General features: G+C 61.8%; 50 protein-coding genes and 1 pseudogene (2 of these 51 cut by a window edge). 27 read left to right on the top strand and 24 right to left on the bottom strand.

Going from position 1 to position 57,671, the window contains the following annotated elements:
• Positions 1-85 carry the end of a LysE family translocator gene (locus AC1DD7_RS14345; RefSeq protein ID WP_431116997.1) on the top strand. The gene continues 557 nt to the left of window position 1, outside the view, so only the last 85 of its 642 coding nucleotides appear in the window; its start codon lies beyond the left edge, outside the window; it ends in the stop codon at positions 83-85.
• On the opposite strand, the gene AC1DD7_RS14340 is transcribed toward AC1DD7_RS14345, so the two are convergent.
• The 3 genes from AC1DD7_RS14340 to AC1DD7_RS14330 all read right to left on the bottom strand — a co-directional run bounded on the left by AC1DD7_RS14340 (position 82) and on the right by AC1DD7_RS14330 (position 1,980).
• The gene (locus tag AC1DD7_RS14340; protein WP_477515507.1) at positions 82-549 is read right to left on the bottom strand and encodes an SRPBCC family protein; all 468 of its coding nucleotides are present in this window, start codon (positions 547-549) and stop codon (positions 82-84) included. The two genes, AC1DD7_RS14345 and AC1DD7_RS14340, sit on opposite strands and share 4 nt — an antisense overlap.
• Before the next feature lies 1 nt (position 550).
• Entirely contained in the window at positions 551-916 is a 366-nt protein-coding gene (locus tag AC1DD7_RS14335) for an ArsR/SmtB family transcription factor (protein ID WP_477515506.1), read from the bottom strand.
• A 92-nt stretch (positions 917-1,008) separates the two neighbouring features.
• Complete coding sequence (locus tag AC1DD7_RS14330) at positions 1,009-1,980, bottom strand: hypothetical protein (protein ID WP_477515505.1); 972 nt, start codon at positions 1,978-1,980, stop codon at positions 1,009-1,011.
• Between the two features lie 155 nt (positions 1,981-2,135).
• Here AC1DD7_RS14330 and AC1DD7_RS14325 point away from each other — a divergent pair, with 155 nt between their 5' ends.
• Entirely contained in the window at positions 2,136-2,615 is a 480-nt protein-coding gene (locus AC1DD7_RS14325; protein WP_431117001.1) for a DUF4383 domain-containing protein, read from the top strand.
• A gap of 92 nt (positions 2,616-2,707) precedes the next feature.
• Here the strand turns inward: AC1DD7_RS14325 and AC1DD7_RS14320 are convergent, their stop codons facing one another.
• The 7 genes and pseudogenes from AC1DD7_RS14320 to AC1DD7_RS14290 form a co-directional block, all read right to left on the bottom strand.
• The gene (locus tag AC1DD7_RS14320) at positions 2,708-3,388 is read right to left on the bottom strand and encodes a response regulator (RefSeq protein WP_477515504.1); all 681 of its coding nucleotides are present in this window, start codon (positions 3,386-3,388) and stop codon (positions 2,708-2,710) included.
• The gene (locus AC1DD7_RS14315; protein ID WP_477515564.1) at positions 3,381-3,833 is read right to left on the bottom strand and encodes a sensor histidine kinase; all 453 of its coding nucleotides are present in this window, start codon (positions 3,831-3,833) and stop codon (positions 3,381-3,383) included. Before AC1DD7_RS14315 ends, AC1DD7_RS14320 begins: the two co-directional genes overlap by 8 nt.
• Positions 3,834-3,944: 111 nt before the next feature.
• Positions 3,945-4,052 (bottom strand): annotated as a pseudogene (locus AC1DD7_RS14310) (hypothetical protein); the annotation flags it as partial.
• Positions 4,053-4,881: 829 nt separating this feature from the next.
• The gene (locus AC1DD7_RS14305) at positions 4,882-5,685 is read right to left on the bottom strand and encodes an IclR family transcriptional regulator (RefSeq protein WP_477515503.1); all 804 of its coding nucleotides are present in this window, start codon (positions 5,683-5,685) and stop codon (positions 4,882-4,884) included.
• Between the two features lie 86 nt (positions 5,686-5,771).
• The gene (locus AC1DD7_RS14300) at positions 5,772-7,028 is read right to left on the bottom strand and encodes an aminopeptidase P family protein (RefSeq protein WP_477515502.1); all 1,257 of its coding nucleotides are present in this window, start codon (positions 7,026-7,028) and stop codon (positions 5,772-5,774) included.
• 28 nt (positions 7,029-7,056) lie between these two features.
• Positions 7,057-8,424: an MFS transporter gene (locus AC1DD7_RS14295; protein ID WP_477515501.1), complete on the bottom strand. Its 1,368-nt coding sequence runs from the start codon at positions 8,422-8,424 to the stop codon at positions 7,057-7,059.
• Positions 8,425-9,005: 581 nt separating this feature from the next.
• Positions 9,006-9,677, bottom strand: a complete 672-nt coding sequence (locus tag AC1DD7_RS14290) for a GntR family transcriptional regulator (RefSeq protein ID WP_477515500.1) — start codon at positions 9,675-9,677, stop codon at positions 9,006-9,008.
• Positions 9,678-9,827: 150 nt separating this feature from the next.
• Here AC1DD7_RS14290 and glyA point away from each other — a divergent pair, with 150 nt between their 5' ends.
• From glyA to purU, 7 genes are read left to right on the top strand one after another with little or no spacing between them, the layout of a single operon-like run.
• Positions 9,828-11,210 (top strand): serine hydroxymethyltransferase, encoded by a 1,383-nt coding sequence (glyA, locus tag AC1DD7_RS14285; protein WP_477515499.1) that lies wholly within the window; start codon positions 9,828-9,830, stop codon positions 11,208-11,210.
• Entirely contained in the window at positions 11,207-12,427 is a 1,221-nt protein-coding gene (locus tag AC1DD7_RS14280; RefSeq protein ID WP_431117011.1) for a sarcosine oxidase subunit beta family protein, read from the top strand. Before glyA ends, AC1DD7_RS14280 begins: the two co-directional genes overlap by 4 nt.
• A gap of 17 nt (positions 12,428-12,444) precedes the next feature.
• Positions 12,445-12,792: a sarcosine oxidase subunit delta gene (locus tag AC1DD7_RS14275; RefSeq protein WP_477515498.1), complete on the top strand. Its 348-nt coding sequence runs from the start codon at positions 12,445-12,447 to the stop codon at positions 12,790-12,792.
• Between the two features lie 2 nt (positions 12,793-12,794).
• A complete protein-coding gene (locus tag AC1DD7_RS14270) occupies positions 12,795-15,740 on the top strand; it encodes a sarcosine oxidase subunit alpha family protein (protein ID WP_477515497.1) in 2,946 nt (981 codons plus the stop codon).
• The gene (locus AC1DD7_RS14265) at positions 15,733-16,377 is read left to right on the top strand and encodes a sarcosine oxidase subunit gamma (protein ID WP_477515496.1); all 645 of its coding nucleotides are present in this window, start codon (positions 15,733-15,735) and stop codon (positions 16,375-16,377) included. The genes AC1DD7_RS14270 and AC1DD7_RS14265 overlap by 8 nt, the downstream gene beginning before the upstream one ends.
• The gene (locus AC1DD7_RS14260) at positions 16,377-17,768 is read left to right on the top strand and encodes an L-serine ammonia-lyase (RefSeq protein ID WP_477515495.1); all 1,392 of its coding nucleotides are present in this window, start codon (positions 16,377-16,379) and stop codon (positions 17,766-17,768) included. Before AC1DD7_RS14265 ends, AC1DD7_RS14260 begins: the two co-directional genes overlap by 1 nt.
• Positions 17,769-17,770: 2 nt before the next feature.
• On the top strand, positions 17,771-18,670 hold the full coding sequence (purU, locus tag AC1DD7_RS14255) for a formyltetrahydrofolate deformylase (protein WP_431117016.1): 900 nt from the start codon (positions 17,771-17,773) through the stop codon (positions 18,668-18,670).
• Positions 18,671-18,772: 102 nt separating this feature from the next.
• On the opposite strand, the gene AC1DD7_RS14250 is transcribed toward purU, so the two are convergent.
• The gene (locus tag AC1DD7_RS14250) at positions 18,773-20,254 is read right to left on the bottom strand and encodes a PucR family transcriptional regulator (protein ID WP_477515494.1); all 1,482 of its coding nucleotides are present in this window, start codon (positions 20,252-20,254) and stop codon (positions 18,773-18,775) included.
• 109 nt (positions 20,255-20,363) lie between these two features.
• On the opposite strand from AC1DD7_RS14250, the gene AC1DD7_RS14245 reads away from it, so the two are divergent.
• Together AC1DD7_RS14245 and AC1DD7_RS14240 are read left to right on the top strand one after the other, a co-directional pair.
• Positions 20,364-21,944, top strand: coding sequence for a purine-cytosine permease family protein (locus AC1DD7_RS14245; protein WP_477515493.1), 1,581 nt, complete (start codon positions 20,364-20,366; stop codon positions 21,942-21,944).
• Positions 21,941-22,888: a polysaccharide deacetylase family protein gene (locus tag AC1DD7_RS14240; protein WP_477515492.1), complete on the top strand. Its 948-nt coding sequence runs from the start codon at positions 21,941-21,943 to the stop codon at positions 22,886-22,888. The genes AC1DD7_RS14245 and AC1DD7_RS14240 overlap by 4 nt, the downstream gene beginning before the upstream one ends.
• A 75-nt stretch (positions 22,889-22,963) precedes the next feature.
• Here the strand turns inward: AC1DD7_RS14240 and AC1DD7_RS14235 are convergent, their stop codons facing one another.
• From AC1DD7_RS14235 to AC1DD7_RS14225, 3 genes are all read right to left on the bottom strand, one after another.
• Positions 22,964-23,467: a DUF456 domain-containing protein gene (locus AC1DD7_RS14235; protein WP_477515491.1), complete on the bottom strand. Its 504-nt coding sequence runs from the start codon at positions 23,465-23,467 to the stop codon at positions 22,964-22,966.
• A gap of 182 nt (positions 23,468-23,649) precedes the next feature.
• Complete coding sequence (locus AC1DD7_RS14230; protein WP_431117021.1) at positions 23,650-24,840, bottom strand: NAD(P)-dependent malic enzyme; 1,191 nt, start codon at positions 24,838-24,840, stop codon at positions 23,650-23,652.
• 281 nt (positions 24,841-25,121) lie between these two features.
• The gene (locus AC1DD7_RS14225) at positions 25,122-25,730 is read right to left on the bottom strand and encodes a TetR/AcrR family transcriptional regulator (protein ID WP_477515490.1); all 609 of its coding nucleotides are present in this window, start codon (positions 25,728-25,730) and stop codon (positions 25,122-25,124) included.
• Positions 25,731-25,940: 210 nt separating this feature from the next.
• On the opposite strand from AC1DD7_RS14225, the gene AC1DD7_RS14220 reads away from it, so the two are divergent.
• The 5 genes from AC1DD7_RS14220 (at position 25,941) to AC1DD7_RS14200 (ending at position 32,917) form a co-directional block, all read left to right on the top strand.
• Entirely contained in the window at positions 25,941-27,068 is a 1,128-nt protein-coding gene (locus tag AC1DD7_RS14220) for an FG-GAP repeat domain-containing protein (RefSeq protein ID WP_477515489.1), read from the top strand.
• Positions 27,069-27,118: 50 nt separating this feature from the next.
• The gene (locus tag AC1DD7_RS14215) at positions 27,119-28,264 is read left to right on the top strand and encodes an FG-GAP repeat domain-containing protein (RefSeq protein ID WP_477515488.1); all 1,146 of its coding nucleotides are present in this window, start codon (positions 27,119-27,121) and stop codon (positions 28,262-28,264) included.
• 171 nt (positions 28,265-28,435) lie between these two features.
• Complete coding sequence (locus AC1DD7_RS14210; protein WP_477515487.1) at positions 28,436-30,157, top strand: FG-GAP-like repeat-containing protein; 1,722 nt, start codon at positions 28,436-28,438, stop codon at positions 30,155-30,157.
• 142 nt (positions 30,158-30,299) lie between these two features.
• Complete coding sequence (locus AC1DD7_RS14205) at positions 30,300-31,583, top strand: FG-GAP repeat domain-containing protein (protein ID WP_477515486.1); 1,284 nt, start codon at positions 30,300-30,302, stop codon at positions 31,581-31,583.
• Positions 31,584-31,690: 107 nt separating this feature from the next.
• The gene (locus tag AC1DD7_RS14200; RefSeq protein ID WP_477515485.1) at positions 31,691-32,917 is read left to right on the top strand and encodes an FG-GAP repeat domain-containing protein; all 1,227 of its coding nucleotides are present in this window, start codon (positions 31,691-31,693) and stop codon (positions 32,915-32,917) included.
• A 5-nt stretch (positions 32,918-32,922) separates the two neighbouring features.
• On the opposite strand, the gene AC1DD7_RS14195 is transcribed toward AC1DD7_RS14200, so the two are convergent.
• The gene (locus AC1DD7_RS14195; RefSeq protein ID WP_477515484.1) at positions 32,923-34,227 is read right to left on the bottom strand and encodes an MFS transporter; all 1,305 of its coding nucleotides are present in this window, start codon (positions 34,225-34,227) and stop codon (positions 32,923-32,925) included.
• A gap of 158 nt (positions 34,228-34,385) precedes the next feature.
• Between AC1DD7_RS14195 and rraA the strand changes: the two genes are divergently transcribed.
• Both rraA and AC1DD7_RS14185 read left to right on the top strand, forming a co-directional pair.
• Positions 34,386-34,859 (top strand): ribonuclease E activity regulator RraA, encoded by a 474-nt coding sequence (rraA, locus tag AC1DD7_RS14190; protein WP_477515483.1) that lies wholly within the window; start codon positions 34,386-34,388, stop codon positions 34,857-34,859.
• A 132-nt stretch (positions 34,860-34,991) separates the two neighbouring features.
• A complete protein-coding gene (locus AC1DD7_RS14185) occupies positions 34,992-36,644 on the top strand; it encodes an MDR family MFS transporter (protein WP_431117030.1) in 1,653 nt (550 codons plus the stop codon).
• 101 nt (positions 36,645-36,745) lie between these two features.
• Here AC1DD7_RS14185 and AC1DD7_RS14180 read toward each other — a convergent pair whose 3' ends face one another.
• Together AC1DD7_RS14180 and AC1DD7_RS14175 are read right to left on the bottom strand one after the other, a co-directional pair.
• A complete protein-coding gene (locus tag AC1DD7_RS14180; protein ID WP_477515482.1) occupies positions 36,746-38,530 on the bottom strand; it encodes a urocanate hydratase in 1,785 nt (594 codons plus the stop codon).
• Between the two features lie 217 nt (positions 38,531-38,747).
• A complete protein-coding gene (locus AC1DD7_RS14175) occupies positions 38,748-39,938 on the bottom strand; it encodes an acyl-CoA dehydrogenase family protein (protein ID WP_477515481.1) in 1,191 nt (396 codons plus the stop codon).
• Between the two features lie 266 nt (positions 39,939-40,204).
• Here AC1DD7_RS14175 and AC1DD7_RS14170 point away from each other — a divergent pair, with 266 nt between their 5' ends.
• A complete protein-coding gene (locus AC1DD7_RS14170) occupies positions 40,205-41,665 on the top strand; it encodes a purine-cytosine permease family protein (RefSeq protein ID WP_431117035.1) in 1,461 nt (486 codons plus the stop codon).
• A gap of 85 nt (positions 41,666-41,750) precedes the next feature.
• On the opposite strand, the gene AC1DD7_RS14165 is transcribed toward AC1DD7_RS14170, so the two are convergent.
• Positions 41,751-42,590, bottom strand: coding sequence for an IclR family transcriptional regulator (locus tag AC1DD7_RS14165; RefSeq protein WP_431117037.1), 840 nt, complete (start codon positions 42,588-42,590; stop codon positions 41,751-41,753).
• A 121-nt stretch (positions 42,591-42,711) separates the two neighbouring features.
• Between AC1DD7_RS14165 and AC1DD7_RS14160 the strand changes: the two genes are divergently transcribed.
• Both AC1DD7_RS14160 and AC1DD7_RS14155 read left to right on the top strand, forming a co-directional pair.
• Positions 42,712-43,926 (top strand): CaiB/BaiF CoA transferase family protein, encoded by a 1,215-nt coding sequence (locus tag AC1DD7_RS14160; RefSeq protein ID WP_477515480.1) that lies wholly within the window; start codon positions 42,712-42,714, stop codon positions 43,924-43,926.
• A gap of 340 nt (positions 43,927-44,266) precedes the next feature.
• Positions 44,267-45,736: a sugar porter family MFS transporter gene (locus AC1DD7_RS14155; RefSeq protein WP_477515479.1), complete on the top strand. Its 1,470-nt coding sequence runs from the start codon at positions 44,267-44,269 to the stop codon at positions 45,734-45,736.
• Between the two features lie 52 nt (positions 45,737-45,788).
• Here AC1DD7_RS14155 and AC1DD7_RS14150 read toward each other — a convergent pair whose 3' ends face one another.
• The 3 genes from AC1DD7_RS14150 to AC1DD7_RS14140 are packed head-to-tail and all read right to left on the bottom strand — an operon-like array spanning position 45,789 to position 48,084.
• The gene (locus AC1DD7_RS14150) at positions 45,789-47,027 is read right to left on the bottom strand and encodes an MFS transporter (protein ID WP_477515478.1); all 1,239 of its coding nucleotides are present in this window, start codon (positions 47,025-47,027) and stop codon (positions 45,789-45,791) included.
• Positions 47,028-47,060: 33 nt separating this feature from the next.
• Complete coding sequence (locus AC1DD7_RS14145; RefSeq protein WP_477515477.1) at positions 47,061-47,510, bottom strand: MarR family winged helix-turn-helix transcriptional regulator; 450 nt, start codon at positions 47,508-47,510, stop codon at positions 47,061-47,063.
• 49 nt (positions 47,511-47,559) lie between these two features.
• A complete protein-coding gene (locus AC1DD7_RS14140; protein WP_477515476.1) occupies positions 47,560-48,084 on the bottom strand; it encodes a GNAT family N-acetyltransferase in 525 nt (174 codons plus the stop codon).
• Positions 48,085-48,169: 85 nt separating this feature from the next.
• Between AC1DD7_RS14140 and AC1DD7_RS14135 the strand changes: the two genes are divergently transcribed.
• From AC1DD7_RS14135 to cycA, 5 genes are all read left to right on the top strand, one after another.
• Entirely contained in the window at positions 48,170-48,499 is a 330-nt protein-coding gene (locus tag AC1DD7_RS14135; protein ID WP_431117042.1) for a PadR family transcriptional regulator, read from the top strand.
• Position 48,500: 1 nt separating this feature from the next.
• Positions 48,501-48,866 carry a DUF1048 domain-containing protein gene (locus AC1DD7_RS14130; protein WP_442004484.1) on the top strand — a complete coding sequence of 122 codons (366 nt, stop codon included), beginning with the start codon at positions 48,501-48,503 and terminating at the stop codon, positions 48,864-48,866.
• Positions 48,863-49,642, top strand: coding sequence for an ABC transporter ATP-binding protein (locus AC1DD7_RS14125; RefSeq protein WP_477515475.1), 780 nt, complete (start codon positions 48,863-48,865; stop codon positions 49,640-49,642). The genes AC1DD7_RS14130 and AC1DD7_RS14125 overlap by 4 nt, the downstream gene beginning before the upstream one ends.
• Positions 49,639-50,400, top strand: a complete 762-nt coding sequence (locus AC1DD7_RS14120; protein WP_477515474.1) for an ABC transporter permease — start codon at positions 49,639-49,641, stop codon at positions 50,398-50,400. Before AC1DD7_RS14125 ends, AC1DD7_RS14120 begins: the two co-directional genes overlap by 4 nt.
• Positions 50,401-50,562: 162 nt before the next feature.
• Positions 50,563-52,023 carry a D-serine/D-alanine/glycine transporter gene (gene cycA, locus AC1DD7_RS14115; protein WP_477515473.1) on the top strand — a complete coding sequence of 487 codons (1,461 nt, stop codon included), beginning with the start codon at positions 50,563-50,565 and terminating at the stop codon, positions 52,021-52,023.
• Positions 52,024-52,251: 228 nt separating this feature from the next.
• Here the strand turns inward: cycA and AC1DD7_RS14110 are convergent, their stop codons facing one another.
• From AC1DD7_RS14110 to AC1DD7_RS14100, 3 genes are all read right to left on the bottom strand, one after another.
• Complete coding sequence (locus AC1DD7_RS14110; protein ID WP_477515472.1) at positions 52,252-53,400, bottom strand: mannitol-1-phosphate 5-dehydrogenase; 1,149 nt, start codon at positions 53,398-53,400, stop codon at positions 52,252-52,254.
• Positions 53,400-55,418, bottom strand: coding sequence for a PTS mannitol transporter subunit IICBA (locus tag AC1DD7_RS14105; protein ID WP_477515471.1), 2,019 nt, complete (start codon positions 55,416-55,418; stop codon positions 53,400-53,402). The genes AC1DD7_RS14110 and AC1DD7_RS14105 overlap by 1 nt, the downstream gene beginning before the upstream one ends.
• 64 nt (positions 55,419-55,482) lie before the next feature.
• On the bottom strand, positions 55,483-56,205 hold the full coding sequence (locus AC1DD7_RS14100; RefSeq protein WP_477515470.1) for a TetR/AcrR family transcriptional regulator: 723 nt from the start codon (positions 56,203-56,205) through the stop codon (positions 55,483-55,485).
• Positions 56,206-56,334: 129 nt separating this feature from the next.
• Between AC1DD7_RS14100 and ptsP the strand changes: the two genes are divergently transcribed.
• On the top strand, positions 56,335-57,671 hold the 5' portion of the coding sequence (ptsP, locus tag AC1DD7_RS14095; RefSeq protein ID WP_477515469.1) for a phosphoenolpyruvate--protein phosphotransferase. Its footprint extends 364 nt past the window's final position; the window shows 1,337 of its 1,701 coding nt (coding positions 1-1,337); it begins with the start codon at positions 56,335-56,337; the stop codon falls past the right edge of the window.

Raw genomic sequence — 57,671 nt, 5'->3', positions numbered from 1 at the left:
GACGCTGACCAGCGGGATCATCATGATTGGGCTGGGAGCCGTGCTGTTGACGGAGCAACTCCTTCCCATCGTGGTGCGGGGCTAGGCGGCAAGTACCTCATCCAGCCGCTCGTACCCTTCGATCACGCCGTAATTCATGCCCGAGGCCAGTGCCATGTCACGCGCTTCCACCGATGGGTAGACCTCGTGGACGACGATCCTGGTGCGACCATCGATTTCCTCGAACCTGGTGGTGCTGATCCCCACCTGGCCCGGGGCGCCGTCGAATTCGAAGGTCATGATGATCAGCTCGTCGGTGTCTACGGTGTGGAAGACCCCGCGGAATCCGTACATCGCGTTGTCGTGGCCACTTTCGTAGTGCCAGCTGCCGCCGGTGGTGGCGTTGTATTCGGTGACGTTCAGTTTCGCGTCCCGCGGACCAAGCCACTTGGCCAGCAGATCCGGGTCCACGTGCGCCTTGAACACTGCGCTGACCGGTGCGTCGAATTCGCGGACGGTGTCTACGAACGGAACGCCGTCATCAGCAGTGATTGCCGTTGGATTGCTCATTTCAATTCCTCTTCTTCTTCTTTTCCTGTGACCCCTGGGGAACCCCGGGGCCGGATTCGGCCAGGAGCTCGTCGAGTACCCGGAAGCGACGCTCGGCGATCAGTCGGTATTGGTCTATCCATGCCGTCAGCTCTTCGAGGGCGGCTGCGTCCAGGTGCACTGGCCTGCGTTGGGCATCGCGGGAGCGAGTCACCAGCCCTGCATGCTCCAGGACCTGGATGTGTTTTGAAACGGCCTGCTTGGTGATCGCAAAGGGCTCCGCCAATTCATTGACAGTTGCGTCTCCCCGCGACAGCCGGGCAACGATTCCCCGCCTGACGGGATCAGCAAGGGCCATGAACGCCTTGTCCAGAGCGTCTGGATCCATAACCCTGCGCGACCTTTCTTTGTCAACCAAATGCTTTATCAATCACTTGGTTGATTACAAGACTACGCTTGCATCAGCGCCTGCACAATGCCCTATTCCCCGCTGAGCTCCCTGAAGTCGTTCTCCCACAAACGACGCATCTCTGCATCCTTGCGGATCACTTCCAGGGTCTCCAGCTCTGCTGGCGGGGCGGGTCGCTTGGAACGGGGAGTCAGCGTCCGCCGCCCCTGGTCCAACGCGAGAAGGGCTCGATCCGTGAGGGCATCATTACGCAGAGCCAGGCTGGTCTTCCTCCGGCGAAGGACCTCTTTCAGCGCCGCCTGGGCCGATTCAAAATCGCCACGAGCCCGCTGCGACCTAGCCCGGATCAGCAGCAAGGCTGCCGAGAGATCATCCGTATTCAACAACCCCTCCGTACACATCACCACGTCCCTGTGCCGGTCCAGCGCAAACGCTGCGGTGCAGCGTGCCAGGGCTGAAGGCAACGACGGCGGCAAACCCACCACTGCTTCCAACGCCGCCTCGATCATTCCCATCTCCCGAAGGCAATGGGCCAGCGCGAGGAATACGGACTCCTCACTGAACAAAACCGGGACCTCAATGCGTTCGGCCACCTCAACCCTGGTGACCACCTGCCCAAGGTAGAGAGCCGAGAACTGGCTCGCGTCGTCGTCGATCCTTGTTGTTAAGCCGCGCCGCAGCAACTCCGATGCCCGAAGATAGCCGCCGTGTTTGTACGCCAACAGTCCCGCCATCACGTAACACAAGCCCGCCCACCCCGGGTAGACGCGGCCCAGGGAGATAAGCCGATCAGGCTCAGTAGAGGTGAAAACGGCCTCATGCATTGCCTTGGCCTGCTTGGTGGACAAGCGCTTCAACCGGGGAACATCGCCCAGCACAGAAAGGCGGGCGGGGTCCCGGCCAGTCAGGACGCCGGACAGCACTTCACCCACGCCATCAGCCAATCCGCGGACGGGTGTGCGCACGTATCCTTCGCGGAAGGGAGTGAGATCCCGGGTGTCATGGAAGATCGATTGGAAATCGCCGTTGGGAGCCTGGCTCATGAACCCATGCTAACTGGCACCTGAGTGGCCCTTCCCCTGCATTTGGTGGCATTTCAGGAGTATTATGGCGGCGTCGGCAAGGTTTTCCGACACCCCTTGCCGCGGGACGGTTCTCCATGAGAAGAGCCGTGTAACAGCGTGAAAGGGAGGACTTCATGACCACCGCTTCGCACCCCACCGAACACCATCATGCGATGGGGTTGTCGCTTCACAACACCGCCATGGGCGTTGGCATTGTTTTTCTGCTGGTAGGTGTTCTGGGCTTTATCCCCGGAATCACCACCAATTACGGCGCCATGACCTTTGCGGGACATGAATCCGGCGCCATGCTGCTTGGAGTATTCCAAGTATCCATTCTCCACAACATCGTCCATCTTCTGTTTGGCGTGGCCGGTTTGGCCATGGCCAGGACAGGACGTATGGCTCGCCTCTTCCTCATTGGCGGCGGCGCCGTATATCTCGTTCTTTGGATCTACGGCCTGATCATCAACCAGGAAACGGGCGCCAACTTTGTTCCGTTCAACACCGCTGACAACTGGCTGCACTTTGTTCTTGGCGTGGCCATGATCGGTCTGGGTGCTTGGCTGGGCAGGGATGCCATGGACGAGACAACGACGGCACGCCGGAGGATGTAACCTCGCGGACGTCGGCTCAACGAACGACGGCGGTCGGCCCCTTAGTGGGGACGGTCGCCGTTATTTTTTGCCTCTATTCTTTGCCTCGGCGTTTAGCCGAGCAACCTGTTTTCGTAGGCGAATGCCACGAGTTGGAGACGTGTCCGGACGCCAAGCTTCGTGAGCACGCTTCGCAGATGGCTCTTCACAGTAGCTTCGGACACAAACAGGCTCTCCGCCATCTCGCCATTGCCCAATCCCTTTGCTGCGAGAAGGAAAACGTCCCTCTCCCGAGCCGATAAAGGTTCCAAAACAGAGAGATTGGGGCCAGCAACCTGCACTGTCCGCGCCGCATGCTGGAAGAGATCGTGCACAGAACCGGGCGCGATCACGGAATAGCCGGAATGGACCGTGCGAATGGCGGCCAACAGAAACTCCGGCTCAGCACTCTTGAGCAGATACCCGCTGGCGCCAGCCTGAACGGCCTCCACCACAGCGTGATCACGGTTAAAGGTGGTCAACGCAATGATCTTGGGTTGGTCGGAGCCGCCCATCTGCGCCAACTCGATGATCAGGCGGGTTGCCGTGACGCCGTCCATCTCTGGCATCCGCAGGTCCATGAGAATGACGTCGGGCGGCTGCTCGGCTGCGAATTCCACGGCCTGTTTGCCATCAGATGCTTCCCAAGCCAACCGCATGTCCGGTTGGCTTTCCACCAACATCCGGATTCCAGCGCGAAACAGGGGTTGGTCGTCAACCAAGGCGACGGTAATAAGTGCGGACGAGTCAGCCACGCTCAGCGGCCTCCGGAACAGCAGCCAGCTCCTCAAGCACCAGAGGGGGCTCCGGTGGGAGAGGCGACATCCCTGCCCGCGCCCCGTAGGGAAGGAAGGCGGTGACGCGGAACTGCTCCCCGTCAGGCCCCGCCGTCAACCAGCCTCCTGCCAGATGGGCGCGCTCACGCATCCCTGGGATGCCCCGCCCCACCCGGTCTTCGGTATGACCGGCGTCCGTTTCCCCCAATGAAACGGACACCGGAAGCTCTGAGGAAGCGTGGAGTGTAAGGCCAGGCCCACTCCAGTCGAAGTGCACGCGCACTGCCGTACCCCGGCCTGCATGCTTCAACGCGTTAGTGAGGCATTCCTGGACGATCCTGAATACTGCCAGCTGTTGCCCTGCGCCGAGTTCAACGGGTACGCCGCTCTCGCTGTGCTGAATATTGAGATTGCCGTGACGCATCCGTTCCATCAGAGGTTGTACATCGCTGATCCGGGGTTGGGGACTGACTAACCCATCGTCCCGAACGCCTTCAATGACTCGTTGCGCATCAACCAAGGCGTGCCGGGCGGATGTAGCTATGTTCTCCAGCGCTTCCAGAACAGGTTTGGGTTGGCCCTGACTCAAGTACCGTGTGCCGTCTGCTTGTGCGGCGATGACAGCCAAAGAATGAGCCAACACATCGTGCAGGTGAAATCGAATTGGTAGTGGAGCAGGAGCGCACTCGTATAGCGCGGGAAGTTTCCCTCAAGCTGGCTTGCGTGAGTGCCTGGGCCTTGGACAACGTCCCTCGATCTTCGTACAGCGCCAGGAGGATCCCGGCGGTTCCACACGCAGCAGCTACAAGCAGCAAAAGAGGGAACAACTGCCACCAATATTGGCTGAGGGCAATGCGGTCTCCCATGAACAGGGGCCTGAACCAGCCAACGCCCTGTCCATACCGCAAGGAGATCATCATGTAAGTCATGACGGCTGCAAACATGAGGTTGGAGCTCGCAGCCACGATTCGTTGAAGTCTGGAACCCCTCCACATAATGAAGCCCAGTGCTATGAACGACCCCAAATAGATTGCCCAGTGATTGGAAAACATGGGCGGAAACACGTAGAGCAGCTGACCAAGCAGAAGTGCCGCAGTGGCGGTCAGCGAAAAGTACGGCCTCCACGCGGAAAGCGCGATAGTTATAGTCATCAGGACCAGCGGGACAGCACCCGGCCAATAGAAGCCCGGCCACGGACCCATGCGTCCAGCCTCGGCTACGCACCACAGCACGAAGAAGATTACGGCCGCCGCAGGGGCGCCCCAACGCCGGAATACCTTCAGTGTTCTTTCCATGCCAGCCAGACTATCCACGCTGGAACACGCCTCTGGGCCAAATGACGTATCCAGCAGCCGATCTCCACCTGCGAGCCAGAAGATTCATCCTCTGGGCCAGCGGCTTCTTGTGACCTCCGCGCCTTTCAGCTCGCGGGTCCTGTGGCTGCGCGTCCTGTGGCTTGCGAGTCCTGCAGTTCAGCGCGGGGCGCGGCCACCAAGGCGGGTGGTGACTTTGGCCGCCGCGTCGGCGCAAGCTTCGCCGAGGCTGGTCAGCGTGTCCTGCGAGACCCGGAACTTTGGTGCGGGGATGAGCACGGACGCCACAATGTTGCCTCTGTGGTCATAGACGGGCGAGGCCACGCCCACTTCCTCGATGGACGTCTCGCCAAAGTTCACAGCCCAGCCGCGCTTCGTGGAGTCCTCCAACCGCTGCAGGTACGCCTCCACTGCTTCCTCATCGAAGCCCGGAAGGCTGACCGCACCGCTCCGGAGTAGATTACGGACGCGATCCTTGTCCTCCGCGGCCAGGAAGACCTGAACAGAGGAGCTGAGTGCCTCGTTGTAACGTACTCCCAACGGGGCCAGGTGCTTAACCTGGTGCCGGCTGGGGATCTGCTCCACACTCATGGATTCAGTGCCGTTCCAGACCATGAGCGCGCTGGTCTCCCCTGTGCGCTCGGTCAATTCGCGTAGTACCGGATACGCCACGCGCCGCTCTTCGAGTTCCGCCAGGAGTGGGCCCGCCATGGCGATCATTCCCAGCCCCAAGCGGAACCTGCGCGAATCGACGTCGCGCTCCACCAAGTGCTCTTGCTCCAGCGTAGCCAGGATGCGGGAAACTGTGCTCTTGTGCAGGCCAATACGCCCAGCGATTTCAGTAACCCCCAACAGCGGCTCTTCGGCACTGAAACTCCGCAGGACCGCGATGGCATTGACAATGACCGAGGTACCTTTGGCTTCGCCGTTGCCTGAAACGTCGTTGGATTCCGTGGGAGTCATGGGTTCACTATATTTGGCCGAAGCTGGCGGACCGTGACCGGGCTGGGCCGGTGGACGCCGTGCACTGCGCCCACCGGCCCGGTCACCTAGGCTCCGATGATGTTGTACTCAGGGCCGAAGGGGAACTTGGTGATGTTTTCCGCACCGTCTTCACCGACAACAAGGATGTCGTGCTCGCGGTAGCCGCCGGCACCCGGTTGGCCGTCCAGGACTGTGATCATCGGTTCCATGGAAACCACCATTCCCGGTTCCAGCACGGTATCGATGTCTTCGCGCAGTTCAAGGCCCGCTTCGCGTCCGTAGTAATGGCTCAAGACGCCGAAGGAGTGGCCATAGCCGAACGTGCGGTTTGCCAGGAGCCCGTGACCGACGTAGATCTCGTTGAGCTCAGCCGCGATGTCCTTGCAGACTGCGCCGGGCTTGATGAGTTCCAGGCCGCGCTTGTGAACCTCCACATTGATGTTCCACAGCTCCAAGGAGCGCGCGTCCGGTTCGCCGTAGAACAGGGTGCGTTCCAGCGCCGTGTAGTAACCGCTGGTCATCGGGAAGCAGTTCAGGGACAGGATGTCGTGTTCCTGGATCTTTCGAGTGGTTGCCCAGTTGTGCGCGCCGTCGGTGTTGATGCCGGACTGGAACCAGACCCACGTGTCACGGATTTCCGAATCCGGGAAGGTGCGGGCGATCTCGTGGACCATGGCCTCGGTGCCGATCAAGGCGACCTCGTACTCAGTGATGCCGGCAGTGATGGCGCTGCGGATTGCCTCGCCGCCGAGATCGCCAATGCGGGCGCCATGCTTGATGACGGCGATTTCCTCGTCCGATTTGATCATGCGCTGGCGCATCGCTGCTTGGGCAACATCCACCAGCGTTGCTCCGGAGAATGCGGCCTGGATCTTGTTGAGGTTGTCCAGCGGCAGGGAGTCGTCCTCGACGCCGATGCGGCGGGGGTTGATGCCGCGGGTGCGCAGGACTTCCTGGATGGCGTGGATGTAGTTGTCCCGGCGCCAGTCCGTGTACACCAGGTTGTCGCCGTAGCTGCGGCGCCAAGGCATACCGGCGTCGATATTTGCCGTAATGGTGACGGTGTCATCCTTGGTGACCACCATGCCGTAGGAGCGGCCGAAATAGGTGAAGAGGAAATCGGAGTAGTACTTGATGGAGTGGTAGCTGGTGAGGATGACGGCGTCGAGGTCCTTCTCGGCCATGATGCTGCGAAGCCCGGCAAGGCGACGCTCAAACTCTGCATCGGAGAAAGTCAGGGAGACCTTCTCGCCGTTGTTGAGGACCTTGAGTCGATCGAGCTTGGCCACATCGTTGACGGCCTCGTTCTCGGTGATGGTCATGGTTGTTCCTTTCAAGGGGTTGTTGGTTTCAGACCTGCTGCAGTGGCTTCTTGGAAGTCTCGGCGGCGAACAGGACTGCGATGAGGGAAACAAGGGCGGCAGCCACGAGGTACCAGCCGGGGGCCAGCTGATTGTGGGTCATGCCGATGAGAAGCGTTGCCATGAACGGCGCGGTGCCGCCGAACAACGCGTTGGAGAGGTTGAAGCTGACCGCGAAGCCCGTGTAGCGGACCTTCGTCGGGAAGAGTTCGGCCAGGAAGCTGGGCAGGGTGCCGTCGTTGAGGGTGAGCATTCCGCCCAGCAGGATCTGGACCAGCACGATCACCAGGAAGTTGCGCGTATCCAGGAGCATGAACGCAGGGACGGTCAGCACCACGAACAGGACGGACGCGGTGATGAGCATGCGTTTGCGACCAAACTTGTCCGACGCAATGCCGGTCAGGAAGATGAATCCGATGTAACTGGCCAGGGCGATCGTGGTAGCCAGGAACGATTCCGCCGCTCCGAAGCCCAGTTCCACAGACAGGTATGTGGGCATGTAGCTGAGGATCACGTAGAAGCCCACTGCGTTCAACAGCACTGCACCCGTGGCGATGATGAGTTGCTTACGGTAGGTCTTGAACATCGCCAGGGCCGGAGTCTTGACTGCGGGCTCCTTCTCGGACAGTTCACGGAACGCAGGCGTGTCCTCGAGCTTGGTGCGGATGTACCTGCCGATCAAGCCCATGGGCGCCGCCAACAGGAACGGCAGGCGCCAACCCCACTCGTTCAGCTGTTCTGGCGTCAGGACTGAACTCAGCAGGGCGGCCAGCAAGGAGCCCAGCAGGAGACCCGCTGCGGTACTGGCAGGCACGACGGCGGCATAGAGTCCGCGACGATTCGACGGCGCATACTCCACCAGGAAGGCGGACGCACCAGCGTACTCCCCTGCAGCGGAGAAGCCCTGGACCACCCTTACGAGCAGCAGCAGGATGGGGGCCATCACGCCGATAGTGGCGTACCCCGGGATCAGGGCGATGCAGAACGTGGCCACCGACATCAGGACGATCGAGAGCGACAACGCCTGCTTCCGGCCCAGCCTGTCTCCGATGTGGCCCCAGATGAATCCGCCGAGCGGCCTTACGAAGAAGCTGACTGCAAAGACGCCGAATGTCGCGAGCAGGGCTGTTTGACGATCGGATTCCGGGAAGAAAACGGTCGAGATAATGCCGGCCAGGTATCCATAGACGGCGTAGTCGAACCACTCCACGAAGTTGCCGATGAAGCTTGCAATGACGACGCGTCGGCGCGTGTCCTTGCTGACTGTGTGATTGGGGCCGGGCTCGGGAGAGGTGCCGTGTCCGTCATTGGACCGATCTCCCGGCGCGGCTGCCACAGAGGAAAGTTCATTACTCATGTGTCCACCAAGAATATTTGGGGTTGCAGTAGAAGCAACGCTGTTGCATCAGACTACGTGTGGGCCGCGTCACGGTCAAGAGTGTTTCCAAAAGTCATTCTAGGCACTTTCCGGCCGTCCTGGTCTGTTCAGCGATAGTGAACCCGATTTGGCCGTTGTTGCATTCAAGGCGACTGAGTTGCAGTAGCCGCCTCAAGCCCCCGGATCCTCTCTCACATCCCAACGCTTTCCCCCGGACGTTCTCTCACATCGCGCGGCCCACTTCGGAACGTTCTCTCACTTTCATCAAGAAAGCCCAACGTCGGGCACCACGGCCAGTGCCGACGTCGGGCTTTAGCGCGCGGCAGCTGTTCAGCCGCCGGCGCAGGACGTGAGAGAACGTCCGCCAGAAGACCGCTGGACGTGAGAGAAGGACGGCCAAAAGGCCGCAGGATGTGAGAGAACATCGGGAGGGGGCGGCGTTATCCGGCAGCGCGCGTCTAAGCGACGAAGGAGCGAGCGCGCAGAGGATGACCCCGCCGCCGGAGACAGACGGCAGCGGACGGAGGCGACTCAGGCAGCGAGGCCGAGCAGATGAGACCCTAGAGGACCTTGCGGATCGTCTCTTCGAAGCTGACTACGTGGTGCAGGGCGAGCTCGGCGGCGCGGTCTTCGTCGCCGTCGGCTATGGCTGTCAGCAGTTCTGCGTGCTCGGAGATGTGGCCTGAGACGGAGGGCATCCGTTCCAGCATGTAGCACCAGATGCGGGTGGCGAGGTTGTCATACCGGATCAGGACGTCTTCCAGGTGTGCGTTCGCCGAGGCCTTGTAGATCAGGCGGTGAACCTGGATGTCGTAGCGCATGAGTTCCTGGGAGGAATTGTCCTGGCCTTCAAGATCACGAATTGCACCTGCGACAGCGCGGAGCTCTGAGCGCATGGCAGGGCTGGCCATGCGGGCAGCCTTCTTTGACGCCAACGGTTCCAGAAGTTCGCGGATCTCGGAGACCTCAGCGAGCTGGGTGATGTCCACGCCGGTGGCGAACGTCCCGCGCCGTGGGTAGGAGACCACCAAGTGGTCGCTTTCGAGACGCTTAATGGCCTCGCGGACGGGTGTACGTCCAATGCCCAGTTCTGCAGCAATCTGACCATCGTTGATGGGGTCACCGGGCTTGATGTCCAGCATGATGAGCCTGTCGCGCAGGAGCAGGTAGGCGTTCTCCGCCAGGGACGAACCCTGCGGAGCTGATTCCAGTGCTTCCAATGCGGCGCTCATTGCTCTCTCCCGTTGTCGTACTTCAGTCTGCTGGATGAGTTACCGCAGACCTGTTGACGACCTTGTGATCTTCAACATACTATGGCAATAGTTCTAATATATCAGTTGCCTAACAGTCGGCCACTAGACAAGCTTTTGAAGGAGAACACCATGGTTGAACCGCTGATCCGCCCGCTCGCACAGGCGGACCCGGAGGTCGATCAGGCGATCGCCCTGGAACTCATCCGCCAGCAGTCCACGCTGGAAATGATCGCCTCTGAGAACTTCGCCCCCACGGCCGTCATGGAAGCACAGGGCTCGGTCCTTACCAACAAGTACGCCGAGGGTTACCCGGGCAAGCGCTACTACGGCGGCTGCGAACACGTTGATGTGATCGAGCAGCTGGCCATCGACCGCCTGAAGTCCCTGTTTGGCGCAGAATTCGCCAACGTCCAGCCCCACTCCGGAGCCCAGGCAAACGCCTCGGCCATGCACGCACTGATCAACCCTGGCGACACCATCATGGGACTGAACCTTGCCCACGGCGGCCACCTGACCCACGGCATGCGCATCAACTTCTCCGGCAAGCTGTACAAGGTTGTTCCGTACGGCGTCCGCGAGGACACCCACACCGTAGACATGGCTGAAGTTGAGCGCCTCGCCCTCGAGAGCAAGCCGCAGCTGATCGTCGCCGGCTGGTCCGCTTACTCCCGCCAGTTGGACTTCGCTGAGTTCCGCCGCATCGCGGACCTGGTGGGCGCCTACCTGATGGTGGACATGGCCCACTTCGCTGGCCTGGTTGCAGCTGGACTGCACCCAAGCCCGGTCCCACACGCCCACATTGTCACGAGCACCACGCACAAGACCCTGGGCGGTCCGCGCGGTGGCGTCATCCTGACGAACGACGCCGACATCGCCAAGAAGGTCAACTCCGCCGTCTTCCCCGGACAGCAGGGTGGCCCGCTGGAGCACGTCATCGCAGCCAAGGCCGTAGCGTTCAAGATGGCCGCTGAGCCCGAATTCCAGGAACGCCAGGTCCGCGTACTTGAAGGTTCCAAGATCCTGGCAGATCGCCTCCTCCAGGACGACGTGGCCGCAGCCGGCATTTCCGTGGTCAGCGGTGGGACCGACGTCCACCTGGTGCTCGCCGATCTCCGCCACTCCGTCCTTAACGGACAGCAGGCAGAGGACACGCTGCACCGCATCGGCATCACGGTCAACCGCAACGCTGTCCCCTTCGACCCCCGCCCGCCGATGGTTTCCTCGGGCCTGCGCATCGGCACGCCCGCCCTTGCCGCCCGCGGCTTCGGCGCTGAGGACTTCACCGAAGTCTCGGACATCATTGCGACGGCGTTGATCGCCGCAGCGAACAGCGGAGCCGAAGCAAACACTGAAAGCAGCACCGAAGGTGACGTCACCTTGGACGAAGCCACCGCCGTCGAACTCCGCCGCCGCGTAACCGCCCTGGCCGACAAGTTCCCGCTTTACCCACATCTCAGTAACGGCAACGACGCCGCAACTGAACTCGAAGAAATGATTGGAGCAGCCCAGTGAGCGCGGACCACCTCCCCGAACACCCCGACTTCCTCTGGCGCAACCCGGACCCAAAGAAGAGCTACGACGCCGTTATTGTTGGCGGCGGCGGGCACGGCCTGGCAACGGCCTACTTCCTGGCCAAGAACCACGGCATGACCAACATTGCCATCCTTGAAAAGGGCTGGCTGGCCGGTGGCAACATGGCCCGCAACACCACCATCATCCGGTCCAACTACCTCTGGGACGAGAGTGCTGCGATTTACGAGCACGCCCTCAAGCTGTGGGAAATCCTGCCGGAAGAGCTGGAGTACGACTTCCTGTTCAGCCAGCGCGGCGTGATGAACCTCGCCCACACCCTGGGCGACGTCCGTGAGAGCATGCGCCGCGTAGGCGCCAACCGCCTTAATGGTGTGGACGCGGAGTGGCTGGAGCCTGACCAGGTCAAGGAACTCTGCCCCATCCTGAACACCAGCGACAACATCCGCTACCCCGTCATGGGCGCTACCTACCAACCGCGTGCCGGCATCGCCAAGCACGACCACGTGGCCTGGGCCTTCGCCCGCAAGTGCGACGAACTCGGCGTGGATATCATCCAGAACTGCGAAGTCACCGGCTTCATCAAGGACGGAAACCGGGTCACCGGCGTCAAGACTAGCCGTGGCAACATCAACACCGAAAAGGTGGGCCTTTGCGCCGCCGGCCACAGCTCGGTCCTCGCAGAGATGGCCGGCTTCCGCCTCCCCATCCAGTCCCACCCGCTCCAGGCGCTCGTGTCTGAACTGCACGAGCCGGTCCACCCCACGGTGGTCATGTCCAACCACGTCCACGTGTATGTCTCCCAGGCACACAAGGGCGAACTGGTGATGGGCGCTGGCGTGGACTCCTACAACGGCTACGGCCAGCGCGGATCGTTCCACGTGATCGAGGAGCAGATGGCGGCCGCCGTGGAGCTCTTCCCGATCTTCGCCCGGGCACACGTGCTCCGGACCTGGGGCGGCATCGTGGACACCACGCTGGACGCCTCGCCGATTGTTGGCCTTACCCCCGTGGAGAACATGTTCGTCAACTGCGGTTGGGGAACGGGTGGCTTCAAGGGCACTCCTGCGGCTGGTCTGACCTTTGCGCACACCATCGCAACCGGCGCCCCGCACAAGCTCAACAAGCCTTTCGCCCTGGAACGCTTCGAGACCGGCGCCCTGATCGATGAACACGGCGCCGCAGCCGTGGCCCACTAGTAAGGACGGGAAAAGACATGCTCCTCATTTCATGCCCCAACTGCGGGCCACGCGACGAAACCGAATTCCACTACGGCGGCCAGGCACACGTTGCCTACCCGGAGAACCCGAACGACCTCACGGACCGCGAGTGGGCTGAATACCTGTTCTACCGCGAGAACACCAAGGGTTCTTTCGCTGAACGCTGGGTTCACAGCACGGGCTGCCGCCAGTGGTTCAACATGCTGCGGGACACCGTGACCTACGACATCCACTCCATCTACGCGATGGGCCAGCCCCGCCCCGATACGCAAACAGGCATCGCTCCCGGCGCGCCCACTACCTCGACGGCCACTGCCGCCCCCACCTCCTCGGAAGGAGTCTAGAAGTGACCAGCAAGAACGCACGCCTCGCCACCGGCGGACGCATTGACCGCAGCATCGCTTGGCGCTTCACTGTGGACGGCCAGGAATTCACCGGTCACCCCGGCGACACCATCGCCTCGGCTCTGCTGGCCAATGGCCACATCAACGCAGGCAACTCCCTTTACGAGGACCGCCCCCGCGGCATCATGGCCGCCGGCGTGGAAGAGTCCAACGCCTTGGTCAAGATCGCTCCCCGTTTCCCGGGCCACGTCGCGGAATCCATGCTTCCCGCCACCGCCGTTTCACTCGTGGACGGCATGAACGTTGAGCTGCTCTCCGGTTTGGGCAAGCTTGACCCTGCCGAGGACAAGGCTGAGTACGACAAGAAGTACGTCCACACGGACGTCCTGGTGGTCGGCGGCGGTGTTGCAGGCCTTGCAGCCGCCCGCGAAGCAGTCCGCACCGGCGCCCGCGTCATCCTGATCGACGACCAGCCCGAACTGGGCGGTGCACTCCTCTCCGGTTCCACCGCCGAAGGCCTGCAGGAAACCATCGAGGGCAAGCCGGCCCTGGAATGGGTTGCCGATGTGGAAGCCGAGTTGGTCTCCGCCGAAGAATGCACCGTGCTGAACCGCACCACCGCCTTCGGTTCCTACGATTCCAACTACTTCATCGCAGCCCAGAACCGCACGGATCACCTGACCGTTCCGGCCGCCTCCGGCGTTTCGCGTCAGCGTATCTGGCACATCCGGGCACAGCAGGTTGTCCTGGCACCGGGTGCCCACGAGCGCCCGTTGGTCTTCGAGAACAACGACCGCCCGGGCATCATGCTCGCTTCGGCTGTCCGCACGTACCTCAACCGCTACGCGGTCGCTGCCGGTTCACGCGTCGTCATCAGCACCACCAACGACTCCGCTTACTTGCTCGCCGCGGACCTGAAGGCAGCAGGCGTGGCGATTGCCGCCGTCGTCGATGCCCGTCCGCAGATCAGCGCGAAGGCCGCTGCCGCCGTCGAGTCCGGTATCCGGGTCCTCATTGGCAGCGCGGTTGCTGACACGAGCGCCGATGACGCGGGCCGCCTGAATGGCGTCACCGTCCGTAGCATTAACGACGACGGCGAACTCACCTCGGGCGTCGAGCACATCGCCGCCGATCTGCTTGCTGTTTCCGGCGGCTGGAGCCCTGTGGTGCATCTCCACAGCCAGCGCCAAGGCAAGCTGCGCTGGGACGATGAACTCGCCGCTTTTGTACCTTCCACGGTGGTTCGGGACCAGCAGGTTGTTGGCGCAGGCCGCGGCAGCTACGAACTCCAGGACTGCCTGGCAGAGGGCATCTCGGCCGGAGCGGCAGCATCCATCGCTGCTGGCTTTGAGTCCGCAACCACCCCGGTGGACCTGCAGGCACCCGTGGCGAGCGCCCCGACCCGTCAGCTGTGGCTTGTTCCCGGTCAGACCGGTGAGCCGGGCGAGTGGCACCACCACTTCGTCGACTTCCAGCGCGACCAGTCCGTGGCTGACGTCCTCCGCTCCACCGGGGCCGGCATGCGCTCGGTGGAACACGTGAAGCGGTACACCTCCATCAGCACCGCCAACGATCAAGGCAAGACCTCCGGCGTAAACGCGATCGGCGTCATCGCCGCCGCGTTGAAGTTCGGCGGCGCGGAAAGCGTTCCGGGCGTCGGCGAGATCGGCACCACCGCCTACCGCGCACCGTTCACCCCGGTCGCATTCGCCGCTTTGGCTGGTCGCCAGCGCGGTGAGCTGTTCGACCCCGCCCGGGTGACCTCCATCCACCCGTGGCACGTTGCCCAGGGTGCGCTGTTCGAAGATGTCGGACAGTGGAAGCGCCCTTGGTACTACCCGCAGTCCGGCGAGGACATGGATACGGCAGTCCTGCGTGAGTGCGCAGCAGTCCGCGAATCCGTGGGCTTCATGGACGCAACCACGCTCGGCAAGATCGAGATCCGTGGCAAGGACGCCGGCGAATTCCTGAACCGCGTGTACACCAACGCGTTCAAGAAGCTCGCACCGGGATCCGCCCGCTACGGCGTCATGTGCACCCCGGACGGCATGATCTTCGACGACGGCGTAACCCTGCGCCTGGACGACGACCGCTTCTTCATGACCACCACCACCGGCGGCGCTGCCAAGGTGCTGGACTGGCTGGAAGAGTGGCACCAGACGGAGTGGCCGGAACTCGACGTGGTCTTCACATCCGTCACGGAGCAGTGGAGCACCATTGCCGTCGTCGGTCCCAAGTCGCGTGCAGTGATCGCGAAGGTTGCTCCCCAGCTCGCCGAAAACGGTGGTCTGGACGCAGAAGCCTTCCCGTTCATGACGTTCCGCGAAACCACACTGGCCTCAGGAGTGCAGGCTCGTGTTTGCCGTATCTCCTTCTCCGGTGAACTGGCCTACGAAATCAACATCCCGTCCTGGTACGGGCTCAACACCTGGGAAGCCGTTGCTGCCGCAGGTGCCGAGTTCAACATCACCCCTTATGGCACGGAAACAATGCACGTCCTTCGCGCCGAGAAGGGGTACCCGATTGTCGGGCAGGACACCGATGGCACGGTCACCCCGCAGGACGCCGGCATGGACTGGATCGTCTCCAAGGCCAAGGACTTCATCGGCAAGCGCTCCTACCTCCGCCAGGACGCAAGCCGCGAGGACCGCAAGCACCTGGTGAGCGTCCTTCCCGTGGATCACTCGCTGAGGCTGCCGGAAGGCACGCAGCTTGTGGAGAAGGGCATCCCCGTCAACCCGGCGTACGGACCCGTCCCCATGGAAGGCTTCGTGACTTCGAGCTACCACAGTGCCGCATTGGGCCGTTCTTTCGGCCTGGCCCTGATCCAGAACGGCCGCAACCGCATCGGCGAGACCCTCGTGGCCTCGGTGGGAGACCAATTGGTGGACGTGGTTGTCGGCGAAACCGTACTTTTCGATGCTGAAGGGACCCGCAAAGATGGCTGAAACAGCAACACCAGCAGAAACCGCACACGTCGACCGCGTACGGGGTGCCCGCCGCAGCCCGGCCGAGCACCTGGCTGACGCCTTCACGTCCGGCTCAGTGCCGGGCACGGTGACGCTCAAGGAAATCCCGTACCAGGCCATGGTGGGTATCCGGGTTGAGCGAACGTCCGACGCCGGAACCCGCGTTGCGTCCATCACCGGCGGCTTGCCGGCCGCTTGCGGTGAAGTGACGGGCTCTGGCTCAGTCAACGCACTCTGGCTTGGCCCTACCGAGTTCCTGGTGGTCGCTCCGGAGGAGTCCCACGACTCGCTGGGCGGCTCCTTGGTCAGTGACCTGACCACGGCACTGGGCAGCGATGAAGGTCAGGTGGTGGACTTGTCCGCCAACCGCACCACGTTCGAGCTCTCCGGCAGCCACGCCCGCGCTGTGCTCGAAAAGACGTGCTCCTTGGACCTGCACCCGCGCGTCTTCAAGGCCGGCACGGCTGTCTCAACGGAGCTCGCACACATCCCCGTGATGCTGTGGAAGACCTCGGACGAGAACTACCGGATCTTTCCCCGGGCCTCGTTTGCCGATTTCCTGGGACGCTGGCTCCTCGACGCCATGCGGGAGTACGCCTCCCCCGAGGTCCCCTAATGGCACTGAGTGTGCTTGATCTGTTTTCTGTTGGCATCGGGCCGTCGTCTTCACACACGGTCGGCCCGATGCGGGCGGCAAAGCAGTTCACGGACGGTCTTGAATCGTCCGGCCAGCTTCCGGCCACGGTGCGCGTCCAGGCTGAGCTCTTCGGCTCGCTGGGCGCCACCGGGCGGGGCCACGGCTCCGACAAAGCCGTGGTGCTGGGGCTGCAGGGCCACTCACCCGAAACCGTCGACACCAAAACCGCTGACGACCAAGTGGCAGCAGCAGCCCTCGACGCTGAACTGCGCTTGGGCGGCGATCACCGGGTGGACTTCAATTGGGACGAGGACGTGGTCCTCCACCGCCGCAAGTCGCTTCCGGCACACCCCAACGGCATGACGTTCCGGGCGCTTGACCACACCGGGGCAGTATTGCGTGAGCGCAGCTACTACTCGATCGGTGGCGGCTTTGTGGTGGATGGGGACGCCACGGGCACGGACAAAGTAGTAGCCGATGACACCGTGCTCCCCTACCCGTTCACCACTGCTGACGAGTTGCTTGCCATTTGTTCACGCGAGGGCATGTCGATTTCCGATGTCATGTTGGCCAACGAACTCGTCTGGCGGTCTGAGGAGGAGCTCCGCGAGCGCCTTCTGGGCATCTGGGCTGTTATGCGTGAATGCGTGGACAACGGCTGCTCTGCCGAAGGGATCCTGCCTGGAGGCTTGAAAGTGAGGCGACGGGCGCCGTCGTTGTTCAAGAAGCTTTCCGAAACCGACGCGGACCTGAACGGGGCCAACTCAGCGGACCCCTTGCTCGCCATGGAATGGGTAAACCTGTTCGCCTTGGCGGTCAACGAGGAGAACGCGGCCGGCGGCAGGATTGTCACTGCACCGACCAACGGTGCTGCCGGGATTGTTCCTGCGGTGCTGCACTATTACACAAAGTTTGTTCCCGGAGCCAACGACGACGGCGTCGTGCGGTTCCTGCTCGCGGCGGCCGCCGTCGGGATTCTCTTCAAGATCAACGCCTCCATTTCTGGTGCCGAGGTGGGCTGCCAGGGCGAGGTGGGTTCCGCCTGCTCCATGGCCGCCGCTGGTCTTTGCGAGATCCTGGGCGGGACGCCTGAGCAAGTGGAAAATGCTGCCGAGGTGGGCATCGAACACAACCTGGGCCTCACCTGCGATCCCGTGGGCGGACTGGTGCAGATCCCCTGCATCGAACGCAATGCCATCGCCAGCGTCAAGGCGATCAACGCTGCCCGCCTGGCCCTGCACGGAGATGGCAGCCACAAAGTATCCCTGGACAAAGCCATCAAGACCATGCGCGAAACAGGCGCCGACATGAAATCCAAATACAAGGAGACCTCCCGTGGAGGACTCGCCGTCAACGTAGTGGAGTGCTAGCCATGACTGCCATCCAAACCGAATCTTCTACTGACTCCTCCGCCGGAACCACCGTGGAGCACGTCCTTACCTTGGACTGCCCTGAAGGTCCCGGAATCGTGCACGCTGTGTCCGGCTTCCTGCTGGAGCACGGCTGCGACATTATCGACAACAAGCAGTACGGTGACCGCGCTGAGGGCCACTTCTTCATGCGGGTTCACTTCGCGTCCTCCGGGGACGAGACCACTGTGGATGCATTGCGTGCCGCATTTTCCCCCGTGGGCGAGAAATACTCCATGAACTGGCAGCTGGAACGCCAAGGGTCCAAGCGTCGCGTGTTGATCATGGTCTCGAAGTTTGGGCACTGCCTCAATGACTTGCTGTTCCGTGCGCGGATCGGTGAACTGCCGATCGATGTTGTGGGCGTCGTGTCCAACCACACGGACCACCAGGGGTTGGCGGAGTGGCACGGGATTCCCTTCTTCCACGTCCCTGTCACCGCTGCTACCAAACCTGCGGCGGAAGCGCGTTTGCTGGACATCATCGACGAACTGGACGTGGAACTCATTGTCCTGGCCCGGTACATGCAGGTGCTCAGCGACGATCTCGCCCGCAAGCTCGACGGGCGCGCCATCAATATCCACCACTCGTTCCTGCCGAGCTTCAAGGGTGCCAAGCCTTACCACCAGGCTTACGCCCGCGGAGTGAAGACCGTGGGTGCCACCGCCCACTACGTCAACGGCGAGCTGGACGAGGGCCCGATCATCTCGCAGCAGGTGGTTGAGGTGGATCACACGTTCGGACCGGACGATCTCGTAGCCGCCGGTCGGGACACGGAGTGCAAGGCCCTCAGCAACGCCGTTCGTTGGCACTGCGAGGGGCGGATCATCCTGAATGGGAACAGGACGATTGTGCTGAAGTAGGGCCTTGCGCGCCCCATTCCGACGGCCCGCTACGCAGTAGACGTTTTAAATCGTCGAGTGCGCAGCGGGCCGTCGTTTTGGCGTTTAAGGCGTTTAAGGCACCTACAAACGCGCCAGCCGCACCGCCAGGTGCAGGGCCGCGAGCCTTCCCGTTCCCCGGGGATCTCCACCGCACAGCTCGAAGATCCGCTGCAACCGGTGGTGCATGGACTGCCGTTCCAGGTGCAGTTCGCGTGCGGCCTGGGCTGTGTTGCACCCTGTGTCCAACCAAACGGTCAGCGTCCGCAGAAGCTCGGATCGCCGCAGTTGGTCATGCTCGACGACGGCACCCAACTGCCGCTGCACGAACCCTTCGCGGGTGGCTGGGTCCAGATGTTCCTCGGCGAGGCGCTCCACGGCGAAGGCTTCAGCATCCACCACGCCACCTCCCACCAGATCCAGGTCCAGGGTCCGACGCGCCTCGGCCAGTGACCACGGGGCCTCGTCGATCCCCTTGCCCACCGGGCCAAGCGCTATCGCGGATCCGGCTGGCCTCTCCAAGGCCCTGAGCGCGTCCATCAACACCGCCCGGGTGGCAGCGCCATCGCCAACGGAAGCGAGTGCGATCAGCTCCGCGTTATCTGCATAACTAGCACTGTGCGGCACGTTCGCACGCAGCAAGGCATCCAGGGCGGAGCGGAGATGCCCTGCACCCGTGGAGCGGATCACCAGCGCAGCAACCCGGCCATTGGCGGGAAAGCCCGACGCCGGCCCGAGCTGCTGGAGCTGCCACGATTGGCTCCCGGAATTGATGGCACGCATCAGTTCAATGCCCGCCAGCTCCTTCAATCCTGGCGGCATCCGCTGCAGCAGGGCCAGGCCAAGGATGTCCACCGACCGCTCTCCCGCCACGCGCGCGAGGCCACTATCGCCGTCGTCGGGCACGTCCAGCTCCAAGCGGGCGGCGAGGACGCCACGGACCGGCACATCAACCGTGATGAGCCCGCCGTCCTCCGACGGCGGCGCTGAGCCTGCTGCAGAAACCGCTGCAGAACCGAGGGTGAGGCCCGACGGCGATACCAACCGCGCGCTGGCACCTGTCCTTTCTGCCAAGACAGCCAGAAGTTGGTCAAGTCCACCGCCATGGGCGAGTTCGGCGGCCATCGCGTGGCTGGTTTGATCGCCGCGTTGAAGCTGTTCGACGGATTCGCTGACCAGGATCGAGTTGATCTCCTGCATGACGGCGACGAACGGAACAACGTGACGCAATTCAATAACCGGCAGGCCTGCGGCTTCGGCAGCTTCCAGCATGGGGCCAGGAACTTCGGGCAGTGTCGGTCCGGTTTCGAGCGCCAGTGCGGCTATGCCGCGGGCCGCTAGTTCCCGTACGTATTCGGCTTGCCGCTCGGAGCTCTCAAGCGCAAGCGCCTGGCCGCCGCTGAGGAGCAGTTCCCCACCGCTGAGGAGCGGAGCGATGTCCAAAACCTCGCTGGAGTGCACCCACCGGACGGGGCGGGCCAGGGCGTCAGTCACCGAGTTAAGGAGACGTGGCTCTGCGGCTTTGAGGCTTTCACGTTCCAAGGCTTGACCAAGAAGGATAGACATGACACTCCGTACGGCGGAAGAGAGTTTCTTTAGACACATCGTATCTTGTTGCTGTGATCTGTGGCACATACGCTGAAGGAGTCCCTTTCACACACGGAGGATCTCCCTCATGCAAGACAACCTCTCCCCTGCCTCACAGCAGCCAGGCTCAGCGGCTGCAGGCTCACCGCAGCCAGGCTCACCGCAGTCAGGTCCGGCAACGGCGCCGGCCCATGACAGCGAAGCCTGGCTGCAGCCCATTCCCGAGTCAGACCGCACACGCAAGGTCTCAGGTCAGTTCTGGATCTGGGCCGGCGCCAACCTTGCTCCAATCAACTGGGTGCTGGGCGCACTCGGAATCCACCTCGGCCTCGGCTTTGCCGACACCGTCTTTGTCCTGGTCCTGGGCAACCTGATCGGCATGTTGCTGTTTGGCTGCTTCGTCCTCCTTGGTCAAAAGACCGGCGCCACGGGCATGGTCCTCGCCCGGGCTGCGTTCGGGCGCCGTGGCAACTACCTCCCCGCCGCCATCCAGGCACTCCTGGTCATCGGGTGGTGCGCGGTCAATACGTGGATCATTCTGGACCTGGTCATGGCGCTCTTCGGAACGCTGGGCTGGGTGGATCCCACCGCAAAGAACTACGCCTGGAAGATCGGCGTAGCCACTGTCATCATGGCCGCCCAGGTTGCCATTGCCTGGTTCGGCTACAAGGCGATCGCCGCTTTCGAAAAGTGGACCGTCCCGCCAACCATCATCATCCTGGCCGTCATGTCCGCCGTGGCGTGGTTCGGCATGAAGATCGACTGGGGCTATGCAGGTCCGGCCGGCAACATTCTTGAAGGATCCGAACGGATCGCGGCGATGAGTGCAGTCATGACCGCCATCGGCATCGGCTGGGGCATCACCTGGTTCACCTATGCCGCAGACTACTCGCGCTTCGTCAGCACCTCGGTTCCCAAGCGCAAGGTCTACTTGGCCTCGGTCCTTGGCCAGTTCATTCCCGTGGTCTGGCTCGGTGTCCTCGGTGCGAGCCTTGCGACAAACAGCGGAGAGATCGACCCCGGCAAGCTGATCGTCCAGAACTTCGGAGTTCTTGCCCTTCCCGTCCTCCTCATGGTGTTGCATGGCCCCATCGCCACCAACATCTTGAACATCTACACCTTCTCAGTGGCTACGCAGGCCTTGGACATCAAGATCAATCGTCGCAAGCTCAACCTGTTCGTCGGCGTCTTCTCGCTCCTCGCCGTCGTGTTTTTCATCTTCCAGGAGGACTTCGCTTCGGTACTGGACGCCTGGCTGATCGGTCTGGTGGCGTGGGTAGCTGCCTGGGGCGGCGTCATGTTGGTGCATTACTTCTGGCTGGAGAAGCGCTGGCCTGGAAAGGTTGAACGGCTCTTTGACGGCGTCGGGACCAAGCGTCTCCCGGTGATCAACTGGGCCGGCATCGTCTCCCTGCTGGTTGGCATCTTCTGCACGTGGCTGTTCATGTACGGGCTGGTACCAGTGATGCAAGGCCCCATAGCCGTGGCACTTGGTGGCTGGGATCTCTCATGGCTGGCCGGTGGACTTACCAGCGCGGCGGCCTACGCAATCCTCGGGCCCCGGGTGCACCGAAAGTTCGTCCTTGCCGACTCGAACCACGTCTCCGTCACCCAAGCAGCTCCGGGCGATCCCGCAGTTCCCGTAGTTTCCGAAAGGACCACAGCATGAGCCAGCCCGCCTCCGCGGACTCCCTCCACCCGATCACCTGGCCCGAGGGTGTCAAAGCCGCAGCGTCCTTCACCTTCGACGTTGACGCCGAGTCCTGCACTATCGCCCACGATCCAGCCAGCACCCGGCGCATGTCCCTCATGAGCCACCAGTCCTATGGCCCAAAGGTCGCCGTCCCGCGGCTCCTGAAGATCCTGGATCGCCAGGACATCAAAGGAACGTTCTTCATCCCCGGCTTCACTGCGGAGAGCTACCCCGATGTGGTGCGCAGGATCGCTGACGGTGGGCACGAAATCGCCCACCACGGCTACCTTCACGAGCCAATGCAAGGCATCGACGCCGCAACCGAAGCCAGCTACCTGGACCGGGGCTTGGAGGCACTTGCCAACGTTGCCGGTGTTCGGCCGGTGGGCTACCGGGCTCCGTGGTGGGAGTTGAACTGGCAGTCGCCCGCGCTGCTCGCGGACCGAGGCTTCCTTTACGACTCAAGCCTGCTCGACGGCGATGCCCCCTACCGCATGTCGGTGGCGGAGGACGATCCCCGGGACATCGTGGAGATTCCCGTTGATTGGGCGCTGGATGACTGGGAGCAATACGCGTTCTACCCCGGCATCACGGGCAGCGGGGTCATCGAAAGCCCGGCCAAGGCTTTGGAAATGTGGACTCTTGAGGCCCAGGCGCACCATGCCCAGGGCAGCTGCTTCGTCCTGACCAACCACCCGTTCATCTCCGGCCGGCCATCCAGGGCTGTCGCATTGGAGCAGCTGATCGAACGGGTCAAGGGCCTCGAGGGCATGTGGGTTACCACGCTTGCCGAGATCGCGCAGCACACGAAGGATACGGTTCAGGAAATCCACACTCACGCCCGGATCGATGTCCCCTTGTTCCCAGGAGCCGGTGCTTCATTCCGCCCGGCCCAGGTGCGGGTACCAACCCTCCGCTAGCTCTTCGCCGGGATGGCAGCAGACCCCCATGTTCTGGCTGCACCTGGGGGTCTGCTGCCATCCCGGCGAAGGTTCTTAACCGTTTACGGCGTTGATCCAAACCCCGATGATCCACGTACTCGCGGCGGCACAAGCGAGACCGAACTCCACGAGAATCCCGAGGCCGGTCGCCTTGAGCGCAGCCCCGCTCGAGCGGACAGCGGTGCGGAAGTCATGGGTCCGCTGGACCTCGCTCAGCAAGAGCCCGACGGCGAACCCCACCACCAGCCCGACCACCGGAATCACAAACATTCCCACCACGCCAAGAACTATCCCAATCACAACAGACCTGTTGGGAATGCCGTGTTGTTTTAGTTTTCGCCCAGTGAGCACTGCACTGGCGGCCATCCCCGACACCACGAACACCATGCCGATAGCGAAGATCACCCAGCCGAGCGTTCCCGCGCCGCCCCAGATGGCCCACGCGAGCAGGCTGGCACCAATGAGGATGCTTCCCGGAAGGACAGGGATGATGGTCCCGGCAACCCCAACCGCAATGGCCAGGCCGCACAGGATGGTCACAACGAGTTCGGCATTCATGGCCCCAAGTCTATGGGCCAGCCACCGCAATCCTCACAGTCACCTATGGCCCCTTTGGCACCCCATAACGGTGCGTACGTGACCCCGCGTTGCTCGTTAACAGGCAGCGACTTATCAAACAGCGACGGCGACGCTCCCCAGCATGGGAGGCGTCGCCGTCGTCGGTTTTTAGTTGGTAACCGCTACTCAGTCACTGCTGCGGCAACAGCCGCGGTGACAGCCGGTGCCACACGGGCGTCCAGCGGGCTCGGCACGATGTAATCAGCAGAGAGATCTTCTTCTGCCAACTCAGCGATGGCGCGCGCAGCGGCGATCTTCATGGCCGGCGTGATGCGGCGGGCCTTGGCGTCCAGTGCGCCACGGAAGATGCCGGGGAAGGCCAGCACGTTGTTGATCTGGTTCGGGAAGTCGCTGCGGCCCGTGGCAACTACGGCCGCGTACTTCTGGGCAACCTCGGGGAGAACTTCCGGGTCCGGGTTGGACAGGGCGAACACGATCGACTGATCGTTCATGAGCTTCAGGTGTTCTTCGTCCAGCTTGGAGGAGGAGACGCCTACGAACACATCGGCGCCGGTCAGGCCCTCGCCCGGACCGCCTGTGACGCCGCGGGGGTTGGTGCGCTGAGCCATGCGGGCCTTGACGCTACCGGGATCGGCCACGAGATCGGCACGCTCAGCGTTGACTACGCCCTTGGAGTCGAGCAGGATGACGTCCTCGATGCCAACAGCAAGAAGAATCTCGGCAATCGCAATGCCGGCGGCACCGGCGCCGGAGACAACAACCTTCAGGCCCGACAGTTCGCGCTTGGTCACCTTTGCAGCGTTGGTCAGGGCAGCGAGAACCACGACGGCGGTGCCGTGCTGGTCATCGTGCATGACGGGGCAGTCGAGTGCTTCGATGAGGCGCTCTTCGAGTTCGAAGCAACGCGGCGCGGAGATGTCTTCAAGGTTCACTGCACCGAAGCTCGGGCGGAGGCGGACCAAGGTTTCGATGATCTCGTCCACGTTGGTGGTGTTGAGAACCAGCGGGATGGAGTCGAGGTCACCGAAGGACTTGAAGAGGGCAGACTTTCCTTCCATGACCGGGAGGGAAGCGCTGGGGCCGATGTTGCCCAGGCCCAGGACGGCGGTGCCATCGCTGACCACAACAACCAGGCGCTCAGCCCAGGTGTGGGTGCGGGCAAGTTCGGGGTTGGCGTGGATTGCGCGGCTTACCTGGGCGACGCCCGGGGTGTACGCGATGGAAAGGTCACGCTTGTTGTTCAGGGGAACGGTGCTGGAAATCGTCAGCTTGCCGCCCTCGTGTGCTGCGAAGATCTCTTCTTCGCTCAGTACCAAGGCGTCGTTGTCAGTAGCGATTGTCTCAATGGACACGTCTTTGTCTCCTCAGGCTAGCCGTGGACCCACGGCATGGTTCGGGCAGGAACAGAACTGCTGGTTCGGACCAAGGGTGGCTGGCCCGGAAGGTGCATCTGCAGGTATGGGCTGCTAGCCGCTTCGGTATTTCCAGCGTAGGGAAGCGCGGAGGGTACAAGATTCAATACCAAGAGAGACGATTCGAGAGTAAAACGTTTATGCAGATCCAAAAGTGACCCAGCTCACGTGAAAAAACGCATTCTCAGGGGTCGGTGGTCTAGACCGGAGGAGCTATCTCGTCAGTCCCCGGTCATGAGGCTGCACGCCTTCTTGAGGTCCTTTTCGGCTTCAAAGAGCGACAAGCGACGACACCTGACGGCCTGGACCAGACCACTGACCAGATGCAACAGAATCCTGGCCTTCGGGGCGTCATTTCCGGGCTCCTTGCTCAAGGAACCCACAACTTCTTCGGACAAGAGGTCAATTTCCCGCAGTAGCTGGGCGGTATCGCTGTCTTTGCCGGCAGGCCGGATGAGGCAATGCTCCACCCCGGGCTGCATAACCCTCAGGTGGAAAATCTCCATCATCAAACCTGACAGTGCATGGCCCTTGCCTTTCCTCTGCCGCACGCCGTCCCGAAGCTCGCGCAATTGCTGCCGGTACACGGCCAACATCAGGTGCGCTGTGGAGGGGAAGTAGCGATACAGGGTGCCCAGCGGTACGTCCGCTTTGGCGGCAATGTCCGACAAACTCAACGTGTCGAACTGACGTTGGGCAAAGCCCGCCGCTGTCTTCAGGATGCGGGCATAGCGCAGCAGCTGCCGCGGCGTGGTCGGTGCGGCAGCCATACGGGGCAACCCCGTCGTCAGATCAAGGGAGTACGGTTCCAGGGAAAACGGTTCGGGCATTTCCGGCGATCTCTTGGCAGGCTGGCAAGGAAACGGCCGGCTCAGGTCACAGGACCCGCGGCAGGCCGATCGCACCAATGATACGTGAGCAAAATGACCGTTGCCTGAGAGCGCCCTTCTTGGAACGCGTCCATGCCGTTCCCGGGAAAGGGCGGGTGCCCCACATACACTGCAGGAAGCTTTGGGTGCGCATACAGGAGGACGACCGCTATGGGGAATTTTCGACGTCGGATGGCAGCAGCGTTGCTGACCGCCGCTGTGGCGGCGGTGGCACTTAGCCCACTGCCGGCGTCGGGCGCGTCCAGCAACGGGCCGGACCCCATAGTCATCGGCGACGCGTTTGTTGGCAAGACGCTAACTACTGAAATCGGCCCGTATACCTTCTATGGCTGCGGCGGCGGAAAGGGCCCTGATTTCACCGTCTACTGGACAAGGGATGGTTTCCTGGTGGCGGGCGAAACCGGGCGCAGCTACCTCCTGCAGCAGGATGACACGGGCGCACGGATGGCCGCGCACCTGACCGCCAGCAAAACCGCCTGCGGAGGCGAAACCCTCCACAGCGACGAGACCGGACCCGTCGCTGCGCCCAACCGGGCCAACGGATTCACGGGCCGCAGCTTCGAACTCCTGGCACGCGGAAGTGACGGCTCGTTGATGCTGTACGGGCGGACAGGCGCCGCTTGGGATGCCGCCCGCACCGTGGGCTGGGGGTGGAACGTCTTCAACCTTGTCCTTTCCCCCGGCGACTTCAACGGTGATGGCAAGGGCGACGTGATCGCGCGTGACTCAGCAGGCACTCTTTATCTCTACGCCGGCGACGGAACCGGAGGTTGGAAGCCGGCCCAGACCATCGGTAAGGGCTGGAACATTTTCGACTCAATCGTCAGCCCGGGCGACTTCAACGGAGACGGCAACAACGACATCCTGGCCAGGGAACCCGGCGGCGCCCTCTATTTGTACCCGGGCAATGGTTCCGGAGGCTGGCTGGCGAGGACCGCCGTCGGGCAGGGCTGGCAGGTAATGGACGCCCTGCTGACGCCTGGCGATTTCAACGGCGACGGCAAGGTAGACGTGTTGGCGCGCGACCGCAGCGGCTACCTGTATTTCTACGGCGGCAACGGGGCGGGTGGCTGGACGAGGTCCTGGCTGGTGGGGGTCGGCTGGAATGCCCTCAAGACCGCTGGCGCTGCCGGTGATTTCGACAATGATGGCTTCCCGGACGTTTACGGCGTGGACCAGCAGGGCCGACTGGTGATCTATTACAGCGATGGCCGGACGGGATGGCGCACATCCCAGGTGGTGGGCAATGGCTGGGGCGGCTTCACAGCAATCTTCTAGCTGGGTCCCAGCCGCGGTAAGATTAGCCCCATAAGTCTGGGGAGGACACAATGAACGCTCTATCATGCCGTGCATCAGGCGTGCGCCGAGCGGTAGCCGGGATCGCGGCGGCACTTATCGCCGCCGTCGCTTTCGCCCCGGCACCTGCCATGGCAACCATGGACCCCGCAGATCCCGTGGTTCACGGTGCGCCGTTTGTTGGCTCCACGCTCACCGTGGAGATCGATCCTGCTTCCTACCGGGGCTGCGGCGCGGCTGCCGGCCCCGACTACCACATCTACTGGACCCGTGACGGCGAGCATGCAGAGGACCACTGGGAGTGGTGGAACTACAAGCTCACCGAAGAGGACCGCGGCAAGACCATCGCGGCTTACGTCGCGTCGAACTATCCTTGCGAGCCCATGGAAGTTGGCAGCGCCGAGACTGTAGAGATCTCCGCCTCCAACCGGGCCAACGGCTTTACCGGGCGTGGCACGTTCGAAATGCTTGCCCGCCGCGCAGACGGCACACTCATGCTGTATCCGCGCGTTGGGGGCGCCTGGGAATCCGCCCGGACCGTTGGTCCCGGCTGGAATGGTTTCGGGACCGTCCTCTCCCCTGGCGACTTCAATGGGGACGGGAACAACGACATCCTCGCCAAGGACTCGGCCGGGAACCTCTTCCTCTATGCAGGAACCGGAAATGGCGGGTTCCTCGCAGGCCGCCAAATCGGCTCGGGATGGAATGCCTTTAACTCGATAGTCTCGCCTGGCGACTTCAATGGGGACGGCAACAACGACATCCTCGCCCGCGACTCCAGCGGCTTGCTCTACCTCTACCCCGGAAACGGCGACGGCGGCTGGCTCACCCGGTCAGTCGTCGGCAGCGGCTGGAACGTGGTGAACAAGATCATCACCCCCGGCGACTTCGATGGCGACCACAACGTGGACATCCTGGCCCGCGACACCTCAGGTGCCCTGCGCCTGTACAAGGGCAATGGAGCTGGCGGCTGGGCAGGCATGGCCGTGATCGGGCAGAGTTGGAACGGCATGGCGGCCATTGGCGCCGCCGGCGACATCGACGGTAACGGCAATGTAGACGTCTATGCAGTGGACGGATCCGGCCAGCTGCTGGCCTACTACGGCGACGGTGACGGCGGCTGGAACGGCGCCCAAACCATCGGCTGGGGTTGGGGCGCGTTTAACGCCCTGTTCTAGGGATTGGGGGATACGATGACAACTTTTTCTTCCGTGCGCCAAGGGGCTTTTGTGCCTTCAGCGTTTGTGCATTCAGTACGGACGGGTTTTCACATCCTTCTAGCCATTCTCCTCTGCGCTGCGCTGGCAATTGCAGTCCCGCCTCCCCGCGCTACAGCTGCGGGACCAAACGTGCCGCTTCCCACGGTGGTCACCCGTACTTCGCCAGCCACGGTGGGTCCCGGGAGTGTTATCTCTCTGTCCTTCACCCTGACCGGTCCTGCGAAGGAAGTAGGTTTCACCTACGTCAATGAGGACACTTTGGAGCAGGCAACCCTCTATGGCCCCACCAGCCAGCTGTCCGGGCCCTACAGCGCGCAAGCCGATGTCCCGGTGAACGGGAGCGCCTTCCAGCGAACCGGACGATACAAACTCCTCAGCGTCAACATCATGCTCCCCTTGGGCCAAGGGGTTGTCCGCTACGGGCGCGACGGCAACATTCTCTTCCTCTCGGAAGGGCTGGAAGCACCAACGCAGCGGCCTGGAGCCTTGGACGGCGTCGACTTCGCCGTCAACAATCCCAACTTCCCGCTGGTGGACAATCCAAATACCAAGGCGCCAACCATCACAGGCGTGGCCCGCTACGACCAAGTGCTGACCACGGACAATGGATCTTGGACCCAAACCCCCACCGGTTTTGCGTACCAGTGGCTGCGCAACGGCCAGCCGATCCCTGGGGCGACGCTCAACAACTACCGCATCGCAGAAGCAGACCTTGACCAAACGCTGTCCGTGCGGGTTACGGCCACGCGGGCAGGATACCGCGCTGTCTCGGCATCATCGCTCCCTCTGACTCCCACGTCACCCATCACAGCAACCGCTCCTACACTCCAAGGCAAGCTGATCGTCGGCGAGAAGCTCACGGGCGTCTTCAACGAGGGCAGTGTTTCCACTGGGACAGTCGGCGGGCCCGTCAGCGTCAGGTACGAATGGGTGCGCAACGGGACGGTGATCAGCGGTGCGACGGCGAAGACTTACACCCTTCAGGCAGCGGATCGTGGCGCCGTCGTTGGCTTCCGGGCGGTAGTCCAAGCGGGCAATCCTGTAACGGCAACGCGTCCGTTTACGGTTTTCGGCCGCACCGTGGTTCGGAACAAACCGCACACAACAGGTTTCGACGCCGGGGCCTCCATGGACCTGTTCGCGCGGAATGCTGCGGCGAATCTGCTCCTGTACCCCACTGACGGTGCAGGCCACTGGCAATCTCCCCGGACCATCGGCTTCAGTTGGGACGTGTTCGATGTTGTCTTCAACGCAGGCGACTTTGACGGAGACGGTTTCAATGACGTCATCGCAAGGGACCACGACGGGTCGCTGTTCCTGTACCCAGGCAACGGGACCGGCGGTTGGCTTCCGCGCAAGCAAATCGGCTGGGGCTGGGACGTCTTCGATACGATCATCGCAGCAGGCGACTTCTCCGGCGACGGCAACAACGATGTCCTCGCCCGCACGCCTTTAGGCGCGTTGGTGCTGTACCCAGGCAACGGAACGGGTGGCTTCAAATCCCCGGGCGCCGTGGGCCAAGGGTGGGACGCCCTCAGCCAGGTCTTCTCGCCCGGCGACTTCGACGGCGATGGCAACCCCGACGTCCTGGGCCGCGACAGCACAGGAAACCTGCGACTCTACGGCGGCAACGGCAACGGCGGATGGACAACTGCCCGGTCCATTGGCACTGGCTGGAACGTCATGTCCCGCATTGGTGGGGCCGGTGATTTCAACGGAGATGGCTTCAACGACGTCTGGGCCATCGACACCGCCGGCCAACTGAACATGTACTACGGCAGCGGCATCGGAGGATGGAAAGGCGCCGGAGTTGTTGGCTGGGGCTGGGGCGGGTTCACGGCGGTTTTCTAAGCCGATTTTGGTTGCGTTTTCGGCTTGACTTGTCTTTGGCGTGAATTTTTGCCAGCAAATTCCCAGACTGTCGTTGTCTCCATGTACTCTCAAGTCACTTACACCCGCCGGCCATCTGCGACCGGCCTGATTTGGGGGAACCATGGGGAGCACTCCTCTGCGCCGCGTGCGCAGCTGGCTGGCCGCATTTATGGGCAGCGTTATTTTGGTCGGCGTGCTGGGTTTGGCACCCGCAGCCCACGCCGATGACACCTTCGCACCGGTACCTGTAGCGGTCTCCACGACGCCAGACACGATCAGCGCTGGAGGGCAGGCAACATCACACGTTACCTTCCAGGCATCCGGTCCGATTACCGACGTGTACGTCCTGTTCCGGAATACAGCAACGGGTAAACTCCACACGACGATGACGCAGGGCTCATACAGCGCAGCAGATTCGACGTACTCGTTCGACGTCTTCTTTGCACAGGGGACCCCGCCGGGAACCTACCTTGCCCAGTACATGCAGGTTCAAACCGCGGCTGGCCAGGAAGTTGGTTACTGGCGCGACGGTTCCTTGATCCACAACCCCGGCAACCTCCCCGCGTCCGGAACTGCGGCCGTAGCCTTGGACGCTTTGGACTTCAACTACGTGACTCCCGTAGACATCGATCGTCCCCACACTTCCGGCTTCTACCGCGCCGAGTATTGGGATTCGTACACGATGAGCCTGTACGTCCGGGACTCCTGGGGCCGCCTCGGCTTGTTCCCCACCGGTGGAAACGGCACGTGGCAGCAGGCATATGAAGTCGGCTCGGGGTGGAACATCTTCAACACGATGTTCGCTGCCGGCGACTTCAACAACGACGGCGAGAATGACGTGATCGCCCGTGACAGCGCCGGCTCGCTCTTCCTCTACCCAGCCGGCTGGCACGGCGGTTGGTACCCGAGACAACAGATCGGTTGGGGCTGGGGGATCTTCAGCACCATCTTCGCGGCGGGCGACTTTAGTGGGGATGGCAATAACGACCTCCTTGCCCGCAAGTCTTCCGGTGAGCTCGTGCTGTACCCGGGCAACGGCCAAGGCGGCTTCCTGGCTGCTTCTACCATCGGCTGGGGATGGGGCGGCATGACTTCGGTGTTCTCCCCGGGTGATTTCGACGGCGACCACAAGCCTGATGTCCTGGCCCGCGATGGCGCCGGAAACCTGGTCTTCTACGGTGGCAATGGTCATGGCGGCTGGACCACGAGCCGTGTGATCGGCCAGGGCTGGAACGCCATCACCAAGCTCGGCGGCGCGGGCGACTTCGACGGCGATGGCGCCAACGACGTCTGGGGCATCGACACCTCGGGTCAGATGCGCATGTACTACGGCAGCGGCTCAGGCGGGTGGAAGGGCTCCGCTGTAGTTGGCTGGGGCTGGGGCGGCTTCAACGCTGTCTTCTAAGCTCACCCGGCGACCACGGCCTCGCTAACTCCCAACCGCGACCAGCTGTATTCTGCTCTCATCACCTTCGCATGGCCGCCTCGGCCAACTTTCTTCATGAGGAAATCTTGAACTCTCGCAATGCTCCGCGCTTCAGCGCGCCTAACCGACTCCGCAGGCTGTCTACTTTGCTTGCTGCGTCCGCCTTGGCCGGTGCTCTCATCGCCCCGGGCTTGCCCGCTCAGGCTGCAGTTCCTGTTCTGGCCGCGCCGATGCGGCAGATCTACATGGCGCCACCGGAACTCACCGGGGAACCTGCAGTCGGCGGACTTCTCAAGGCCGACCTTAGCTGGTCCACGCCGATGGTCGTGCCAGAAGGCGGAAGCCCTTCGCTCTCGTTCTACTGGACGCGGGACGGCCAAGTCATTCCCGGGGCCACCGGTCAGACATACAGGGCTACAGCAGCTGACTACGGTCGTGTTGTGACCGCTTTCGTAACGGTCACCTACGATGTCGAGTCAACTTTGACCCTTCAGGCCCGTGAATCGCTGCGGATCGCCGCCAAGCCCCGCGCTCGTGGATTCAACGGGGACAACACCATGGATATCTTCGCCCGCGACGCGGCCGGCCGTCTCTTGCTGTACCCGACTGACGGCCGGGGACATTGGCAACCTACCCAGGTCATCGGAACCGGCTGGAATGCCTTCAACCTTTTGTTCTCTCCGGGTGACTTCGACGGCGACGGCACCGTTGACGTTATGGGACGCGATGCGCAGGGTCGGTTGTACCTGTACCAAGGAAACGGGTCCGGCGGTTGGAAGAAGGCACTCCAGATCGGCCAGGGCTGGAACGGATTCACGGCCATTTTTGGTGCTGGCGACTTCAACGGTGATGGTACGAATGATCTCATTGCAAGGGACGCATCGACCAACCTTGTCCTCTACCCCGGCAACGGGCACGGCGGTTGGCTGCCTTCGTACACCATCGGTTGGGGGTGGGGCCGATATGACTCACTAATGAGCGTTGGTCACTTCGAAGGCAGAAGCGATTTGCAGGTTGCCGCGAGGGGCCAATACGGCAATCTGATGGTCTTTTCCAGCAGCCGCAATGGGTCGTTCGAGCGCTACACGGGATCGACGGTCGGTTACGGCTGGGAGGCCCTCACCACGATCGGCTCTGCAGGCGACTTCAACGGTGACGACAAGATCGACGTGTTTGGCATCGACCGCAGCGGCCAGCTCACCATGTACTACGGCAATGGCGCGGATTACCTGGCCCAGGGACTGCCTGGTAGCTACTGGCTAGGTCAATCAGCGGTCGGTTGGGGCTGGGGTGGCTTCACCGCCGTCTTCTAAGCCGGCTACACCACGCTCTTGATCTTCACCACGAACACGGCGCCCAGCAATCCGATGACTGCGGCGGCTACGTACAGCGAGACGTAGCCGCCCCAGTACGTGACAAACGGGAAAGCAATGAGCGGGGCAACCACCTGCGGCAGCGAGTTCGCCACGTTGATCACGCCCAGGTCCCTGCCACGGTCCAGTGCAGTCGGCAGGACCTGGGTGATCAGCGCGAAGTCCACGGCCAGATAGGCTCCAAAGCCGATACCCAGGACGAGCGCGCCCGTAATGGCGCCGGCCCACGTCGGCGCAAACCCGAGAATCAATGACGCTATGGCGATGATCACGGACGACGCGATCACCAAGGGCTTCCGCTTGCCCATCCGGTCGCTCACTGTCCCGCCGATCACGCTGGTGATGATCACCATGACCGCATAAAGGCCGGTCAGGATAAGCACTCCGAACGCAGGTTCGATGCCCTCGGTTTCCTTCACATGCACGGCATCGCTGAGGAAGAACAGCAGATAGAGCGTGACCATGTGGTTACCAATATTCACCAGCAAGCGCGTGAGCCATGCCCACGCGAAATCCGGGTAGCGTTTCGGGGAGACCCAGAAGCCTTGGAAAAACCGCGCAAGACTGAACGGAGGGCGCGCCTGGGCTGGAAGCGGCTGGTCGTCATTCTTGAACAGATAAAGCACGACGCCGGCCAGCAGCGCCGCTGCACACACCAGGTAGCCTGCGGCAAAGTTTCCAGCCACGACGGCGGCAATCACCGCGCCCGCCAGGATGCCAACTGTTTGTCCCATGGCTGCCAAACCACCGACAGTGCCGCGTTGGGGCACTGGAACGCGGTCTGGAATCGCGGCCGTGATGGCAGCGTAAGCGCCGTTGCATCCAGCCTGCACGAAGCACCACAGCACCGTCATGACGGCGACGTTCGGCGCTCCCGCCAGTCCTACGAGTGCCACTGCCCCTAGGATCGCTCCCACGAGGACCCACGGAACGCGACGTCCGAAGCGTGACACAGTCCTGTCACTGAAAGCGCCGAACAAAGGATTGGCCACCAACGAGACAGCTGCCCCGCAACCGGTGACCAGGGCCAGGATGGCTTCCTTCTGGCCCTCGTCAAAGTGGACCGCCTGCTGCCCGAGGAGAACCTGAATGGGGCCGAAAAACGCCGCGTTGATGCCCACGTTGATCAGTACCACGCCAGTGATCCACAGCGCGCGGACGCGGTCCACTGGTTCGGCGAGAGCAGTGGCCGTGCCGCCCCGGACTATGGCGGGATCCGGCACGGGACCGGGCAGGTCGGACAGGCTCATGGCAGGTTCCCCCTAGTTTTTAATGTCTGGATTCAGACTAGCGCGGGTGAGGGTCGTGGAACGGAGTTCCGGTCCGTTATCCACATGGCCCACAAGGTGCCGTGCAGCCCCGGTGGCGGACGCGTTAGTGTGGCCTCAAACGTATGGAGGAGAAGGACATGAGCGAGCAGATTAATACGGCTGATCTCTATGACGATCGGGGCGAGGAATTGGAATCGGTTGCAGTCCAGTTCCAGAACCTGGGCGGTCACACGCACTTCAGCGGACAGGTGCGGACCATCAGGTGCTTCGAGGACAACGCGCTCGTGAAGACTGTCCTTGGGACGCCCGGCGAAGGAGCCGTTCTGGTGGTTGATGGACAGGGATCACTGAGGACTGCCCTTATGGGAGACATGATCGCTGAAAGTGCTGTGGCCAACGGCTGGTCAGGCGTGATTATTAACGGAGCCGTCAGGGATCGTGAAGCCCTTGCCCGCTTGCCGCTAGGCATCAAGGCGCTGGGCAGCAACCCGAAGAAGAGCGCTAAGACGGGCGTAGGTGAGGTTGATGTCCAGCTGGTGATCGACCGGGTGAGGATCCAACCCGGAGTAATGATCTACAGCGACCCGGATGGCATTCTCGTGGAACGCTGACCCCGGAACTGGCCGACTTACGAAAGTTGTTCAAGAAACATTCTTCTTCCGGGAATCAAACAGGCATTAGGATAGTTACTGAAAGCAACTATCCTGCTTAAAATCCACTTTTCTGCCACCTCTGGAGAAGATATGTCCAAATCTGCGCCCGTCCGGGCCGCCGGCGAGGTCCTGACGCATCGTCAGACGCTCACCGTCATGGTGGGACTCATGCTCGGCATGTTCCTGTCCTCACTGGACCAGACCATTGTGTCGACGTCCATCTACACCATTGCCAATGACCTTGACGGCTTGTCACTCCAGGCATGGGCCACCACCGCGTACCTCATCACTTCTACTGTGAGTACGCCGCTCTACGGCAAGCTCAGCGACATCTTCGGGCGCCGTCCGCTGTACTTGGCAGCCATCCTGATCTTCCTGGCCGGATCCCTCTATGCCGGGTCGGTCCATTCCATGACGGAGCTTGCAATCGCTCGTGGCGTGCAGGGCCTTGGCGCAGGTGGCCTTTTGGCGCTGGCACTGACCATCATCGGCGACATCGTTGCTTTGAAGGACCGGGCCAAATACCAGGGCTACTTCATGTCCGTATTCGGTATCTCCTCCGTCCTTGGTCCCGTCATCGGCGGCGCTTTCGCGGGAACATCGACCATCCTGGGCTTCGACGGCTGGCGCTGGGTATTCTTCATCAACCTTCCCATTGGCCTGGCGGCACTCACCGTGGTCTTTATGTTCCTTCACCTGCCTGCACGGCATGTGAAACAGAAGATCGACTATTGGGGCGCGGCAGCCATCACCCTGGCAATCGTTCCGCTCCTTCTTGTCGCTGAGCAGGGCCGGTCCTGGGGCTGGGCATCGGGCGCATCCTGGCTGTGCTACGGCCTTGGCGTCGTTGGCATAGTGGCCTTCCTGTTCGCAGAGATGCGGGCAGGGGACTACGCACTGATCCCCTTGCGTCTCTTTAAGAACGCAACCTTCGGTTTGTCATCCCTGCTGAACTTCATCATCGGCATCGGCATGTTCGGCGCCATTGCCATGCTCCCCATGTACTTGCAGCTGGTGAAGGGCCTCACCCCCACCGAAGCCGGCCTGATGATGATTACCTTCACCGTGGGCATCCTGTTCGGTTCCATCAGCGCCGGGCGCACCATCTCGTCGTCGGGCGTTTACAGAATCTTCCCCATCCTGGGTACGGCAATCCTGACTGGCGCCGCACTCGTCATGGGCCTGGTGCTCGGCGTCGATACGGGCCTCTGGGTTCCCGGACTCATTGCCGTGTTCTTCGGCGTCGGTCTGGGCTTCTGCATGCAGCCACTGACACTTGCCATGCAGGTATCGGTGCCGCCGAAGGACATGGGCGTCGGAACCTCCACCGCGGCATTCTTCCGCTCCATGGGTGGAGCCGTGGGCACGGCCGTGTTCATCTCCATGCTGTTCAGCCTGGCCGCGGACAAGATCGCCGATGGCATGAAGACCGCTGCTTCCAGCCCGGACTACCAAGCGGTCATGAAGGATCCTGCCGTTGCGGCGGATCCTGCGAATGCCAAGCTCTTCGATTTCTTCAAGAACGGTGCGAACAACGATTCCCTGAACGACACCAGCTGGCTTCACGCAGCCAACAGCACCCTCACCAGGCCCATCACCGAGGGCTTCGCACAGTCAATTGACACTGTGATGCTCACGGCAGCTGGCCTGATGCTCATCGCCTTCCTCATCAGCTTCGCGTTGCCCAACAAGAAGCTCATGGATCCGAAGGCGGCAGCCAAGGAATCCGTTCCCGCCCACTGAGACTGGAGAAAATGCTTGGACCCTTGAACGGTTCAGTCATTTCGACAGAGGGAATGGCAGGCAGTCCGCGGACCACCTGCCATTCCTTTTGTGATTGTTACCTACTTTTCTGAGCCCATGCCGGCGAGGGACCTGGCCTGAGCTTGCGAAGGCTGGGAGCCGGTGGGGATCATGGGGATGCGGACGCCGCGTTCGTTGGCGACTTCGACGGCGCGGTCGTAGCCGGCGTCGACGTGGCGGATGACGCCCATGCCGGGGTCGTTGGTCAGGAGCCGTTCGAGCTTTTCCGCGGCCAGGTCTGTGCCGTCAGCGACGGAAACCTGCCCGGCGTGCAGGGACCGGCCAATACCAACACCACCGCCGTGATGGATCGACACCCAGGTAGCACCCGAAGAGGTGTTCAACAGCGCGTTCAGCAACGGCCAGTCAGCAACAGCGTCCGAGCCGTCGGCCATGGCCTCGGTTTCCCGGTACGGGGAGGCAACGGAGCCGGAGTCCAGGTGGTCACGGCCGATCACGATCGGGGCCTTGACCTTGCCCTCCTTGACGAGCTGGTTGAACAACAGGCCGGCCTTGGCCCGTTCACCGTACCCGAGCCAGCAAATACGTGCCGGCAGGCCCTCGAACTCCACCCGCTCCGCCGCAGCATCAAGCCACTTGTGCAGGTGCGTGTTCTCCGGGAACAGTTCCTTAATGGCCTTGTCCGTGACGGCGATGTCTTCCGGGTCCCCGGACAGGGCGACCCAGCGGAACGGGCCCAGGCCCTCGCAGAACAACGGACGGATATACGCCGGAACGAAACCGGGGAACTCAAACGCCCGGGTGTAGCCGCCCTTGCGTGCCTCATCACGGATCGAGTTGCCGTAATCGAACACCTCGGCACCGGCGTCCTGGAACTCCACCATCGCCTGGACCTGACGGGCCATGGACGCCTGGGCCTTCTTCGTGAACCCTTCCGGATCCGCCTCAGCCTCCGTGTGCCACTCCGCCACCGTGATGCCCTCCGGCAAATACGACAGAGGGTCGTGCGCGGACGTCTGGTCCGTGACCACATCAAAGGTCACTTCCCCGGCCTTGTGCCGGGCCAGCAGCTCCGGGAACACCTCGGCGGCGTTGCCCACATACCCCACGGACCAGCCGCGGCGCTCGTCCTTGGCCTTCTGGACCTTCGCAAGGGCGGCATCCAGATCCGTTTCGACCTCATCCAGGTACCGCTTGCCCGCACGACGGCGCAAACGGGTCTCGTCCACGTCCACGATCAGGCACGCACCATCGTTCAACGTCACGGCCAGCGGCTGCGCACCGCCCATCCCGCCACAACCACCCGTCAACGTCAGCGTCCCCGCCAGGGGTCCTTCGGTGGAGCCTTCTGCGGCGGGGGCCGGGTGGCGCCCCTCAGCGGCGAGCTTGTTGCCCACGGCGGCGAAGGTTTCGTAGGTGCCCTGCAGGATGCCCTGGGTACCGATGTAGATCCAGGACCCGGCCGTCATCTGCCCGTACATCATCAGGCCCTCGGCCTCGAGGCGGCGGAACTCCGGCCACGTCGCCCAGTCCCCCACCAGGTTCGAGTTCGCCAACAACACCCGCGGAGCCCACTCATGGGTACGGAACACACCCACCGGCTTGCCCGACTGGACCAGCAGCGTCTCGTCCTTCTCCATGGACTCCAGCGTCCGGGTGATCGCATCAAACGCAGCCCAACTGCGGACAGCACGGCCCGTGCCACCGTAAACCACCAAATCATCCGGACGCTCAGCGACCTCAGGATCCAGATTGTTCATCAACATACGCAACGGCGCCTCGGTCTGCCACGACTTGGCAGTAAGCTCAGTACCCCGCGCGGCCTTAACCGGACGGGCACCAGTAGTGAAATCGGCGGGTGCCATGATGACTCCTTCGTGAAATATCCATGGAACGTTTGATCCATGGTTTGTCTCCAAGCACAGGGAGCTTCATATCTGAGTCTCTTTATGCCCACGAGCTACTGATCTAAGTAGGCCGGATTTTCCTAGGTTGAGGGAGGAAAAAGCGAGCATCCTGTCCGAAGTACCGGACGATGGAAGGGATGATGAAGCACTCATCGCTTTGGGATGGCAGGGGGTGCTAAACGAACGCCGCAAGTCCCGTGATCGCCCGGCCGGCCACCAAGGTGTTGATTTCATACGTCCCTTCGTATGTATAGATGGCCTCCGCATCGCAGAAGATCTTTGCCATCTCGTAGTCAACGGCCACCCCGTTGCCACCGAGGACACTGCGGCCGATGGCGACCGACTCGCGCATCCGTTTTGTGACGAATGCCTTTGCCATCGCCGAATGCTCGTTCTTGGACCTGCCTTCGTCCTCGAGCTGGGCCAGCCTGACCATCATGCCCATGGAACTTTGGGCGTTGGACAGCATGGTGACAAGTTGTTCTTGGATCAGCTGAAAGCTCGCGATGGGCTTGCCGAATTGGTGGCGTTCTACTGCATATTTGCGTGCCACATCAAAGGCGGCCATTTGAAGTCCCACGGCTTGCCAACCGACAGTGGCACGTGTGCTCTTCAGGACCTTGTTGGTGTCACGGAAGCTGTTCGCTCCCGCGAGCTTCATACCGTTGGGGACGATCACGTCTTCCAGAACGATGTCGGCGTTCTGCACCGCGCGCAATGCTATTCGGTTCGGAATAAGCGTCGCCCTGAACCCTGGCGTTGACGTGTCTACGAGGAAGCCCTTAACTTGCTCATCGTGGGTGTCCTTGGCCCAGACAATCACATAGTCCGAAAACGTCGAATTGCCGATCCATCGCTTTTCGCCGTTGAGGATCCAGTTGTCCCCATCCCGACGCGCCGTGGTCCGAGTCCCTCCGGCAACATCTGAACCAGCCAACGGTTCAGTAATGGCAAAGACGCCAGTCTTTTTGAGGGAGTAGAAATCCGGTAGCCAGTCAGCCTTCTGCTCCTCGGAACCCAACAGCTCAATGGAACCCGTGAACAAGCCGTCGTGGCCACTGAAGAATGTCCCGAAGGACGCGTCAACCCTGTGGATTGCCGCCGTCAACATGCCGGCAAAAAGGTGGGAATGCCCCTGTCGGCGGACAGGACTGATGATGTCGAGTTCTGCAACCTTGGGAATCAGGTGTTGGGGAAACTCGCTACGGTTCCAGTGGGCAGCTGCTACTGGGCGGACCTCCGCCTCAAGCCAGCTCCTTATCTCATCCAGACGGCAAGATTCGTTGGCGGGAAGCATCGATTCAAAGTGGAAGAAGTCCCCATCGGAATAGGGGAGATCTACCTTGGCAACAGATTGTGTAGTCATGCGGTCCTCCATTGAAGGCGTGTACGGGAAGGTGGTTTCAATGAACGGCCAGAAGGGAGCGTCTCGGGAAGCTTCAGCGTTCGGCAGTCTTTTCTGAAGGTATACGTCGGAGGACCGCGAAATGGCTCAGGTCACAGTTTTCGAGACATCGTCCGAAATACCGGACGGAACGTGACTTGTTTTTCGTGATGTAAAACACCGATCGTGCTCAGATGGATCGCAGGTAGGGGGACCTGGACTCTCCGTTCAAATAATTAAGGAACACCATGCAGACAGCAACAAATACTGGGGCAGGCGGGACACGGGTCGAGCGGCGTTCCATCGACTTCGTTCCCGAAAACGAACGCCATGGTTCACCAGCCCAGCAATTTACTTTGTGGTTTGGGGCCAACATGCAGATCACTGCGATCGTTGATGGCGCCTTGGCGGTACTTTTCGGAGCAGACGCGCTATGGGCCATTATCGGCCTCTTAATCGGCAATCTTCTGGGTGCTGCAGTGATGGCGCTGCACGCCGCCCAAGGACCGCGTCTGGGACTGCCACAGATGATTTCCAGCCGAGCACAGTTCGGCATCCTGGGTGCAGTAATTCCCCTGATTTTGGTTGTCATCATGTATCTCGGCTTTGCCGCCACTGGAACTGTGCTTGCCGGCCAGGCAGTGGATCAGATCCTGCAGACGGGCACACCCGCTGTGGGTATGGTGATTTTCGGCGCCCTAACAATCCTTGTAGCAACATTGGGTTACCGGTACATCCACCTCATGGGGCGCATCGCGACCGTTGCCGGCATCCTGGGCTTTGGATATCTGGGCATTCGTTTGTTTACCAGCCATGATGTGGGTGCGCTCCTCGGATCCGCTGAGTTCCAGTTCCCTACATTCCTGTTGGCCGTTTCACTCAGCGCTGGGTGGCAGTTGACATACGGCCCTTACGTTGCTGATTACTCCCGTTATCTCCCATCAAAAACGCCGGTACGCCAGACCTTCTGGGCATGCTACCTGGGCACGGTTATCGGCTCTCAATGGTCCATGACTCTCGGCGCGCTCTTCGCCTCCCTTGCCTTGCCGAAGGGTTCGAGGTTCCTGGACGGACAGGTTGCATTCCTTGGAGGGCTCAGCGGTGGAGGTGCTATAGCGCTGGTAATTTACTTGGTCATCGTCATCGGCAAACTGACAGTCAACACGCTCAACGCCTACGGCGGATACATGACGATGCTCACGTCCGTTACGGCGTTCACAAGAAAGACCAAGGTGGCAACGTGGACCCGCTTCGCGTATGTCGTGGGCTTCATTGGACTGTCCGTAGTCATTGCTGTCGTCGCCTCACCGGATTTCATAGCAAACTTCAAGAACTTCGTGCTGCTCTTGCTGATGGTCTTCATCCCGTGGAGTTCCATCAATCTTGTTGATTACTACCTGGTTTCCAAGGAAAAGGTGGATATCCCGGCACTCTACGACTTGAACGGACGGTACGGGCGGTGGAACAAGACTGCGTTGCTGTCCTACGCTGCGGGTATTCTCGTCCAGATACCATTCCTGGCCCAAGCCCTGTACACCGGTCCGATGACTGAGCTGCTGGGCGGAGCCGACATCTCCTGGTTGGTGGGACTGGTTGTGACAGCAGCCCTGTATTTCCCCTTGGCTAAGCGGAATTCGACCGCCCCGAGCGAAATGATCTATCCCGTCGACACTGTCCCTGCCGGAGTGGGCACAGCCCTAAACCACTAAAGCGTTAGCTCGCCCAACAAAGCGCGGCGAGGAGATGCAAAACGAGCAGTTGGGCGCCCTCAAGGCGCCCAACTGCTCGTTTTCGTCAGTTGTGGGTTCCAAGCCTCCGTGAGATCTCCCGGGCACACCGATTAACCTCTGGGATCCAGGTCCGGGCAACGTCTTCGATCCTTAATGCCCTCTCCTCAGCCGACTCGTCGTCGTTTCTAAGACGCCTCTCGCTCGGTAGGAATGCCCGGTTAGAAACAGTCAACGTCACGCTTGCTACGGGATATCGTTGCCTATCCAGTACAGCAACGGCCACGGAGGAAAAGCCCTCAGTAATCTCGTCCTGCTCCCAGGCGTAACCGAGGGTACGCGCTCTTGCCAAGAGATCCTCCAGTGCGGGCACTGATTGAGGACCATTGCTGTTCCGGGCCGAAAAGGCTTCCGGGCCAGGAAAGAGCGCCGAGACTTGGGCACGGTCCATCTGCGACATCATTGCCCTTCCGCTCGCGGTCAAATGAGCGGGCAGCCTTACCCCGGTATCCGTCACCAGGGGACGCTGCCGGGGAGCACGTTCCTCAATGACATAAACGACGTCCCTCCCATGCATCACCGCGAGGTGTGCTGTCCGCCTCGTACGGGCGACCAGTCGCTCCAATGGAAAGCGCGCTATGCGCTGAAGAGGGGCCTGACGCGAATAGCCGGTCCCCAGCTCGTGGGCCGTAACTCCGAGCGCGTACTTTCTCTCCTCGGGAAGATGCAGCAGGAATCCATCATCAATCAACGCAGAGATCAGTTGATAAGCAGTGGACCGAGGCAGCCCTACGTCCCTCGCAATTGCTGAAGCGCTCACTGGTCCCGCTTGACCGGCAACGTACCTCAGCACGGCAAGTACCTGCGCGGCAGCGGGCGCTTTCGATCTCGGCAAAGCTCCGTTCATGTCCGAAGCATACTCCTCGTATCGTCCGGTATGTCGGACAACTTGGAGGTCCTTCGCTTCATTCCAAAAGGGCGTGCTGCTGAGATGGAACCAAGAAGACCTGCCAATGTAAGGAACACAAATGACCACCACGCGAAGAGCCTCTTCCGGCCTTCTGCCCAAGCACGATGGCCAGCCGGAAGACGCCACAGTGTCTCGATCTCAAGGCGCACTCCACGGTATCCGGGTCCTGGATCTTTCCCGTGTCCTCGCTGGCCCCTTCTGTGCAATGATCCTTGCCGACCTTGGCGCCGAGGTCATCAAGGTTGAGAGTCCCGAGGGGGACGACTCGCGCCACTTCGGCCCAAGCGTCAACGGCCAATCAGGCTACTACCGGCTGTTCAACCGAAGCAAGTACGGCATCACCCTTAACTTGAAGGACGATGAAGATTGCAGCACTCTCGTCGATCTTGCCAAAACAGCGGACGTCCTGGTTGAGAACTTCCGTCCCGGAGTCATGGAACGCCTCGGCATCAGCGCAGGAAAACTACGGCAGATCAATCCGCGTCTCATCGTGGTGAGCATCAGTGGATTCGGCCAAACCAGCAAGCTTCGCAACGCCCCCGCCTATGACTTGATCGCCCAGGCCATGAGCGGTCTCATGTCGGTCACCGGCTGGCCTGATGGCGAGCCGACGCGAGTGGGAGTCAGCCTCGGTGACGTCATTCCTGGAATTTATGGGGCTACTGCCGCACTGGCCGCTCTTCAGGAACGCCACACCACCGGAAAAGGCCAACACATTGACTTGGCGATGCTGGACAGCCTGGTTTCCATTTTGGAATCCGTAGGCATGCGCGCCCTGCACGGAGAAGAACCTACAGCCTGCGGAAACGACCACGCCATGTCCACGCCATTCAGCACTTATAAGACGATGGACGGCTCAATTGCCATAGCCATTGCAGGCGACCGGCTGTTCCCCAGGCTAGCGGCGGCTCTCGACCGCAGCAGGTGGCTCTCCGACACGAGATTCAGCCACCAGACAGCGAGGAACAGGCATTCAGCAGAGTTCCGCATTGAGTTGGAAGATGCCCTTGGCGCCTTGGCAACAGTGGAAGCCGTAGCCCTGCTGGAGCACCATCAGGTTCCTGTCGCCCAGGTGCGTTCCGTTACAGATGCCCTTACCAATGAACACGCTCAGGAGCGAGGCTTAGTGGCTGTGGAAGAAGACGGGTTCGCTACGCTGGCGTCCCCCTTGCGTCTAACAGGGTCCGTGCCGCCACGCCCTGCTCCCCGGCTTGGTCAACATAACCACCTTATTTCCCAATGGACTGGCAGGACGGTCGGAAACCGGCGCTAGGACCGTGGACCCGAGGGTGCTGTCTTGAAAACTAGCCAAGACGGCACGGGCGTTTGGCTCCGGACGCACGCACCGTCGTCGTCCATTGCGTTCAAGTAGTGGTCTCAAAGGCCGCTTTCCGCAGCCCGAACAGAAGATTCAGCCCTCCCAGCCCATTCCCAGCCACCCATCAGGATCCGTGCGTTAATTTAGTGAATGCACGTCATCTGAATCCCCTTGACTGGAACTTGGCGGATGGGGCGTGCCACACTGTGTAGCGCGTGTGCACCGGCGTCCCCGTCGGAACAGCCGACGACGTCCCGCACCGTGAATCCCACACCACCATTCCCAAGGGAGACCCATGTCCAATCCCAGCACCGTAGGCGTGCCCCCAGTGTCCAGGAAAGTGATCGGCCTGGCCGTCGCTGGAGCGGTGGGCGGCTTCCTGTTCGGCTTCGATTCTTCCGTGGTTAACGGTGCCGTGGACGCCATGAAGGACGAATTCCTGATGAGCGAAGCCGTCACTGGCTTTGCTGTCGCCGTCGCCTTGCTGGGGTGCGCCCTGGGAGCCTACCTGGCCGGCAAGGTCGCCGACCGCTACGGCCGCATTCCGGCGATGAAGATCGGCGCCCTCCTGTTTCTGGTGAGCTCCGTAGGAACAGGGCTGGCATTTGGTGTTTGGGACCTGATCTTCTGGCGCTTGGTGGGGGGCTTGGGCATCGGCCTTGCTTCGGTCATTGCCCCGGCCTACATTTCCGAGATTTCCCCTCGGCACGTGCGTGGCCGTTTGGCGTCGCTTCAGCAGCTCGCCATCACTACCGGTATTTTTGCTGCACTGTTGTCCGACGCCGTCCTGGCCAATTCCGCCGGCAGCGCCGGCAGCACGTTCTGGCTCGGGATGGAAGCCTGGCGCTGGATGTTCATCGCGTGCGCCGTGCCGGCTGCCGTGTACGGCTGGATCGCGTTCCGACTGCCCGAGTCGCCGCATTTCCTGGTGCTCAACGGCAAGGAAGACCAAGCTCGAACAATCTTCGATACCCTCATCCCCAACGACGATACTGAACGTCACATGCGCGACATCCGCGAATCCATCCAGCAGGACCAGCTGTCCACCAAGAAGGGCTCGCTGCGCGGTAAGACATTCGGCCTGCAGGCAGTGGTGTGGATCGGCATCATCCTGTCAGTGCTGCAGCAGTTCGTTGGCATCAACGTGATCTTCTACTACTCCACCACGCTGTGGAAAGCGGTCGGATTCCAGGAGAAGGACTCCCTCACCATCTCCGTCGCCACGTCCGTGACCAACATTTTGGTGACTCTGGTAGCCATCGCGCTGGTGGACCGCATTGGCCGCCGCCCCATCCTGCTGACCGGCTCCATCGGCATGGCTGTCTCGCTCGGCGTCATGGCGTTGGCCTTTTCCTCCGCTGTTGGCACGGGCTCCGAGATCAGTCTTCCCGGTACTTGGGGGCCAGTTGCCCTCGTGGCGGCCAACGTCTTCGTGATCAGCTTCGGGGCTTCCTGGGGTCCACTCGTCTGGGTGCTGCTTGGCGAGATCTTCCCGTCCCGCATCCGAGCCCGCGCGCTCGGACTGGCGGCGGCCGCGCAATGGATCGCGAACTTTGCCATCACGCTTAGCTTCCCCATCATGGCGGCGGGTTCGCTGCCACTGACGTACGCCTTGTACGCGGCGTTCGCTGCGGCGTCGTTCTTCTTTGTGATGTTCAAGGTTCCCGAGACGAACGGCATGTCCCTGGAGCAGGCCGAGACGCTCTTCGTTCCCAAGGGCGCACCGGTAGCGCCGCTGTCGGTCACGTCCAACGAGCCGAAGTAACACGAAAAAGCCCGACGGATTCCGTCGGGCTTTTTCGTGGTTTAGGGCGGGACTACACCAGGTGCGGTTCGTGCGACCTCAGGTACCCGCGGCCTCCGAAGGCAATGAGAATCGCAATCACCATGGCAACGGCACCGGCATAGAAGGGCACCTGCGGCCCAAAGTGCTCGCCCAGCTGGGCGGCGGCGAACGGGGCCAGCGCACCGCCCATCCACCGCACAAAGTTGTAGCCGGCGGATGCGATGGGTCGCGGAGAATCGGAGACGCCCATGGCCAGTTCGGTGTAAATCGTATTGTTGATGCCCAGCAGGGCACCGGCCACGATGACAAGCACGACGACGGCAGTCACCGAGTGCCCGGCAGCAAGTCCCAGCCCAAGGAGGTCGAGCATCAGCGTGGCCAAGGTGCCGGTCAGGACCTTTACAGCGCCGAAACGCTTCTGCAGCACGGGAGCCACGAACACCGAGAACACGGCAACGGCAACGCCCCAACCGAAGAACACTCCCCCGATGCCGTATGCGTCCATTCCGAGGATGAACGGAGTGAAGGCAAGGATGGTGAAGAAGCCGTAGTTGTAGAACAGGGCGCTTGCTGCCGTGGTGCTGAGGCCCTTGTGTCCCAGCGCAAGGAGCGGATCCCGCAGACGTGACTTCCTGGCGGGAGCGGGCGTCTTGGGAAGCAAAGCCAGCAGTGCAATGAAAGCGGCAGCCATGAGGACCGCGGTTCCAAAGAACGGTGCCCGCCACTGCCAGCCGCCCAACAATGCCCCAAGAAGCGGGCCCAGCGAGATACCCAGGCCGAGCGCTGCTTCGTAGAGAATGATGGCCGTTCCGGTCCCACCACTGGCCACACCAACGATCACGGCGAGCGCGGTCGCGACAAAGAGGGCGTTACCCAACCCCCAACCAGCACGGAAACCCACCAACTGCTCAACACTGCCGGACAAACCGGACAACGATGCGAACACCACGATCACGGCCAGCCCAATCAGCAGGGTCTTCTTTCCGCCGATGCGCGAGGACACGAAGCCGCTGATCAGCATCGCGATCGCCGTCACCAGGAAGTAGCTGGTGAAGAGCAAGGAAACTTCGCTGGTGGACGCGTCCAGGTTCTTGGCGATTGCCGGCAGAATCGGGTCCACGAGTCCGATGCCCATGAACGCGAATACGGCTGCGAGCGCCGTGGCCCACACGGCCTTCGGCTGTTTGAGGAATGAAGCCTTTTCAGCTTCGAGGGTGGTTTCAGTAGTTGTCTCGGCGCTTTCTGAAGCGTCAGCCAGTTGGCGTGACATTCAAGGGCTCCTTGTCGGTGCGTTTAGTTCTGATTAGTTCTGGAATGAGCTGTTGAGCTTGCTGATGATGGGGAGCGCCGCGGCGAGTTGCTCGATTTCATCGCTGCTCAGCTCTTGGAGCAACCCAGCTACCATCGCGTTTCGGCGTTGGTTGGCAGATTCGACGGCGGCAGTCCCGGCTTTGGTAATGACCACCTGGACGGCGCGGGAATCGTTAACATCAGGCTGCCTGCTGACCAGGCCTGAGCGTTCGAGCTTGATGATCTGCTCCGTGGCGCTGGGGACCTTGATCCCCAGGTTCTTGGCGATGTCACCCACGCGGAGTCCGCCATCGGAAATCATGGAGAGCAGGCTGAGCTGTGCTGCCGTGAGTTCGCCTTCCGGATCCAGGCGGCGGAACATGTACACGCCCAGGCGAAGTGACTCGCGGAATTCCTGCGCAATATGGAGAAGCCGGGGGTCGGAAGCCGAAGTGCTCGTCATATTTAGGTAGCCTAATTGTTAGGGTACCTAACAGTCAAGCTCAAGTGGGTCAGAGCTTCAGCTTCATGCCCTCATGGCTCGCGACAAAACCCAAGCGCTCATAGAAACGGTGCGCCGCCACGCGGGACTTGTCGGTGGTCAACTGGACCAGGGAGCATCCCCGCGCACGCGCCTGGTCGATGGCCCACTGGATCATGAGCGCACCCACGCCCTGCCCGCGCAGCGCATCATCCACACGGACGGCTTCGATCTGGGCACGCAACAATCCCCTGCGCGACAGGCCCGGGAGATAGCTGAGCTGGAAAGTGCCAACAACTTCCCCGCCGATTTCACCCACCACCAAAAGGTGGGCGGGGTCGCCGTCGATCATTTCAAAAGCGCGCTCGTACGGCGCAAGATCGTCCAGATTTTCGCGGGTAGCGCCCAGTTGGTCATCCACCAGCAGCGCAAGAATCCGCGACACATCGGCCTTGGTAGCGCGTCGAAGACTAAAGGTTCCGGAGTCGACGTCGGCAGTCATCAGAGCGGGCGCGGCGGCAGGGTCTGTGGTCACCACCCCAGCATGCCATTTCATTTAGAACTCAGTATTGCTAAGTACCGGTACTTAGTTCTACTATGTAGCGGTAGCTAGTAATACTGAGAAGCGAGGGAGGTGTCCGATGGGCAAGCAGATGACGGAGATGCTCAAAGGCACATTGGAGGGCATCGTGCTGGCCCTCCTGACCGGAAAGGCAGCGTATGGATACGAGATCACCACGCTGCTCCGGGAGCAGGGCTTCACCGAGATCGCTGAGGGCACTGTGTACGCACTGCTCGTCAGGATCGAACAAAAGGGGCTGGTAGACGTCGAAAAGCGCCCGTCTGAAAAAGGACCACCCCGCAAGGTGTACACGCTCAACGCGCAGGGCAAAAACGAACTGGACGAATTCTGGAACACCTGGAGCTTCTTGTCCGAACGGCTTGAAGAACTCCGCAAGGAAGGAAACTGACATGGCAGCAAAATGGATCGAACTGGTGACCGGTTCGCTCGAACAGAAGAAGCAGTACAAGCAGGCCAAGGCGCGGCTGGATGCCTTGCCCGAGCCCTACCTCACGGTGGCCACGGCCTTCAACCGGTACCTCATGTACTACGGCGGGGTTACCGAAGGGGACACCATGGTGCAGATGTTCACGGACCTCGCAGATCTATGGGAACGCGCCGCCATCGACGGAACGCCCGTGAGCGGGATCGTCGGCGAAGATCCGATCGAGTTCGCCGAGGCTTTTGCCCAGGCCTACGGCGGAAAGCGCTGGATTGATAAGGAACGCGAGCGCCTCACGAAGGCTGTCGACAAAGCGAAGGAGGCTGAATCATGACTGCTACGGCAATCCGGGTAGAGGGCATCGAGAAGTCGTACAAGGATCTCCATGTTCTGCGCGGGGTGGATTTTGAGGTAGCGTCAGGCAGCATTTTTGCCCTGCTGGGCTCCAATGGAGCAGGGAAGACCACCATGGTGAAGATCCTGTCCACCCTGCTCAAAGCCGACGCCGGCGCTGCCGCCGTCGAGGGTTTTGATGTCGCCACCGAGTCGCTCCAGGTGAGGCAGTCCATCAGCCTCACGGGGCAGTTCGCGGCAGTGGATGAAGTCCTGTCCGGCAAGGAGAACCTGATCCTGGTGGCGAAACTGCGTCACCTGAAAAACCCGGGCAGGATCGCAGATGAGTTGCTGGCGCAGTTCAGCCTCAGCGATGCGGGCTCCCGCAAAGTGGCGACGTACTCCGGCGGCATGCGTCGCCGTCTGGACATCGCCATGAGCCTGATCGGCAACCCGAAGGTGATCTTCCTGGACGAACCGACCACCGGCCTGGACCCCGAAGCCCGCCTCGAGGTGTGGCACATCGTGAAGAACCTCGCGAACCGAGGGACCACGGTCCTGCTCACCACCCAGTACCTGGATGAAGCTGAGCAACTCGCGGACCGAATTGCGATCCTTCATGAGGGCCGCATTATCGCGAACGGGACCCTCGCCGAGCTCAAGCAGCTGCTTCCGCCGGCCAAGATCGAGTACGTCGAGAAGCAGCCGAGCCTGGAGGACATCTTCCTCGCCTTGGTTGGCACTGGTAACAACGAGTCAGTAAAGGACAGGTCATGAGCACCCACTTCTTCGCCGACACATCCGTGCTGCTGGGCCGCTCAATGCGGCACATCTTCCGCAGCGTGGACACCATCATCACCACTGCGATCACCCCGATCGCCCTCATGCTGTTGTTTGTCTACGTATTCGGCGGCGCCATCAGGACCGATACGGACAACTACGTGAATTACCTCTTGCCGGGCATCATGCTGATCGCCATCGCGTCCGGCATCGCCTACACGGCAGTCCGGTTGTTCACGGATATGCAGAGCGGTATCTTCGAGCGGTTCCAGTCCATGCCGATCGCACGCTCTTCGGTTCTGTGGGCCCACGTCCTCACGTCGCTGGTAGCCAATGGGCTCTCGCTGGTGATCATCGTCCTGGTGGCGCTCCTCATGGGATTCCGCACCTCGGCCAACGTGCTGGATTGGCTGGCCATTGCGGGGATCCTGGCCCTCTTCACCTTGGCACTCACATGGATCGCCATCATCGCCGGCCTCTCGGCGAAGTCCGTGGACGGCGCCGGCGGGTTCTCCTACCCGCTGATCTTCCTGCCGTTCATCAGCTCGGCCTTCGTCCCGACGGAAACCATGCCCGGCCCGGTCCGCTGGTTCGCCGAGAACCAGCCGGTCACGTCCATCGTGAACACCATCCAGGATCTGTTCGCGCAGCGCCCCGTTGGCGGCGACATCTGGGTTGCACTGGCCTGGTGCCTGGGGATCCTCGTGCTCGCCTACGCTTTCGCGGCGGCAGCGTATCGGCGGCAGCTCGCCTAAGGACGGCGTTTGAACCAGGCCTAAGCTCCCCCGTTTTCCACAGGGGAGCTTTCGCCGTGAGAGCCGATTAGCCATTGGTCAGACATTAGCTATAGCTTTATCGAAACAGATTTGTAACGGCCGTCACCATTTTGGTGGGCTCTTCGAAGGGTTCTTGAACTAATGTCCGATCAGACAACACAGGCGCAGACCGGCGTCTCCAGCAGGGACAGCGAGCCCCACCTGTCACGCTCGCTCAGCAACCGCCACATCCAGCTCCTTGCCATCGGCGGGGCCATCGGAACCGGCCTCTTCATGGGCTCGGGCAAAACCATCTCCGTGGCCGGGCCCTCCGTGATTTTCGTGTACATGATCATCGGCTTCATGCTCTTCTTCGTCATGCGCGCCATGGGCCAACTCCTGTTGTCCAACCTGAACTACAAGTCCTTCAGCGACTTCGCCGGCGATCTCCTTGGCCCGTGGGCAGGCTTCTTCACCGGCTGGACCTACTGGTTCTGCTGGGTGGTCACCGGTGTTGCGGATGTTATCGCCATTGCCGGCTATGCCAATGAGCTGTGGCCAGGCGTTCAGCTGTGGGTCCCGGGAATTGCGACCATCATCATCCTGCTCCTCCTGAACCTCCCCACCGTGAAGGCATTCGGCGAGACCGAGTTCTGGTTCGCACTCATCAAGATCGTTGCAATCGTCGCGCTGATCGTCGTCGGCCTGGTCATGATCTTCACCGGCTTCCAATCCAACGCAGGCACCGCCAGCTTCACCAACCTCTGGAGCCATGGCGGGTTCTTCCCCAAGGAATTCATGGGCTTCGTGGCCGGCTTCCAGATCGCTGTCTTCGCATTCGTGGGCATCGAGCTGGTGGGCACCGCCGCTGCAGAAACCAAAAACCCGGAGCACAACCTGCCCCGCGCCATCAACGCCATCCCGCTGCGTGTCATGCTCTTCTACGTAGGCGCCCTCATCATCCTCATGTCCGTCACCCCGTGGACCGAGTTCAAGGCAGGACACAGCCCGTTCATCGCCATGTTCTCCCTGGCAGGCCTCGGCATGGCGGCAACCGTGGTCAATCTCGTGGTGCTCACATCGGCCATGTCATCGGCCAACTCGGGCATCTACTCGACCTCGCGCATGGTGTTCGGCCTGGCCAACGATGGCGACGCACCCAAGGTCTTCGGCCGGCTCTCCAGCCGCAAAGTACCCCAGAACGCACTGTTCCTGTCCTGCGTCCTGCTGCTGGCCGGCGTCGTACTCCTCTACGCAGGCAAGGACGTCGGCGCGGCGTTCGACATGGTGACCACGGTGTCCGCGGTCTGCTTCATGTTCGTCTGGTCCATCATCCTTGCCAGCTACCTCGTGTACCGCAAGCGCCGTCCCGAGCAGCACGCGGCGTCACCGTTCAAGATGCCCGGCGGCATTCCGATGGTGTGGGTGGTGTTCGCCTTCTTCGCGTTCCTGGTCTGGGCCCTCACCACGCAGCCGGACACCCTCACCGCCCTGCTGGTGACGCCTATCTGGTTCGCGGTTCTTGGCATCGCTTACGCCGTGGTCCGCAAATCACCGCTGCACCAGGCGCGCGTGGCGGAATGTAAGGCGATGGCGGAAGCCGAAACGGCGGCAGCGCGCTAACCCCTCCCGACGTTCTCTCACATCCCGCGGGTTTTTGGGCGACCTTCTCTCACATCTCACGGGCTCGGGTGAGTTCATCGCGGCTGGGACGGATTGGTAGGAAAGCCTTCGACGTCGGCACCCAAGGCTGGGTGCCGACGTCGCGCTCTTATGTGAGAGAACGTCCGCCAAAAGGCTTCACGACGTGAGAGAACGTCCGCCAAAACGCCGCAGGATGTGAGAGAAGAGTCAAGCTTCGGCTTTGCGGTCCTCGATGAGTTTCTGGAGGGCCGGGAACAGCGGGTGCGATGGCGGAAGTTCGGTGATGCGTTCGACGGCGGCAGCCGCGTCCAGCTCGGAGAGCATGTTTGCGAGTTCCACGGCTTCGTCGTCGGATCCGTCGTCGAAACGAAGGGCGGCCGACATCGCCTCCAGCAACGCGACCGGAGCTACACCACGCTCGGCGAGCTCAGCCGCTGGGCCGACAAACCGCTCGTGCCGGCCAAGTTTTCGCAGTGGTGCCCGGCCGACGCGAACTACCGTATCCGGTAGGTACGGGTTGCTGAAGCGGGACAGGATCTTCTGCACATACGCTTCCTGCTCGGCCTCCACGAATCCGTGCTTGGCCACCAGCAGTTCCTTGGTCTCCTCCAGGACAGCCCTGACCTTCGCCGCCACGGAAGGATCGGCCATGGCCTCGGAGATCTTTTCCAGGCCTGCTGCGTAGCCGAAGTACGCAGCCGAAGCATGCCCGGTATTCACCGTGAACAGCTTGCGCTCGATGTACGGGCCAAGCTCGTCCACGAAAGTGGCTCCAGGAATGACGGGGACGTGATCACCGAACGGCGTGCGGTCGATGACCCATTCGTAGAACGTCTCCACCGTGACATCCAGGCCTTGGCCCGGCTCCTGATTCGGGACAATGCGGTCCACTGCCGTATTCGCAAAGACAGCCACTGAGTCCAAATCAGCCGCGGAGTCGTCCCAGGCCGCACGGACCTCCACTTCCAGGAGGTGCGTCGCGTTGATGGCGTTCTCGCACGCCATCACCTGCAACGGTGGCAACGAAGGCTCCCGTGCCGCCAGCCCACGTGCGATCACCGGTGCCACGAACTTCAGGATGTGTGGCCCCACCGCAGTGGTGACCACATCCGCCGTCGAAATTTCCTCAACAACGGCATCTTCCTGCGTACTCGAGTTCAGCGCACGGAACCCGTCCACGGTTTTGACCGCAGGGTTCTCGCCCACCTCATGGACGTCGTAGCTGCTGGCGGAGGCGAGCTGGCTGATCAGTGCATCCGCAACATCCGCGAACACCACCTCGTAGCCGGCTTCGTGCAGCATCAGCCCCACGAAGCCGCGTCCGATGTTGCCTGCCCCAAAATGGACTGCCTTCACTATGCGTTGACCTTTCCGAACAGCTCCAGCACTTCCTCAACCGTGGTTGCTTCCTCCAACTGGGCCACCTGGGCCTTGTCGGTGAAGATCTTGGCGATCGAGGACAGGATGTGGAGGTGCTCATTGTTGAGGCCAGCGACGCCGACCACGAACTTCACTTGCTTGCCGCCCCAGTCGATGCCCTCGGGGTACCGAATGATGGAAACTGCGGAGTGCCGGATGTGCTCCTTGGCATCGTTGGTGCCGTGCGGGATCGCCAGGAAGCTGCCCATGTACGTGGACACTGATTCCTCGCGTTCGTGCATGGCGTGCACGTAGCTGACATCCACGGCGCCGCGGTCCAGCAGGAGCTGCCCGGCTTCGTCGATCGCAGCATCACGGTCGTGCGCCATTCCGTTCAGCACAACGCTTTCGGGGAGCAGTACTTCCTTACTCCCGACGGCGGGAGCCGGTTGCGCGGCATGCGCACCGTGCGTGGCGGCTGCTGTTGCTTCCACAGCTCCGTCGGCGGACGCGGCGGCCGGGCCTTCGGTGTTACTCGTCTTGACCAGCTCAACGATTTCGTCGTACTTCGGGCTGTTCATGAAGTTGTCCACCGAGTAGTGCACCGCGCTGGCCGTCCTCGGCTGGGCGCGTTCGGTAAGGTCTTCGTGGGTAACGACGACGTCGTAGGTATCGCTCAGGTTGGCGATGGCCGAGTTGGTGACCTTGACGCCGGGGAAGCCAGCGGCCTTGATCTTGTTGCGCAAGACCGAGGCACCCATGGCGCTGGAGCCCATGCCGGCGTCGCAGGCGAACACGATGTTCTGGACCGGGCGGGTAAGGACGGTGCCGCTGCGATCGCTTGTCCGGTCGCCCACCAGGGCCGATGATATGGAGCTCTTCTTGCCCTTCATGGCTTCCATGCGGGATGTGGCTTCGGAGAGATCGTCCTCGCCCTTGTTCTTGGAGGTGCGCAGGATCAGTGAAGCAATCAGGAAGGAAACTGTGGCGGCGAGAATTACCGCCAGAATCACGCCAACGTAGCTGTCACGCGACGTCTGGGCAATGACCGCAATGATGGAACCCGGGGCAGCAGGAGCCACGAGACCGGAGTTGGTGATTGCCAGTGTTGCGATGCCCGTCATGCCGCCGCCGATGGCAGCGAGGATCAGGATCGGCTTCATCAGGACGTACGGGAAGTAGATCTCGTGGATGCCACCGAAGAAGTGGATGATCGCTGCGCCTGGTGCCGAAGCCTTTGCTGCGCCACGGCCGAAGAACATGTAGGCCAGCAGGATGCCGAGGCCCGGGCCGGGGTTGGCCTCAAGCAGAAACAGGATGGACTTGCCGTGATCCAGGGACTGCTGAATGCCCAGTGGGGTCAGGACGCCGTGGTTGATGGCGTTGTTGAGGAAGAGAACCTTTGCCGGCTCAATGAAGATGCTGGTCAGTGGGAGCAAGCCATTGTTGACCAGGAACTGGACCACCGTTCCAGCGCCGTCGGTGAAGATCTTGACGATGTATGAGAGGCCGTAAAAGCCACCCAATGCCAGTGCTGCGCCCCAGATACCGGCGGAAAAGTTGTTCACCAGCATTTCGAAGCCGGGACGGATCTTGCCATCCCAGAGTCGGTCAAGCTGCTTGATGGTCCAGCCACCCAGCGGACCCATGATCATGGCGCCAATGAACATCGGAGAGCTTGTACCCGCGATGACACCCATGGTGGCAATGGCACCAACCACGCCGCCCCGGACGTCGTAGACCATCCGACCACCCGTATAGGCAATCAGCAGGGGCAACAGGTACTTGACCATGGGGCCAACGAGGCCCGGGTTGGTGACCCCCTCAGCGTTGGTCCCGAAACCGCCAAGTTCCGCGACTGGAATCCAGCCTTCCTTAATAAAGAGGGCCGTGATGAGGCCCCAGGCGATGAAGGCGCCAATGTTGGGCATGATCATGCCGGACAGGAATGTTCCGAACTTTTGGACGCCAACGCGCAGGCTGGTGCGGGGCTTCGCAACGGTCTCTGTTGCCATGTGAATTCCTAACGTGTGTCCCGCAGCGGCGCGGGGTCAGTCGATATAGATCGAGAGAGCAGCCTTAGGAGCTGCTGGAAATGCGATGAAGCCACTCAAGGAAGAGCTTCAATTCAGAGCTGGAAAGTTGGTCCGAATGCGAGGCCTGCAGTGCCGCATTCAGGGCGATTGCCGCAACAACCACAGAGGACTTACCGGAGTCCTCCGCTGCGGCGCCACGGGCGGTATCCGTGGAGACGGCGAAAATCATGGAATCCCGGGTCATCGTTGAGAGCTCGAGGTTCCGTTCTTCCACCGGTTCGGCGATGAGCATGAGCGTTACACCCACGTTGGCCGCGAGGATGCTTCGTGCCGCTTCACGGGGCGGCACGTTGACCTGACCGGCAATAGCGGCCTCGTTCAGCATTTCTTCCAGAAGCACTTCAGCATCGGCCACGATTGCTGGACGGCTTTCCGGCCTGATATTGCCGAACATCACCAGATACAGGTGGGGTTGGCTCAGCCCGAACTGGACGTGGTTGTCCCACATCCGCCGGACATCTTCCAAGGGCTCCCCGGACGGAGCAAAATCCCGCTCCCCCGCCACATACTCTTCAAAGCCGGCGGAAACGACGGCGTCGAACAGTCCTTCTTTGTCTCCAAAGTGGTGGTAGAGGGTCGGGGCCGTAACCCCGGCCAACGCTGTGATCTGGCGCGTAGAGACTGCTGACCCTTCCGAATTTGCCAACAATTCAGCAGCTGCACGGAGCAACCGAACTTTTGGCGGAAGCTGGTCATCGAAACTCATAACCGCTACCCTAGCACCTATAGCGTTGCTATATGAAGTGGCTCACAACAGAATTTTGTAGGCTAGTTTCGCAGGCTCGTGGTGCCGTTGCCGGTGGGTCTGAACCAACACGCAGGAACAGAGGATTCAGTGCAGAATTTCCAAGGAGTAGGGGTAAGCCCTGGCCGCATCATTGGTTCCGTCCGCCAGATGCCCAAACCGGTGAGTGAACCGCCGTCGGGCGAGCGGTTGGCCGCAGACGTCAGTCCGGAGGACGCCGTCGCGGGCTTGAAAGCCGCAGCGCAAGCCGTCCATGACGAGCTCAAGGGGCGCGCGGATTCTGCCTCCGGCGACGGTAAGGCCGTCCTCGAGGCCACCGCGCTCATGGCCAAGGACACCATGCTCCTGAAATCGGCTGCCAAGCTCATCAACGCAGGCTCGTCCGCGGAACGGGCCATCTGGGAAGCCGGCGCCTCCGTTTCCGAAATGCTGCACAACCTGGGCGGCTACATGGCCGAACGCGCTACGGACGTCCTGGACGTGCGCGCCCGCATTGTGGCGGAGCTGCGGGGCGTCCCCGCGCCAGGCATCCCGTCGTCGGAGATGCCCTTCATTTTGCTGGCGGAAGACCTCGCACCGGCGGATACCGCCACCCTTGATCCCGAGAAGGTGCTGGCCTTGGTGACCTCGGGCGGCGGACCGCAGTCGCACACGGCGATCATCGCCCGCTCGCTGGGGTTGCCGGCGGTGGTTGCGGCTCATGGCGTGGATTCTGTTGCAGATGGCAGCGAGGTCTACGTGGACGGGGCAGCAGGCCTGGTAGTTGTCTCTCCCTCGGAGGAGCAGCGCGCTGCCGCAACGGCTTGGGCGGAAACGTCCGCAACACTGACCGCCTTCGACGGAAACGGCACGACGGCGGACGGCCACTTGGTCCCGCTCCTCGCCAACGTGGGTGGAGCCAAGGATGCGGTCGCCGCAGCTGGCCTCGGCGCCCAAGGTGTTGGCCTGTTCCGCACCGAGTTCTGCTTCCTCGAGCGCGATACCGAGCCCTCCGTCGACGAACAAGCCGCAGCGTACAAGGCTGTGTTTGATGCGTTCCCGGGTAAGAAAGTAGTGCTGCGGACCCTCGACGCCGGCGCGGACAAGCCCCTCCCCTTCCTCACGGACGCCACCGAACCCAACCCTGCCCTTGGTGTTCGCGGCTACCGGACAGACTTCACCACGCCGGGCGTTTTGGAGCGTCAACTGGAAGCAATTGCCCGGGCCGCTGCTGACTCCGAGGCCGACGTCTGGGTCATGGCCCCGATGATCTCCACGGCCGCCGAAGCCGGACGGTTCGCCTCATTGTGTGCTGCTGCCGGCATCCAAACCCCGGGCGTCATGGTGGAAGTTCCCTCGGCTGCTTTGACCGCCGCCTCCGTGCTCCGGGAAGTTGGCTTTGCTTCACTGGGCACCAACGACCTCACCCAGTACGCCATGGCCGCCGA

Source organism: Paenarthrobacter sp. 10L412, from assembly GCF_056395565.1.
Note: the sequence above shows the minus strand (reverse complement) of the source record. Positions and strands in the feature narration are given on the sequence as shown.

Coding starts and splice junctions, on each gene's coding strand:
- AC1DD7_RS14340 (WP_477515507.1), bottom strand. CDS start 549: ATGAGCAATCCAACGGCAATCACTGCTGATGACGGCGTTCCGTTCGTA.
- AC1DD7_RS14335 (WP_477515506.1), bottom strand. CDS start 916: ATGGATCCAGACGCTCTGGACAAGGCGTTCATGGCCCTTGCTGATCCC.
- AC1DD7_RS14330 (WP_477515505.1), bottom strand. CDS start 1,980: ATGAGCCAGGCTCCCAACGGCGATTTCCAATCGATCTTCCATGACACC.
- AC1DD7_RS14325 (WP_431117001.1), top strand. CDS start 2,136: ATGACCACCGCTTCGCACCCCACCGAACACCATCATGCGATGGGGTTG.
- AC1DD7_RS14315 (WP_477515564.1), bottom strand. CDS start 3,833: ATGCGTCACGGCAATCTCAATATTCAGCACAGCGAGAGCGGCGTACCC.
- AC1DD7_RS14305 (WP_477515503.1), bottom strand. CDS start 5,685: ATGACTCCCACGGAATCCAACGACGTTTCAGGCAACGGCGAAGCCAAA.
- AC1DD7_RS14300 (WP_477515502.1), bottom strand. CDS start 7,028: ATGACCATCACCGAGAACGAGGCCGTCAACGATGTGGCCAAGCTCGAT.
- AC1DD7_RS14295 (WP_477515501.1), bottom strand. CDS start 8,424: ATGAGTAATGAACTTTCCTCTGTGGCAGCCGCGCCGGGAGATCGGTCC.
- AC1DD7_RS14290 (WP_477515500.1), bottom strand. CDS start 9,677: ATGAGCGCCGCATTGGAAGCACTGGAATCAGCTCCGCAGGGTTCGTCC.
- glyA (WP_477515499.1), top strand. CDS start 9,828: ATGGTTGAACCGCTGATCCGCCCGCTCGCACAGGCGGACCCGGAGGTC.
- AC1DD7_RS14275 (WP_477515498.1), top strand. CDS start 12,445: ATGCTCCTCATTTCATGCCCCAACTGCGGGCCACGCGACGAAACCGAA.
- AC1DD7_RS14265 (WP_477515496.1), top strand. CDS start 15,733: ATGGCTGAAACAGCAACACCAGCAGAAACCGCACACGTCGACCGCGTA.
- AC1DD7_RS14260 (WP_477515495.1), top strand. CDS start 16,377: ATGGCACTGAGTGTGCTTGATCTGTTTTCTGTTGGCATCGGGCCGTCG.
- purU (WP_431117016.1), top strand. CDS start 17,771: ATGACTGCCATCCAAACCGAATCTTCTACTGACTCCTCCGCCGGAACC.
- AC1DD7_RS14250 (WP_477515494.1), bottom strand. CDS start 20,254: ATGTCTATCCTTCTTGGTCAAGCCTTGGAACGTGAAAGCCTCAAAGCC.
- AC1DD7_RS14245 (WP_477515493.1), top strand. CDS start 20,364: ATGCAAGACAACCTCTCCCCTGCCTCACAGCAGCCAGGCTCAGCGGCT.
- AC1DD7_RS14240 (WP_477515492.1), top strand. CDS start 21,941: ATGAGCCAGCCCGCCTCCGCGGACTCCCTCCACCCGATCACCTGGCCC.
- AC1DD7_RS14235 (WP_477515491.1), bottom strand. CDS start 23,467: ATGAATGCCGAACTCGTTGTGACCATCCTGTGCGGCCTGGCCATTGCG.
- AC1DD7_RS14225 (WP_477515490.1), bottom strand. CDS start 25,730: ATGCCCGAACCGTTTTCCCTGGAACCGTACTCCCTTGATCTGACGACG.
- AC1DD7_RS14220 (WP_477515489.1), top strand. CDS start 25,941: ATGGGGAATTTTCGACGTCGGATGGCAGCAGCGTTGCTGACCGCCGCT.
- AC1DD7_RS14215 (WP_477515488.1), top strand. CDS start 27,119: ATGAACGCTCTATCATGCCGTGCATCAGGCGTGCGCCGAGCGGTAGCC.
- AC1DD7_RS14205 (WP_477515486.1), top strand. CDS start 30,300: ATGGGGAGCACTCCTCTGCGCCGCGTGCGCAGCTGGCTGGCCGCATTT.
- AC1DD7_RS14195 (WP_477515484.1), bottom strand. CDS start 34,227: ATGAGCCTGTCCGACCTGCCCGGTCCCGTGCCGGATCCCGCCATAGTC.
- rraA (WP_477515483.1), top strand. CDS start 34,386: ATGAGCGAGCAGATTAATACGGCTGATCTCTATGACGATCGGGGCGAG.
- AC1DD7_RS14185 (WP_431117030.1), top strand. CDS start 34,992: ATGTCCAAATCTGCGCCCGTCCGGGCCGCCGGCGAGGTCCTGACGCAT.
- AC1DD7_RS14180 (WP_477515482.1), bottom strand. CDS start 38,530: ATGGCACCCGCCGATTTCACTACTGGTGCCCGTCCGGTTAAGGCCGCG.
- AC1DD7_RS14175 (WP_477515481.1), bottom strand. CDS start 39,938: ATGACTACACAATCTGTTGCCAAGGTAGATCTCCCCTATTCCGATGGG.
- AC1DD7_RS14170 (WP_431117035.1), top strand. CDS start 40,205: ATGCAGACAGCAACAAATACTGGGGCAGGCGGGACACGGGTCGAGCGG.
- AC1DD7_RS14165 (WP_431117037.1), bottom strand. CDS start 42,590: ATGAACGGAGCTTTGCCGAGATCGAAAGCGCCCGCTGCCGCGCAGGTA.
- AC1DD7_RS14160 (WP_477515480.1), top strand. CDS start 42,712: ATGACCACCACGCGAAGAGCCTCTTCCGGCCTTCTGCCCAAGCACGAT.
- AC1DD7_RS14155 (WP_477515479.1), top strand. CDS start 44,267: ATGTCCAATCCCAGCACCGTAGGCGTGCCCCCAGTGTCCAGGAAAGTG.
- AC1DD7_RS14150 (WP_477515478.1), bottom strand. CDS start 47,027: ATGTCACGCCAACTGGCTGACGCTTCAGAAAGCGCCGAGACAACTACT.
- AC1DD7_RS14145 (WP_477515477.1), bottom strand. CDS start 47,510: ATGACGAGCACTTCGGCTTCCGACCCCCGGCTTCTCCATATTGCGCAG.
- AC1DD7_RS14140 (WP_477515476.1), bottom strand. CDS start 48,084: ATGAAATGGCATGCTGGGGTGGTGACCACAGACCCTGCCGCCGCGCCC.
- AC1DD7_RS14135 (WP_431117042.1), top strand. CDS start 48,170: ATGGGCAAGCAGATGACGGAGATGCTCAAAGGCACATTGGAGGGCATC.
- AC1DD7_RS14130 (WP_442004484.1), top strand. CDS start 48,501: ATGGCAGCAAAATGGATCGAACTGGTGACCGGTTCGCTCGAACAGAAG.
- AC1DD7_RS14125 (WP_477515475.1), top strand. CDS start 48,863: ATGACTGCTACGGCAATCCGGGTAGAGGGCATCGAGAAGTCGTACAAG.
- AC1DD7_RS14120 (WP_477515474.1), top strand. CDS start 49,639: ATGAGCACCCACTTCTTCGCCGACACATCCGTGCTGCTGGGCCGCTCA.
- cycA (WP_477515473.1), top strand. CDS start 50,563: ATGTCCGATCAGACAACACAGGCGCAGACCGGCGTCTCCAGCAGGGAC.
- AC1DD7_RS14105 (WP_477515471.1), bottom strand. CDS start 55,418: ATGGCAACAGAGACCGTTGCGAAGCCCCGCACCAGCCTGCGCGTTGGC.
- AC1DD7_RS14100 (WP_477515470.1), bottom strand. CDS start 56,205: ATGAGTTTCGATGACCAGCTTCCGCCAAAAGTTCGGTTGCTCCGTGCA.